General features: G+C 52.5%; 55 protein-coding genes and 9 tRNA genes (2 of these 64 cut by a window edge). 49 read left to right on the forward strand and 15 right to left on the reverse strand.

All coding sequences use genetic code 11. The features are described from left to right. The 10 genes from AC127K_RS13785 to AC127K_RS13830 all read left to right on the forward strand — a co-directional run. A protein-coding gene (locus AC127K_RS13785) for an IS110 family RNA-guided transposase (RefSeq protein WP_087185407.1) crosses the window boundary here: on the forward strand, window positions 1-752 show its 3' portion. The gene continues 472 nt to the left of window position 1, outside the view; the window shows 752 of its 1,224 coding nt (coding positions 473-1,224); its start codon lies off the left edge, out of view; it ends in the stop codon at window positions 750-752. A gap of 291 nt (window positions 753-1,043) precedes the next feature. Further along, window positions 1,044-1,187 (forward strand): hypothetical protein, encoded by a 144-nt coding sequence (locus AC127K_RS13790; RefSeq protein ID WP_483721005.1) that lies wholly within the window; start codon window positions 1,044-1,046, stop codon window positions 1,185-1,187. 160 nt (window positions 1,188-1,347) lie between these two features. Next, window positions 1,348-1,587, forward strand: a complete 240-nt coding sequence (locus AC127K_RS13795) for a helix-turn-helix domain-containing protein (protein ID WP_483721006.1) — start codon at window positions 1,348-1,350, stop codon at window positions 1,585-1,587. Further along, window positions 1,577-2,692 carry a tyrosine-type recombinase/integrase gene (locus AC127K_RS13800; protein WP_483721007.1) on the forward strand — a complete coding sequence of 372 codons (1,116 nt, stop codon included), beginning with the start codon at window positions 1,577-1,579 and terminating at the stop codon, window positions 2,690-2,692. The genes AC127K_RS13795 and AC127K_RS13800 overlap by 11 nt, the downstream gene beginning before the upstream one ends. A gap of 18 nt (window positions 2,693-2,710) precedes the next feature. Further along, window positions 2,711-4,237: an endonuclease NucS domain-containing protein gene (locus AC127K_RS13805; RefSeq protein WP_483721008.1), complete on the forward strand. Its 1,527-nt coding sequence runs from the start codon at window positions 2,711-2,713 to the stop codon at window positions 4,235-4,237. Further along, window positions 4,234-4,524, forward strand: a complete 291-nt coding sequence (locus tag AC127K_RS13810) for a DUF6809 family protein (RefSeq protein ID WP_483721009.1) — start codon at window positions 4,234-4,236, stop codon at window positions 4,522-4,524. Before AC127K_RS13805 ends, AC127K_RS13810 begins: the two co-directional genes overlap by 4 nt. A gap of 774 nt (window positions 4,525-5,298) precedes the next feature. Then, complete coding sequence (locus AC127K_RS13815; protein ID WP_483721010.1) at window positions 5,299-6,867, forward strand: hypothetical protein; 1,569 nt, start codon at window positions 5,299-5,301, stop codon at window positions 6,865-6,867. After that, the gene (locus AC127K_RS13820; RefSeq protein ID WP_483721011.1) at window positions 6,860-8,560 is read left to right on the forward strand and encodes a hypothetical protein; all 1,701 of its coding nucleotides are present in this window, start codon (window positions 6,860-6,862) and stop codon (window positions 8,558-8,560) included. Before AC127K_RS13815 ends, AC127K_RS13820 begins: the two co-directional genes overlap by 8 nt. A 47-nt stretch (window positions 8,561-8,607) precedes the next feature. Beyond that, complete coding sequence (locus AC127K_RS13825; protein WP_483721012.1) at window positions 8,608-8,850, forward strand: type II toxin-antitoxin system Phd/YefM family antitoxin; 243 nt, start codon at window positions 8,608-8,610, stop codon at window positions 8,848-8,850. Beyond that, entirely contained in the window at window positions 8,847-9,242 is a 396-nt protein-coding gene (locus tag AC127K_RS13830) for a type II toxin-antitoxin system death-on-curing family toxin (protein WP_483721013.1), read from the forward strand. Before AC127K_RS13825 ends, AC127K_RS13830 begins: the two co-directional genes overlap by 4 nt. A gap of 281 nt (window positions 9,243-9,523) precedes the next feature. On the opposite strand, the gene AC127K_RS13835 is transcribed toward AC127K_RS13830, so the two are convergent. Beyond that, window positions 9,524-9,599, reverse strand: a tRNA-Ala gene (locus tag AC127K_RS13835). A gap of 212 nt (window positions 9,600-9,811) precedes the next feature. Between AC127K_RS13835 and ligA the strand changes: the two genes are divergently transcribed. Continuing rightward, window positions 9,812-11,806, forward strand: a complete 1,995-nt coding sequence (gene ligA / locus AC127K_RS13840) for an NAD-dependent DNA ligase LigA (RefSeq protein ID WP_483721014.1) — start codon at window positions 9,812-9,814, stop codon at window positions 11,804-11,806. Between the two features lie 143 nt (window positions 11,807-11,949). Here ligA and AC127K_RS13845 read toward each other — a convergent pair. From AC127K_RS13845 to AC127K_RS13860, 4 genes are all read right to left on the reverse strand, one after another. Continuing rightward, window positions 11,950-12,025 (reverse strand) — tRNA-Thr (locus AC127K_RS13845). A 107-nt stretch (window positions 12,026-12,132) separates the two neighbouring features. Continuing rightward, window positions 12,133-13,008, reverse strand: coding sequence for a DUF2238 domain-containing protein (locus AC127K_RS13850; protein WP_483721015.1), 876 nt, complete (start codon window positions 13,006-13,008; stop codon window positions 12,133-12,135). Window positions 13,009-13,028: 20 nt separating this feature from the next. Then, complete coding sequence (locus AC127K_RS13855) at window positions 13,029-13,247, reverse strand: hypothetical protein (RefSeq protein ID WP_294540815.1); 219 nt, start codon at window positions 13,245-13,247, stop codon at window positions 13,029-13,031. A 26-nt stretch (window positions 13,248-13,273) separates the two neighbouring features. After that, window positions 13,274-14,305, reverse strand: coding sequence for a hypothetical protein (locus tag AC127K_RS13860; protein WP_483721016.1), 1,032 nt, complete (start codon window positions 14,303-14,305; stop codon window positions 13,274-13,276). A 63-nt stretch (window positions 14,306-14,368) separates the two neighbouring features. On the opposite strand from AC127K_RS13860, the gene AC127K_RS13865 reads away from it, so the two are divergent. The 9 genes from AC127K_RS13865 (at window position 14,369) to AC127K_RS13905 (ending at window position 23,299) form a co-directional block, all read left to right on the forward strand. Then, a complete protein-coding gene (locus AC127K_RS13865) occupies window positions 14,369-14,680 on the forward strand; it encodes a YabP/YqfC family sporulation protein (RefSeq protein WP_294540812.1) in 312 nt (103 codons plus the stop codon). Window positions 14,681-14,715: 35 nt separating this feature from the next. Beyond that, complete coding sequence (locus AC127K_RS13870) at window positions 14,716-15,867, forward strand: sporulation protein YqfD (protein ID WP_483721017.1); 1,152 nt, start codon at window positions 14,716-14,718, stop codon at window positions 15,865-15,867. Between the two features lie 111 nt (window positions 15,868-15,978). After that, the gene (locus AC127K_RS13875) at window positions 15,979-16,941 is read left to right on the forward strand and encodes a PhoH family protein (RefSeq protein WP_294540810.1); all 963 of its coding nucleotides are present in this window, start codon (window positions 15,979-15,981) and stop codon (window positions 16,939-16,941) included. Between the two features lie 60 nt (window positions 16,942-17,001). After that, window positions 17,002-17,511 carry an rRNA maturation RNase YbeY gene (gene ybeY / locus AC127K_RS13880; RefSeq protein WP_294540808.1) on the forward strand — a complete coding sequence of 170 codons (510 nt, stop codon included), beginning with the start codon at window positions 17,002-17,004 and terminating at the stop codon, window positions 17,509-17,511. Then, on the forward strand, window positions 17,508-18,023 hold the full coding sequence (locus AC127K_RS13885) for a diacylglycerol kinase family protein (protein WP_294540806.1): 516 nt from the start codon (window positions 17,508-17,510) through the stop codon (window positions 18,021-18,023). Before ybeY ends, AC127K_RS13885 begins: the two co-directional genes overlap by 4 nt. Next, window positions 17,998-18,921 (forward strand): GTPase Era, encoded by a 924-nt coding sequence (gene era, locus AC127K_RS13890; protein WP_483721018.1) that lies wholly within the window; start codon window positions 17,998-18,000, stop codon window positions 18,919-18,921. Before AC127K_RS13885 ends, era begins: the two co-directional genes overlap by 26 nt. Window positions 18,922-19,149: 228 nt before the next feature. Beyond that, window positions 19,150-19,893 carry a DNA repair protein RecO gene (gene recO, locus AC127K_RS13895; protein WP_483721019.1) on the forward strand — a complete coding sequence of 248 codons (744 nt, stop codon included), beginning with the start codon at window positions 19,150-19,152 and terminating at the stop codon, window positions 19,891-19,893. 28 nt (window positions 19,894-19,921) lie between these two features. Then, window positions 19,922-22,297, forward strand: coding sequence for an endonuclease MutS2 (locus tag AC127K_RS13900; protein WP_483721020.1), 2,376 nt, complete (start codon window positions 19,922-19,924; stop codon window positions 22,295-22,297). 57 nt (window positions 22,298-22,354) lie between these two features. Then, window positions 22,355-23,299, forward strand: a complete 945-nt coding sequence (locus tag AC127K_RS13905) for a hypothetical protein (RefSeq protein ID WP_483721021.1) — start codon at window positions 22,355-22,357, stop codon at window positions 23,297-23,299. 60 nt (window positions 23,300-23,359) lie between these two features. Here the strand turns inward: AC127K_RS13905 and AC127K_RS13910 are convergent, their stop codons facing one another. Next, complete coding sequence (locus AC127K_RS13910) at window positions 23,360-23,935, reverse strand: TetR/AcrR family transcriptional regulator C-terminal domain-containing protein (RefSeq protein ID WP_294540796.1); 576 nt, start codon at window positions 23,933-23,935, stop codon at window positions 23,360-23,362. Between the two features lie 263 nt (window positions 23,936-24,198). On the opposite strand from AC127K_RS13910, the gene AC127K_RS13915 reads away from it, so the two are divergent. The 3 genes from AC127K_RS13915 (at window position 24,199) to sigK (ending at window position 27,357) form a co-directional block, all read left to right on the forward strand. After that, on the forward strand, window positions 24,199-25,593 hold the full coding sequence (locus AC127K_RS13915) for a radical SAM/SPASM domain-containing protein (protein ID WP_294540794.1): 1,395 nt from the start codon (window positions 24,199-24,201) through the stop codon (window positions 25,591-25,593). A gap of 174 nt (window positions 25,594-25,767) precedes the next feature. Beyond that, a complete protein-coding gene (locus AC127K_RS13920; RefSeq protein WP_483722201.1) occupies window positions 25,768-26,625 on the forward strand; it encodes a sigma-E processing peptidase SpoIIGA in 858 nt (285 codons plus the stop codon). A 27-nt stretch (window positions 26,626-26,652) separates the two neighbouring features. Next, on the forward strand, window positions 26,653-27,357 hold the full coding sequence (sigK, locus tag AC127K_RS13925; RefSeq protein ID WP_483722202.1) for an RNA polymerase sporulation sigma factor SigK: 705 nt from the start codon (window positions 26,653-26,655) through the stop codon (window positions 27,355-27,357). Window positions 27,358-27,368: 11 nt separating this feature from the next. Here sigK and AC127K_RS13930 read toward each other — a convergent pair whose 3' ends face one another. Next, on the reverse strand, window positions 27,369-27,893 hold the full coding sequence (locus tag AC127K_RS13930) for a hypothetical protein (protein WP_294540789.1): 525 nt from the start codon (window positions 27,891-27,893) through the stop codon (window positions 27,369-27,371). Window positions 27,894-28,030: 137 nt separating this feature from the next. On the opposite strand from AC127K_RS13930, the gene AC127K_RS13935 reads away from it, so the two are divergent. After that, the gene (locus AC127K_RS13935) at window positions 28,031-28,810 is read left to right on the forward strand and encodes a SigB/SigF/SigG family RNA polymerase sigma factor (RefSeq protein WP_483721022.1); all 780 of its coding nucleotides are present in this window, start codon (window positions 28,031-28,033) and stop codon (window positions 28,808-28,810) included. Window positions 28,811-28,848: 38 nt separating this feature from the next. Here the strand turns inward: AC127K_RS13935 and AC127K_RS13940 are convergent, their stop codons facing one another. Beyond that, a complete protein-coding gene (locus AC127K_RS13940; protein ID WP_294540785.1) occupies window positions 28,849-29,550 on the reverse strand; it encodes an HAD family hydrolase in 702 nt (233 codons plus the stop codon). Window positions 29,551-29,660: 110 nt separating this feature from the next. Here AC127K_RS13940 and AC127K_RS13945 point away from each other — a divergent pair, with 110 nt between their 5' ends. After that, complete coding sequence (locus AC127K_RS13945; RefSeq protein ID WP_483721023.1) at window positions 29,661-29,936, forward strand: YlmC/YmxH family sporulation protein; 276 nt, start codon at window positions 29,661-29,663, stop codon at window positions 29,934-29,936. Between the two features lie 2 nt (window positions 29,937-29,938). Here AC127K_RS13945 and AC127K_RS13950 read toward each other — a convergent pair whose 3' ends face one another. Beyond that, window positions 29,939-30,625 (reverse strand): DUF421 domain-containing protein, encoded by a 687-nt coding sequence (locus AC127K_RS13950; protein WP_294540781.1) that lies wholly within the window; start codon window positions 30,623-30,625, stop codon window positions 29,939-29,941. 201 nt (window positions 30,626-30,826) lie between these two features. Between AC127K_RS13950 and AC127K_RS13955 the strand changes: the two genes are divergently transcribed. From AC127K_RS13955 to AC127K_RS14005, 11 genes are all read left to right on the forward strand, one after another. After that, window positions 30,827-31,831, forward strand: a complete 1,005-nt coding sequence (locus AC127K_RS13955; protein WP_483721024.1) for a diacylglycerol/lipid kinase family protein — start codon at window positions 30,827-30,829, stop codon at window positions 31,829-31,831. Next, on the forward strand, window positions 31,824-34,271 hold the full coding sequence (gene lon / locus AC127K_RS13960) for an endopeptidase La (RefSeq protein WP_483721025.1): 2,448 nt from the start codon (window positions 31,824-31,826) through the stop codon (window positions 34,269-34,271). The genes AC127K_RS13955 and lon overlap by 8 nt, the downstream gene beginning before the upstream one ends. Before the next feature lie 13 nt (window positions 34,272-34,284). Further along, a complete protein-coding gene (gene yihA, locus AC127K_RS13965) occupies window positions 34,285-34,875 on the forward strand; it encodes a ribosome biogenesis GTP-binding protein YihA/YsxC (RefSeq protein WP_294542898.1) in 591 nt (196 codons plus the stop codon). Beyond that, window positions 34,875-35,633 (forward strand): class I SAM-dependent DNA methyltransferase, encoded by a 759-nt coding sequence (locus AC127K_RS13970; protein ID WP_483721026.1) that lies wholly within the window; start codon window positions 34,875-34,877, stop codon window positions 35,631-35,633. Before yihA ends, AC127K_RS13970 begins: the two co-directional genes overlap by 1 nt. A gap of 3 nt (window positions 35,634-35,636) precedes the next feature. Then, window positions 35,637-36,536 (forward strand): Hsp33 family molecular chaperone HslO, encoded by a 900-nt coding sequence (gene hslO, locus AC127K_RS13975; RefSeq protein ID WP_483721027.1) that lies wholly within the window; start codon window positions 35,637-35,639, stop codon window positions 36,534-36,536. Between the two features lie 124 nt (window positions 36,537-36,660). Continuing rightward, window positions 36,661-36,736: transfer RNA gene (locus AC127K_RS13980), tRNA-Gly, on the forward strand. A 4-nt stretch (window positions 36,737-36,740) separates the two neighbouring features. Then, window positions 36,741-36,813: transfer RNA gene (locus AC127K_RS13985), tRNA-Val, on the forward strand. Between the two features lie 5 nt (window positions 36,814-36,818). Then, window positions 36,819-36,895 (forward strand) — tRNA-Asp (locus AC127K_RS13990). 3 nt (window positions 36,896-36,898) lie between these two features. Continuing rightward, window positions 36,899-36,974: transfer RNA gene (locus AC127K_RS13995), tRNA-Phe, on the forward strand. A 39-nt stretch (window positions 36,975-37,013) separates the two neighbouring features. After that, window positions 37,014-37,089, forward strand: a tRNA-Gly gene (locus AC127K_RS14000). 45 nt (window positions 37,090-37,134) lie between these two features. Then, window positions 37,135-37,209: transfer RNA gene (locus tag AC127K_RS14005), tRNA-Cys, on the forward strand. Window positions 37,210-37,536: 327 nt separating this feature from the next. On the opposite strand, the gene AC127K_RS14010 is transcribed toward AC127K_RS14005, so the two are convergent. The 3 genes from AC127K_RS14010 to AC127K_RS14020 form a co-directional block, all read right to left on the reverse strand. Beyond that, on the reverse strand, window positions 37,537-38,187 hold the full coding sequence (locus tag AC127K_RS14010) for a helix-turn-helix domain-containing protein (protein ID WP_483721028.1): 651 nt from the start codon (window positions 38,185-38,187) through the stop codon (window positions 37,537-37,539). A gap of 126 nt (window positions 38,188-38,313) precedes the next feature. Further along, the gene (locus AC127K_RS14015) at window positions 38,314-39,258 is read right to left on the reverse strand and encodes an RluA family pseudouridine synthase (RefSeq protein ID WP_483721029.1); all 945 of its coding nucleotides are present in this window, start codon (window positions 39,256-39,258) and stop codon (window positions 38,314-38,316) included. Continuing rightward, on the reverse strand, window positions 39,246-41,231 hold the full coding sequence (locus AC127K_RS14020; protein ID WP_483721030.1) for a DUF6311 domain-containing protein: 1,986 nt from the start codon (window positions 41,229-41,231) through the stop codon (window positions 39,246-39,248). Before AC127K_RS14020 ends, AC127K_RS14015 begins: the two co-directional genes overlap by 13 nt. A gap of 287 nt (window positions 41,232-41,518) precedes the next feature. Here AC127K_RS14020 and AC127K_RS14025 point away from each other — a divergent pair. The 7 genes from AC127K_RS14025 (at window position 41,519) to AC127K_RS14055 (ending at window position 49,594) form a co-directional block, all read left to right on the forward strand. Continuing rightward, window positions 41,519-41,605 (forward strand) — tRNA-Leu (locus tag AC127K_RS14025). Window positions 41,606-41,864: 259 nt separating this feature from the next. After that, window positions 41,865-43,145: an aspartate aminotransferase type Ic gene (locus tag AC127K_RS14030; protein WP_483721031.1), complete on the forward strand. Its 1,281-nt coding sequence runs from the start codon at window positions 41,865-41,867 to the stop codon at window positions 43,143-43,145. A gap of 63 nt (window positions 43,146-43,208) precedes the next feature. Then, the gene (gene secF / locus AC127K_RS14035; protein ID WP_483721032.1) at window positions 43,209-45,533 is read left to right on the forward strand and encodes a protein translocase subunit SecF; all 2,325 of its coding nucleotides are present in this window, start codon (window positions 43,209-43,211) and stop codon (window positions 45,531-45,533) included. 80 nt (window positions 45,534-45,613) lie between these two features. Continuing rightward, window positions 45,614-46,087, forward strand: a complete 474-nt coding sequence (nrdR, locus tag AC127K_RS14040) for a transcriptional regulator NrdR (protein ID WP_483721033.1) — start codon at window positions 45,614-45,616, stop codon at window positions 46,085-46,087. Window positions 46,088-46,200: 113 nt separating this feature from the next. Continuing rightward, the gene (locus tag AC127K_RS14045; RefSeq protein ID WP_294539899.1) at window positions 46,201-47,646 is read left to right on the forward strand and encodes a spore germination protein; all 1,446 of its coding nucleotides are present in this window, start codon (window positions 46,201-46,203) and stop codon (window positions 47,644-47,646) included. Continuing rightward, entirely contained in the window at window positions 47,643-48,650 is a 1,008-nt protein-coding gene (locus AC127K_RS14050; protein WP_483721034.1) for a hypothetical protein, read from the forward strand. Before AC127K_RS14045 ends, AC127K_RS14050 begins: the two co-directional genes overlap by 4 nt. After that, window positions 48,617-49,594 carry a hypothetical protein gene (locus AC127K_RS14055; protein WP_483721035.1) on the forward strand — a complete coding sequence of 326 codons (978 nt, stop codon included), beginning with the start codon at window positions 48,617-48,619 and terminating at the stop codon, window positions 49,592-49,594. Before AC127K_RS14050 ends, AC127K_RS14055 begins: the two co-directional genes overlap by 34 nt. Window positions 49,595-49,597: 3 nt before the next feature. Here AC127K_RS14055 and AC127K_RS14060 read toward each other — a convergent pair whose 3' ends face one another. From AC127K_RS14060 to AC127K_RS14070, 3 genes are all read right to left on the reverse strand, one after another. Then, window positions 49,598-50,794: a DHHW family protein gene (locus AC127K_RS14060; RefSeq protein WP_294539896.1), complete on the reverse strand. Its 1,197-nt coding sequence runs from the start codon at window positions 50,792-50,794 to the stop codon at window positions 49,598-49,600. A gap of 17 nt (window positions 50,795-50,811) precedes the next feature. Further along, entirely contained in the window at window positions 50,812-52,212 is a 1,401-nt protein-coding gene (locus tag AC127K_RS14065; protein WP_483721036.1) for an MBOAT family O-acyltransferase, read from the reverse strand. A 151-nt stretch (window positions 52,213-52,363) separates the two neighbouring features. Next, window positions 52,364-52,930, reverse strand: coding sequence for a DUF4358 domain-containing protein (locus AC127K_RS14070; protein ID WP_294539894.1), 567 nt, complete (start codon window positions 52,928-52,930; stop codon window positions 52,364-52,366). Between the two features lie 269 nt (window positions 52,931-53,199). Here AC127K_RS14070 and AC127K_RS14075 point away from each other — a divergent pair, with 269 nt between their 5' ends. From AC127K_RS14075 to AC127K_RS14100, 6 genes are all read left to right on the forward strand, one after another. Further along, entirely contained in the window at window positions 53,200-53,739 is a 540-nt protein-coding gene (locus AC127K_RS14075; protein ID WP_483721037.1) for a Gx transporter family protein, read from the forward strand. A gap of 120 nt (window positions 53,740-53,859) precedes the next feature. Next, the gene (locus AC127K_RS14080) at window positions 53,860-54,396 is read left to right on the forward strand and encodes an NADH peroxidase (RefSeq protein ID WP_204647878.1); all 537 of its coding nucleotides are present in this window, start codon (window positions 53,860-53,862) and stop codon (window positions 54,394-54,396) included. Window positions 54,397-54,601: 205 nt separating this feature from the next. Beyond that, entirely contained in the window at window positions 54,602-55,735 is a 1,134-nt protein-coding gene (gene tgt, locus AC127K_RS14085) for a tRNA guanosine(34) transglycosylase Tgt (RefSeq protein WP_294539892.1), read from the forward strand. 81 nt (window positions 55,736-55,816) lie between these two features. Further along, window positions 55,817-56,164: a preprotein translocase subunit YajC gene (gene yajC / locus AC127K_RS14090; RefSeq protein ID WP_483721038.1), complete on the forward strand. Its 348-nt coding sequence runs from the start codon at window positions 55,817-55,819 to the stop codon at window positions 56,162-56,164. 70 nt (window positions 56,165-56,234) lie between these two features. Beyond that, a complete protein-coding gene (locus tag AC127K_RS14095; protein WP_483721039.1) occupies window positions 56,235-56,702 on the forward strand; it encodes a TIGR04086 family membrane protein in 468 nt (155 codons plus the stop codon). After that, window positions 56,702-56,789: the 5' portion of a hypothetical protein gene (locus tag AC127K_RS14100; protein WP_294539889.1), read on the forward strand. Its footprint extends 599 nt past the window's final position; only the first 88 of its 687 coding nucleotides appear in the window; it begins with the start codon at window positions 56,702-56,704; its stop codon lies off the right edge, out of view. The genes AC127K_RS14095 and AC127K_RS14100 overlap by 1 nt, the downstream gene beginning before the upstream one ends.

Here is a 56,789-nt window from a genome sequence, read left to right on the forward strand (position 1 = left end):
CCTTTCCCGGTGTAAACGAGCTTTTCTCCAGCCCAGAGCGTGCTGACGGCCACCAGAAATGGGTGGATTTTGTCATGACCTTCTGGCATTGCGATTGCATCTGCCGTGCCAGCGAAAAGGCGTTTACAGAACGTTACCAGAAGTGGTGCAAACGCAAGGGATACCATTTCAGTGCAGAGAAGGCGCTGGACATTTACGCCGGAAGCTGTGGCCATTTTACGACACTGCCGAAAAACGAGAACACAAAGCTGCTCATTGTCACGGCTGCTCAACAACTTCTGGCGGGAAAGACCACGCTGGCCACTCTGCGGGCGGAAATGACGCGGCTTGCATCCCAACTTCCAGAATACGAAACCGTGTGCGCCATGTACGGCGTTGGGAAAATAACTGCCGCGCAGCTTATGGCCGAAATTGGAGATGTGCGCCGTTTCCCGCGCCGCAGCTCCATCGTGGGCTTTGCAGGTGTTGATCCCGGCGTGGATGAATCCGGCAAGCACAGCGCAAAGAGCGTTCCCACCACAAAGCGAGGCTCACCACATTTGCGTAAAACACTCTACCAAATCATCTGCACATACCTGAAAAAGTCTCCAGCGGATGAGCCGGTGTACCAGTTCCTTGATAAGAAACGCGCAGAGGGCAAGCCCTACTTTGTCTACATGACTGCCGCTCAGAACAAGTTCCTGCGCATCTACTACGCCCGCGTGAAAGAATGCCTGGAGGCTTTTGATACAGAACCTGCTAAGCAATCGTAATCTTTAACAACCGAATTTCTTTCCGGCTGGCGAGATGCTTTCTCTCCGGTCTGGTTTGTTGTACCTTTTTTAGCCTCGCAAAATTTGCGGGACTTTTTTTATTTCATCTATTGACTTTTGTTTGCAGGACTCATTTTCATTATATATAGTATCGTTTATTGCGTCAACGATACTATATATTTTTTCACGAAATTATAAACAAAATCATTGACTTTGTAAACGAAATCGTGTATAATATAAAGCGTAGAAAGCACCACCTCAAAAATATTTTTTCCAAGGAGGCTATTTACCATGAAAAGTACCATTTCTAAACGTTTTCACTTCATCTATGAAGTGGATAATATCCCGGACCATCGGAGCCGTCGGTTTGGCTGTTGCCCTTGTCTGATGGCTGTAAGGGCGTTTGCTTCACTCCAACAAAAAAGCCGTATCTGAGCTGCAACTCAGACACGGCAAATGCAAAACCAACCACTCGCTAAAGCAATCCGTTCTGCTCTTTCATCATACCATGACGGCCTCACCAAAGCAAGCCGGCAAAGAGCAGTTCTCGAAACGTAGCCACATTACTTTATAAGGAGAACTAAGGAGAACTGACATGAAAAAGGAAATTTCGTTTGAAAAGAACTACCTCACCGTGGCCGACCTTAAAAGCTACCTGTGCATCAGCACCACTGCAGCGTATGAGCTCACTCATCGGAAAGACTTCCCGGTTTGCCGGTTGGGGTCATCCATCCGCATTCCCACGCAGCTGTTTCTGGCCTGGGTGGAAAAGCACACTCGCGTTCCGGCAGATTTGGCGCCTGTGCAAAAGGAGGTGACCCTGCATGTCGGGTAAACGAGGAAAAGGCGAAGGTTCCGTTCACAAGCTGCCCAGTGGGACCTGGCAGAGCCAGATTATGGATGGCTATACGGATGAAGGCAAGCGCCACATTGTCAGCTTCACAGCCCCCACACGGGCCGAAGCTCTAAGCAAACTTCGGGAGTATATGCTGAACAAGCAAACCCAAGCGGAAGAGGCTGTACCTGAAATCCCCCTGTTTGCAGATTACGCCCAGCAGTGGTACGAATCTTACCGTACACAGGTTGAAGAGTCCACTTATGCCAATTACCGTTACACTTTGAAGCTTCTGAACGGTGTCTTCGGACATTTGGCGCTGAACGAAGTTAAGGTCGTGCAGATAAATCAATTCATCAACGAATTGGCAGCCAAAGGATACTCTTCGTCTCAAATCAACAAGTGCCGGTCCATGATGATTCAAATTCTGGATGTGGCCGAAGCCGACGATCTGGTCGAAAAGAACTATGCCCGGCGAGCCTTCCGTACCACAAAGCAGCTAAGTAAGGAGACCAAAACCCACACCAAAGACGCATTTACGGTGGAGGAAACTGAGCGGCTTCTTTCAGATTTACCTGATGACCTGATGGGCAACAGCATCCGGCTGATGCTTATCTCTGGGGTGCGACTGCAAGAATTGCTTGCTTTGACACCTCGAGACATCGCAGAGGATGGCAGCTGGGTTCGGGTAAATAAGGCGGTCAAGATGGTTGATGGTATCCCCAAACTTGGAGATCCCAAAAGCTACACCAGTCGCCGGGTTGTACCCATTGCTCCCAAATATCGGGAGATTTCTCTCTGGCTGCGAGAAAACGGCGGTCAAGCTTTTCTTTGGTGCGCTCCTCGGCATGAAAGTTTACTCTACAGCACTGGAACAGTGCGACGTAAATACTACCGGCTGCTGGAAAAATACCCGGATGTGCGTCGTCTGTCACCCCACTGCTGCCGCCATACCTATGTGACGCTCTTGCAAAGTCAGGGTGTTCCCATGGAAACCATCGCCCGACTCACCGGCCACACTGATATCAAAACCACCGGAAACTATCTCCATATATCCGACAGCACGCTGGCAAACGCGGTGACTTCGTTGGAGAATCTGATTTAATAGAAAGAGGTGTCCCCCATGGAACAGGAATACAAAATCTCAATCAACATCACCCCGAAGGCCTTCGAAGGCCTTGCTCGACAGGGAATGCTTTGCCATCAAGGCATTTGTGAATTGTGCGATGACGCCCTTGCGGCCGCACTTCCAGGTGAAAAAGCCCGCGTTTGTGTGGCACTGGCGCCGGATGCCGACAAAAACTTTCTGCAGCTTGTCGTAGCTGATTGGGGCTCCGGGATGGAACTTTTCGCCCTTACCAACGCCTTACAGCTTGGGAGTTCTCCGCTGAGCAATAACCGTCTGAATGAGCATGGCTATGGCCTTAACAATGCACTGGCTTGCCTGTCCGGCGGCACCGGAGACTGGTGTATCTACACCCGTGATGCGCCCGGCCCTTACTTCCAGGTCCACGGTCCCTTTGACTTGGAAATGACGGTAAAAACAACTGACACTATTGACCTGCCGGAATCCTTGAACCTGCAGTGGTCCGAGCCCTCTACAGTCGTTTATGTTCGGGTACCGATGACCATCGCCCGCACATTGCAGCGGCAGGGCAACCGAAAGCTCAGCGATTTAGCTACCCTTCGGATGTGGCTTATCGAACATCTGGGGGTCGCCTATCGGGGATACCTTGAACTGGACCCAGTCACCCTGGAGCCCAGCGCCAAAATCGCGGTAACCGTTGGTCAAAGCAGTTTGCTTGTTCCACCTATTCCCGTCCCCATGATGCTAGCCCGAACAGAAAAACTGGAAGTTGAGCTGGGCGGGCAGATTGTGCCTTTGACTTACATCCACGGCATTCTGGATAAAACCAAACGTGAGCATCTGGTACAGGGGAACAAAACACGGTATTACTATCAGTGCAGCCAGCCTACGCAGGGTATCGATATCCGACTTGGCAAACGAGTCATTGCCACCGCTCAACTGGGAGAGGTATGGCATCGGGATGACGGAAGTCCCATTTGCCGTCATAACAGCTACAATGACTTTGTTGGTGAGTTGATTCTTCCGGACCTTCCACGGGGGATTCTGGCCACCCTCAGCAACAAGACCGGTATCGACCGCAATTCACCGGACTGGGCCGTGGTTTTTGAAACCTTGGCAGAGTTTCCTCCTCTGAAAAATTCTGTCACACTCGGGGAAGATGCCCTGAAAAAGAAGTGGATGAAAATTCTCAAAGCCGCCAACCCGGAGGATGAAGTAACCAGCGAAATTTCCGTCTGGCCTACCGGAACCCGCATAGATGTGGTGGACAAAGGCACCAACGGTAAATACGACATCTACGAGCTCAAAACGCGCAAGGCGGAGCCACAGGATTTATATCAATTGAAGATGTACTGGGACGGGCTGGTTTTAGAGGGGGTTCAGCCGACACGCGGGGTCCTACTGACACCGAAATATAGCGCTTCTATTCAGGAAATGCTTGAGTCGATGAACAAATTACCTACTCCCCATATGCCTGGTGGTTCTCCCAGCCAGCCTTATCATTTCCTGATAGCAACACATCAAGAAAAAGCCCTTTCGATGGAAGGAGGTGAAGCACAATGATTCTGGATTCTATCTATAATGGGACATTTCGCCCTGGTGAAATCGGAGCAATGGACCGTGAAGAGTATCGACAAGCCATGCGAGAGGTTGGTCTATTTCAGTCTCAGCTCAAGGAAAGCATAGATAAAGAGGATTGTCTGCTGCTGGAAGAACTGATTAAGAACATGCAATATGCCCAGGATGCTGCCTGTGCCAGCAGTTTTCAGTATGGATTTTCCGCCGGGATTTTACTGACACAGGAAGCACAGACGCTTGTCCGGTCGAAAGACGTACCCGAAGATTCTTAACACAAGCAGTATCATCACGAAACTCAAAAAACAACGAGCTATGCTTTTGCACTATAGCTCGTTGTTTTTTCTTTTGTATGCTTTAGCGAAATGAGAACCCCCAGCTCTGCTGGGGAGAGTAAAAAAGCTTTAGCTTCAAGCATCGAGCGAAGCGAGAAGGGAGCAGCAACTTTACCATTGTCAAGAAAGCTGATCTTGGATAGACAGCGCCCGTTTACGGGCTGTAGGGCAAGTGATGCAAGTGGCGGATTTTTCAGTGCCTCTTGAGAGGCTTGCCGGTACGATGCCCTTCTAGGGCTTACACAAGCCCCCGGCTTAGCCGGGGGTCTTGACTTTGTATGCTTTAGCGAAATGAGAACCCCCAGCTCTGCTGGGGAGAGTAAAAAAGCTTTAGCTTCAAGCATCGAGCGAAGCGAGAAGGGAGCAGCAACTTTACCATTGTCAAGAAAGCTGATCTTGGATAGACAGCGCCCGTTTACGGGCTGTAGGGCAAGTGATGCAAGTGGCGGATTTTTCAGTGCCTCTTGAGAGGCTTGCCGGTACGATGCCCTTCTAGGGCTTACACAAGCCCCCGGCTTAGCCGGGGGTCTTGACTTTCTCATATCATCAATTGCCTTAGTTGCAGAAAATCGAGAAGATGAGTTGCAAAAATCCGAGAAAACGAGTTGTAGAAAATCGAGAAGAGCAGTTACAGTGGTCAGCCGACGCAAAGTGATTACACTATAACTGTCGGAGAAAAAGCTCCGATATTTTAGCCAGAAAGGAGGATTTACAGTGTCGCACTCCAAACATGATGTGCCATTTATGGGAGGATTTCGCCGAGATTTTTTCGGTCACGAGAAAGGGAAAAATATTGCAGGCTATCAGCTTCTCGATCCTAAAACATCCTGCCCGTTCAAAAACGAAACTATTTTTGAAACTCTGCAACGCAACAAAGGGGCCTATCCCGCGTTAGTTCCGGTAATTGAAAATGAGATTCTTGAACTAGCCAGAAAAACAAAGGAACATCCCAATGCTGAATTCAAACTGCAATGTTCATCTGATACAGAAGAAAAAGTTCGAAAGAAGGCCGAAAGAGAACTGTTACCTCGCCTGAAAGGTATAGCCAAACTTCTGTTTCGTCCGCATTGGGAAACACTGATGGCCGCTGGCCGACCTACAGTTAACTTATTCGTGGAATACATGGGAGAGGATCTTTTCTCTAACGTGAAACTGAGCAATCGCGCCAACCTTTTTTCTGCCTTGCGTACGGTGATACTGCCTGTTATCGGCAAAAAACACTTATCCGAATTATTGGTATCAGAAGAAAAGCAAAAAATCAAAGATAAAATCAACAAGGTTCTCCGAGACAAGGCTGCGGGGGAAACTTTATGTGGTAATGCCAAACGTGCCCTCCGCTTATTGCTTCAATCAATAGCTGACAACGGATACGGTTGCTGCACTAGTGTAATAGAGTTGGCAGATTCCATTGCCCTGGTGAAACGCCAAAATCGTCAGTTGTTAGATAGTGTTCGTCTTGCATACCTTGACGACGAACAGCGTGTCAACCTGTTTTCGCTGCTTTCTGATAAGACTCATTTGCATGATTGCCTTATTGTGGCGTTGATTTATTCTGGGCTTGATCTGTGCGAAATATCTGCGCTACGATATGAGAATATTTCTCGGCTGGTTTTGGCAAAAGAGAATTGCTATATCGTTACAGTCGATAAAGTTACGGTGGGTCTTGATAAGGATGCGGCTAGTGCAAGTTACCTGAACAAAGATTTTGCCATTCAGCGCCTGCGCAAGGTAGTACTCTACCCATGGGCTGCATCTATTTTGATGCGGTATATCGAGCAACTGCTGAAGAAAAGGTTTTCAATTTTCCAGATTGAGAAAATGCACCTTTCCTACTCTATTGACCGGCAAAATGTTGTTGCTGCGGCTGAAATGAAAGCGATAATTTCGAAATTATTGCATGAAGCAGGAGTGCCTGATATTGAGGTGCCACGCACTAAAAATGGGAAAACCTCTATCCATAAGGACAAACCCGACTTCTCTCTGCTCCGCCGGGATGCAAAGTATATTGCCACCCGCTGTGGAGCCAATTTGCCGATGCTGCACGCAATGTTCGGGGAAGCCTGGAGCGAAATGGATGAAATGTCATATATAGATCTTCTCAGTGACGAATATGCTGTAGCACGCTATATGCGGTTGAAAAGATTTTCTCCCTATTGCGATACCAAACTGCTGCGTCGCGTGTTGAAAGTTCAAAACACAACTGAAACAACTCAACATTTTACAATTTCGGCAAATTATGCTCTGTCAATAAAATGGAAAAGGAGGGACAAATGCAATGATTAAAATAATAACTATAGGCGGGGTAAATTTTTTCGTAAGTTTTTGCTACCCAAGGGGACGCAAGGGTTCTTCACGCCCATGTCGGGCTCTGATTACCCCGCTTGATGAACAGATGAAGAAAATCACCAAGCGGCAACTATATGACAAATCCAGTGATGAACCGGTAAACCGGCCGGTATACGGTCAGACTCCGGAAAATATCGAGCAGTATCATATTTCCGCCGTTGCTGACGAACTGATTGTACAGATGCGGCAGAAGGGGTTACTCCAATCAGATACAGCGATGGAAAAAACTCCTGGCGTAGATTTAGCGGAACTTGCCATTCAGTTTAAAAAGGATTTTTTCGACTACTATGCGCGGAAAAGGCGTTGGGCAGAGAGCACACATTTAATGTACTGGTGTCAGTACGATAAGATGGTTGATGTATTACACGGTGTAGAACTGTCCACACTGACACCGGATATGGAACAAGCCTTACAGGAAACCATTTGTCGTACAGCATCGCAGACTTCTTCCCAAGAAGGTGCATGGTTCCCGGGCCAGGAACCGCCATCATCGGCGAAAAAACGCTTGGGTCTGTTTTATCTGTTGCTTCAGTACATCCGTTATATCGTAGGAGATGACGAAGTGTTGGCTCCTTCAAGGTACCAGGGGAAAGCTACACGGATTAGCCTCCTCCTCTTGCGCACCGATTGCGCCAGAAGTATTCCTGAGATGTTTATGCGCAAGTTGTGTGTGCAATCTGTGCTGGGCGGACAACTCAGCATTTTGGCAGACACTGGTTTGCGTATCCGTGAATATTGTGGCCTTTTATTCTGTTCGGTATGTGCCATAGATGGATCACAAGGAAGATTGTACTATATTCGTGTTAGCGGACAGCTGGATTTGAAAAATGTTCGGACCGAGTACCCTAAAACAGACCCGTCATATCGTGTCATCCCAATATCCAAAGAACTCGGCTTGATGCTTGAGCAAGAGCGAGAAAAAATAGAACAGCAATACGGCAATGTGGACGTGCTTTTGCGCTTGGGCAGGCCTGATGGTAATATTTATCGCGTTGATTCCCAAGCTCTGGCATCTAATGTGCATGAATTGTCGGAACAAGTTCCCGAGTTGCTACGACAACCGGCAATCGTAGATGCCTTGCGCAAAAATCGCGCCTATGAGTTTGATCTTTTACGGCAGAATAAGAAATTGGAATCAATGCTAACCTGTCACGCCTTGCGTCGAGGATTTTGTACCTGGCTATATGGTATGAGCGGTGTGGATACGAATGATATTTATCAGATAATGGGACACGCAAATAAAAATATACCGCATCGTTCAGGACCCCATGGTGCAACGCAAAGCGAACTGTATCGTATGTGTTTGCAAAAACATGTCAGTGATACGTTTTGCCATTCAGCCCAGCCGCTGAGGTATACATTAGACAAAAAACACCGACAGTCCGAAGTTCCAGCTTGTGTTATAGAGCTTACAGTTCCACCAGAAACGGCGTGGGAAGTGACGGTGGAAGACACAGAACCATCCACTCAAGTAGAATTTTCTGGCGAAGGAGTTTCCTGGACTCTAAAGTATCAGTATGACGTCAAACCCAATCCCACCAGGTACGCGCTGCTTGCCAAAAAAGAAGAATATACAATTATAGAGAAGCAGAGTTTCGTTACAGCTCTATTGACAGATAAATGCAAATAGGTTGAAATTTACCTATTTTGCAGTATACTGGAATCGAGGTGATTTCTATGACGCTTGATACCAAAGAGATGATTTCTGTAACAGAAGCTAACCAAAATTTTTCCCGGGCAACACGAATCGCGGACAAGTACGGTAAAGCAGTGATTCTGAAAGGAAACCATCCCAAATATCTGTTGTTGGATATTGAAACCGATTCCAGACTACTTTTGTCTGAAGATGAACTGATTGGTATTTCCGCGACCCGCATTTTCAAGAAACATCGTGCCGCTTTTGAGGAATTAGCAAAATGATTATATTGTCTACACAAAAAATACTCCAGCTCCATCACTTTCTCATACAGGAAACCGGAGGGCTGGACGGTTTACGCGACGCGGGATTACTCGACTCCGCCGTCCAAGGTCCGTTTGCCACTTTTGGTGGACAGGAACTCTACCCTCGTTTGGAGCAGAAAGCGGCAAAACTTGGATATACGCTTTCCAAGAATCATGCCTTTCTGGACGGGAATAAACGAATCGGTACTTATTCTATGCTGGTCTTTCTGGACGTAAATGGTGTCATAATGGAGTGTTCTAATGACGACCTGGTATCTTTGGGATTTGGTATTGCAGATGGGTCGTTGAACTACGAAGAAGTTCTTTCCTGGATACAGAAATACACGGTAGAGTATGCCGATAGCCGCTGAACGTCAATGCGACATTATAGACAGAATGAAAGGCTTGAATTTTCTGTTTTGACGAATGAATGGAGTCAACTATTCTGTATGAAGTATGGATTTTTGACAGAAGTTCCTCATGCTATCGGCCTTACACAGTAGGTAATTCATTATTCATTCATTACGAGATGAAAAAATCGGGCGAGATGTTCCGCCATACAAATAGAATGAGCGGGCGGTTTCGTGTTCCGAAACCGCCCGCAATCCCATAGCAACAAAGAAAAAAGCACCAACCTTTCGGTTGGTGCTTTTGGTGGAGATAAGCGGGATCGAACCGCTGACCTCTTGAATGCCATTCAAGCGCTCTCCCAGCTGAGCTATACCCCCAAGCTTTTGCGTTGCCGTCAGGCAACGGAGATTATTATAGCAAGGCGAACTCTGTTTGTCAACACTTTTCTCCAAAAAAATATTTTTCGGCGTATTTATAAAAGAATACCGTGCAGAACAATAATCGGACGAATTCGGACCGACATGACAAGCAAGTCGGATTGTGGTATACTGGAATGGAATTCTGGTACTGCAAAAAATGGAGAACGATTATGCAATTGGAACACGCACGAAAAAGGGTGAATGAACTGCGCACGATCATCGAGCGCAATAACCGTTTATACTATATGGACAATAACCCGGAGTTGGAAGATTTTGAATATGATGCTCTGACCCGGGAACTGAAGGCGTTGGAAGCGGAATACCCCGAACTTGTTACACCGGATTCTCCTACCCAACGTGTCAACGAAGGCGTGAGCAGCAAATTCAGTAAGGTGACCCATGCTGTCAAGATGGAAAGTTTGCAGGACGCATTCTCTTACGATGAACTGCGGGACTTTGACCAACGTGTCCGGGATTCGGGGCTTGAACCGGAATATGTGGTGGAAGCCAAAATTGACGGCCTTTCTGTTAGTCTGGAATATCAAAACGGACGTTTTGTCCGTGGGTCGACTCGTGGCGATGGGGTGGTAGGAGAGGACGTAACCGAAAATCTGGCCACAATCAAAGATATTCCGAAGATTTTGCCGGAAGCGCCCGAATTTTTGGAAGTGCGTGGGGAAGTATATATGCCGCACAAGGCTTTTTTTGCTTTGTGTGAACAGCAGGAGCTGGAAGAAAAAACACCTTTTAAGAATCCCCGGAACGCAGCAGCCGGATCTCTGCGCCAAAAGGACGCCCGTATCACGGCTTCCCGCGGACTTTCCATTTTTGTCTTCAATCTTCAGCAGGTGCGTGGGCGGGAATTTACTACCCATCACGAAACACTGGATTATATCAAGAGTCTTGGCTTTCCGGTGTCGCCGCGCTACAGTGTATACCATTCCATTGAGGAAGCCATCAGGGAGATTGAGACCATTGGACAAATGCGCGGCAATCTGGAATTTGATATCGACGGTGCAGTGATCAAGGTTAACAATTTGGCCGCGCGGGAATCCATGGGCAGTACCAACAAATTTCCCCGGTGGGCCATTGCCTTCAAATACCCGCCGGAGGTCAAACAGACGGTAGTACGGGACATTGAAGTGTCGGTGGGCCGAACGGGAGTCCTGACCCCTACGGCTGTATTTGATCCTGTGTTTTTGGCAGGAACCAGTGTATCCCGGGCCAGTCTGCACAATGAAGATATTATCCGCGCCATGGATGTTCGTATCGGTGATACTATTGAGGTGCGTAAGGCCGGAGATATTATTCCGGAAGTTATCGGTGTGGCAAAGCATGGGGAAAACACTGTATCGTACACCATGCCGGCTGTTTGTCCGTCTTGCGGGGAGCCAGTGGTACATCTGGAGGGAGAAACGGCTCTGCGCTGCGTGAATCCGGAATGTCCGGCCCAGAGCCTGCGCAATCTGATTCATTTTGCGTCCCGCAATGCTATGGCTATTGACGGCCTGGGGGAAGCAGTGGCCGAACAGCTGACGGATAAAGGTCTGGTCCACACGGTGGCGGATTTGTATTCGCTGCGCAAAGAGGATCTGCTTACCCTGGATAAATTCAAGGAAAAAAGCGCGACCAATCTGTTAACGGCCATTGAAAATTCCAAGGGCAACAACCTGGATAAATTGGTCTTTGGCCTTGGAATCCGCAATATCGGGGACAAGGCTGCAGCTCTTCTGGCAGAAAAGTTTGGAACTATGGAGGATCTGAGTCAGGCGACCAACGAGCAGATTGCAGAGATTGAAGGCATTGGTGCGGTAATGGCACAGAGTGTGACCGAATTCTTTGCAAAAAGTGGTACGATTGACTTGCTGCAACACCTGCGGGAAGCTGGTGTAAACATGACCTGGCATGGGCAGAAGAAAGGGTCGGCCTTGGCGGGAAAAACAATTGTGGTCACAGGGACACTGCCGACTCTGTCACGACAGGAAGCTGAAGCAATAATTGTGCAGAATGGCGGCAAGGCGAGTTCTTCCGTCTCCAAAAAGACTGCATATGTGTTGGCCGGTGAAGCCGCTGGATCTAAGCTGACAAAAGCCCAGACCTTGGGCGTTCCGGTAATTGATGAGGCGACCTTCCTGCAAATGCTTGCAGAATCGCAGACGGAATAAACAGAAAAAATACGGCGGATGCCTTCCGTTTTTGGAGGCGTCCGCCGTATTCCTGTTATGACGTAAAAATGGGATGTTTTGTGATTCGATAAAATAAAAGCACGCAGCAACATTCAGAAAAGAATACTGCTGCGCGCAAACGTTGGAGCTGGAAACGTGACTTGAACACGCGACCTGCTGATTACGAATCAGCTGCTCTACCAACTGAGCTATTCCAGCGAAACATGAATAGTATACCTTGTTTTTGCAGTTCGGTCAAGAGGCGTACATAAAAAATGCGCATTTTTCTTCACTCATGACGAAAAATGCGCAGGCAGAGCCGTGTTTTATTCGGCGGAAGATTCATTCCGCGTATCGGAAGTTTGAATGGTGGGGGCAGAGGGGGAACCTGTATCAGGTACGACAGGAATGAAACGCTTGGCAAAGCGATTTTTGCCGCGGCTGCGGACATAAAAATATCCGATGACCGAAAATACAGCCGCTCCCACAAAGTTGACAAAGAGATCCATCATGGTATCCAAAAGACCAATGTCCAGATACCCGCCCAGGCCCAGAGCTGTTTGGGTTCCATCTCCCTGTACTACAATCACATCCACAATGTCTTTTAGCCGTACGGGGGTATTGCCGCCGGTAGGGTCCAGCTTGACGGTGCCGATTTCATGAATGATAATATCTTTTTGCATGTCCAGGAAAAACAGCTGATCCATGGTGCATTCAAAAAATTCCCACAGGATGCCCACTGTCATGGAAAAGCAAAAAGCGACCACGGCCAGATACAGCGGAGAAAGCTGGAAAGTGATCCGCTTCTGACGATTCAAAAGGTCCAACAAGGAAAAACCAATAGCTGCACACAGAAATCCGTTCAGTGTGTGCAGAACTGTATCCCAATAAGGATGTTTTATATAATAAGCGCCAATCTCGCCCATGATCTCTGCGGCATAGATAAACAAGAGAATAATGATTTCTAATGTGTCCGGCAATTCGATGGACAGGCGCTTTTCCAGCATGGTCGGCAATGAAAACAGGAACAGGACCAGTACACACAGAAATACATTTTCAAAATTTTGATTGAAAAGCTGTGCCACCAACACCAAAATAACAGATACGCGCAGGAAAATATATACCAGCATCACGCCGCGTTTATGGTACCAGGCGTCTTGAAGCGTGCTCCGGAAACTTTGCTTTTTGGCTTTGTTGGGCATAGCAGACCTCTTTACATTTGTTAATCCAGGCTGAAATCTTTGGGGTCCAGGTGCGGAAGTTCCTGCCGGCGCGGTGTGCGCATGATCGGATCATACACGAATTTTCGGCAGGAGTAATAGGGAGATACAACACCGCGCTGCTTGCAAAGCACCATGCGGTTGTCCGCAGCGGGACTTCCATGCAGGCAATATGCGCATGCCGGTGCGATTTTACTGCCATAGATCGGCTTTTTGAACATAGGATGGCTCCTCCTGCCTGCAATTATTACCGATGAATAGAATTATTATAATTTTTTTGGCAGATTTTGTAAAGAACAGCGCAAAGAAACAAAAAGACGACAAAAGCAGCGTCGGGCGATACCCGATTGGTGGCAATAACCCGCGGCGCAAGACTGGAAAAGACTGGGAATTCGCCTGGGATCAGGCTCACGGCGATGCGCAGCAACACCAGCATAATGGGAATATGAAGAAGGCGGGAGCAAAATAAAAGCCCCAGATCAGCCGCACCGTGAAGAATGGCGTGAAGTTGTGTGAATACCGATACGCTTAAAAAGCTCAGACAGAAACAGATGCCCTGGCGTGCTGTCCAACCTCCTAGCGCTGCAAAATCGGCGCAGCCGGAACTGATTTCCAAAAAGGCGGAAACAAACGGTACCAGAACCGGAGCAACGGGAAAAGAACACAGAAGGATGGCATGCACAATTCGGAAAAAGATAACAGAACCGCACAGACAAAGACAGTTGTCAGCGGCGCTGGTAATGGCATCGGAAAGGGAAACTGAAGGGGTGGCTGACTGGGCAGACTGATAGGGGAGACGTGTGCGGGAATGCCGTTTGCTAATGATTGGCCACAACAGAAGGGCACACAAGAGGTTGGCAATCAGCTGTACTGTATACAGAAGGATTCCGGTACGAACAGAACCAAGCATTTGTCCGCCGATGCAGCCGATGACGAATCCGGGACCAGAACAGCATCCCAGCATGAAGAGCAGCTGTGCGTCACGATTAGAAAGCTTGCCTTGGGTGAGCAGGTCTCTCACAAGGCTGGCGCAGACGGCATATCCGCCAAGCCAGGATAAAAATAAGGCGGTCCAGAAACTGCCTTTTTGCCTGCTGGCGGAGGCAACCATACTGCAAGTGACGAAGAAGGGGAACAGGGCAGGCAGCAGGGTGTGAAGACATAGCGAAACGCCCTGGGCAAAACCTGATGCCGCGGCAGCAGGATTGCACAATAAAAGAATGGTCAGGCCAAGGAATGCAGCCAGGACGAAAAAGCGGGAGCGCCAAAAGAAACACATAACCGGAACTCCTTTGCTATATATTTGGGATAACGCTATGCGAACGCGGAAAGGGGCTCTGCCATGAAACGATATCGCCGCCCTCATCGGCGACCGGAAAAGCAGAATGCAGAACCTGGAAAATGGTTTTGTCCGCCTGCGCGGGACTTTTATCGGTTGCCGGACCTGGTTCTGCGCAGTGGATATGTTGCGACGGACGGCTGCCGCCGGGTCCTGGATTTCACGCCGGAAAAGATCTGTCTGGATCTGGGAGATACCATTGCTACATTGTATGGAAATGGACTGAAGATAGAATCATTCTCCGGCCGGCGACTGATCGGATCCGGCCTTGTTCGGAACATCGAATTCCGGCAGAAGTGGGAGGCGGAGCCTTGATGAAACGCAAAACTGCCATATGGGCAGATCAGATCATGTTTGAGGTGCGGGGAGAAGGCGCCAAAAACTTCTTGAGCAAAGCCGCCCGGACTGGTGTGCATCTTTCTCGCGTGTCCTGTACGGAAAAGGGATATACCGGGTATGCGGCGGGGGCTGACCTGCAGCGCCTGACCATGGCTGCGAAGGAAACAAAATCGGATTTGCACATCCGATACAGGCGCGGCCCGGGAAAATGGCTGGAACGATCTGCCGCTCGCCCGGGACTGATTGCGGGGGTGACGGTATTTTTTCTGCTTCGGTGGTATCTGAGCGGGTTTGTGTGGACCATTGATTTCGGAGAAATGGACATGGCACGACAGTCGGAGTTTCGGGAGGCCCTGGCAAAACAGGCAATATGGGAAGGCTGCCCTATGGAGGAAAACCGGCTGCGGGAAGCGGAAGAAGCCATCGAGCTGGAGATGCAGGGAGCAGGATGGGTAAGTTTGAATTTTACTTCAGGGTGTCTGTTTGTCGAAGAAAACGAAAGAGAAATACAGGAAATCCGACAGACAACAGACCCGCAGGCACTGTATGCCAAGGCCAGCGGACAGGTCCTTTCTATTGAACTGGAAGGCGGATTTGCGGAGGTCGTAGCGGGACAGTATGTGTCGGAAGGCCAGCTTTTGGCCAACGGACAGAAGGCCGACCGACAAGGGGAGGCGGTGATTCAGGGGGCTACGGGTACGATTCGCGGACGAATGCGGAAAACGTATATGGCGGAGCAGGCGCTGCATACAGAAAATCTGGTGCTGACAGGAGAATACTGCACAATGGAAAGCTGGCAGATTTTGGGACAGGTATGGGAAAAGAGCGAGGTCCCGTCCTGGCAGGAACCTGAATCTGTGACCGAGTGGCTCCCGCTGCGGATTGGCCGTCTTTCACTTCCAGGCAGTCTGCGCCGGGTCACCCTTTGGGAAAAGGAGGCACAGCCCATAGAGTATTCGGAAAAAACGGCTGAAGCTATGGCGGCGCGGTCTTGCAGACTGGATTTACTGCAAGAGTTCCCGGATGCAGAGCTGGAAACTGAGATACTGACCTTTGAAACGGATGGGCAAACGGTGCGTTGCAGTGCCGAATATGTGTTTTGTGCGGAAATGACGAAGGTGGGGCCGCTGGCACCGCTGGAAAAAACACAGGCCACATCCTGAACCGCCGCTGCCCACAAACTGGCAAAAAATTTGTATAACATTCATAGTTTCTTTTCAACGAAATTGTGATATAATGCAAAGTAGCATGATGTTACTCTGGAGGTAGTGTATTTGGCAGAACGATCAGTCGAACTGGACAGCATTGAGCTGGCTGCGGCAGTTTTTGGAAATTGTGACCAGAATCTTCGCATGTTGGAAAACGAGTTCAAGGTCACAGCCGTGTGCAGGGGCTCTTTGCTGAAATTCACCGGCGAGCAGGAGGGCGTCAACGCCGCAGTGCACGCCATTGAAGGTATGGTTACCCTGATGGAAAACCATACCCCGCTGGACGAACAGACGGTGCGTTATTGCATCAGTCTGGCACAGGCGGGAGAAGAAAAGCGTCTGCGGGAACTGACCGATGACTTTGTGGCGGTGACGGCCAAGGGACGGCCAATTCACCCCAAGACCCTGGGCCAGAAGGAATATCTGGCCGCTATCCGCAGCCATGCCATTACCTTTGGAGTGGGACCGGCTGGCACGGGTAAGACCTATCTGGCGGTAGCCATGGCGGTCAAGGCTTTCAAGGCCAAGGAAATCAGCCGCATTATTCTGACCCGTCCGGCGGTGGAAGCGGGGGAGAAGCTGGGCTTTTTGCCCGGTGACCTTCAAAACAAGGTCGATCCGTATCTTCGCCCGCTGTATGACGGGCTGTTCGATCTGTTGGGGGCCGAGACCTTCCAGCGGCTTGTGGAAAAGCAGGCAATCGAGGTGGCACCGCTTGCCTATATGCGCGGGCGCACTCTGGATGATGCTTTCATCATTCTGGATGAAGCACAGAATACCACTCCCGAACAGATGAAAATGTTTCTGACCCGCATGGGAACCAACAGCAAAGTGGTTGTGACAGGGGATATCACGCAGATCGACCTGCCGGATAAGGCCAGGAGTGGTCTGGTGGATGCCCTCAAAGTTCTGCGCGGCATCCAAGGCATTGCCCAGGTTCAGCTCACCGACAAGGACGTGGTGCGCCATCGTCTGGTGCAGCAGATCGTCAAGGCTTATGAAAAAGCAGCGGCTGCGTCTCGCCGCTGATAAAATAGTACGGGAATTTTTCTGCCGATAAAATGAAATTTACATAAGGAGGAACCTCTTATGGCAAACAAAGTGCTGATCAGCAACGAGCAAAACGCCGTCAAAGTTCCGTCTGGGCTGCGCATCCTGATTCGGCGCAGCTGCAACGCGGTATTGAACTATGAAAAGTTTGACGGCCCTGCCGAGATCAGTGTGACCTTTGTGGATAACGACCGTATCCATGAACTGAACAAGCAGTATCGCAACAAGGACAGCGCCACCGACGTGCTGAGCTTTCCCATGGGGGAGAATGGCGTGTATGACATTGATGAGGACAACGGCTGCAAGATCCTGGGCGATATCGTCATCTCCATGCAGCGTGCCATGGAACAGGCAGAGTTGTACGGACACTCTCTGCAGCGGGAAGTGGCTTATCTGACCGTTCACTCCATGCTCCATCTGCTGGGATACGATCATGAAACCAGTGGGCTGGAAGCTGTCCGTATGCGTGAAAAGGAAGAAGCCGTTCTTCTGCAGCTGGGACTGCCGCGCACCGTATCCTACACAAACGATGAGATTCTGTACGAATGAAGATAAAATCTGACCTTGCGCGCTTCGGCCGCGGCTTTGTGTACGCGCTGAACGGCATTCGCGCCGCTGTGCAGGAAGAACGCAACTTCCGTTTCCATCTGTGTGCGGCGGTATATGCCTATGCAGCGGCTTTTCTGGCGGGGCTGGATGCCATGGGATACGCATTGCTGGCACTTTGCGTGTTTTCGGTGATGGCCATGGAGCTGATGAACTCTGCCATTGAGCGGGCCGTGGACAAGCCGGATACCGAGCATTGGTGGAGTGCCGGTGCTGCCAAGGATATGGCGGCCGGTGCGGTATTGATTACTGCTGTCGGCGCAATTTTTGTCGGCGTTTGCCTATTTGCCAACGAAAAAGCGATCACTGCCATCTGGAACGGTGTGACCGCCAGTCCCCTGACAATCGTGTTGTGGCTTGCCTCTTTGGCAGCCGCCTATTTGTTCACCTTCCGCTATGGCAATACAAAAGAGAAAGGTACTTCCCAAAATGCCCAAAAATCCAAACAAGCATGAGCAACCCCAGACCAGCAGCGTCTTTGTGGCACTGGTCGGTCGTCCGAATGTGGGTAAATCCAGCCTGACCAATACGTTGGTGGGGGAAAAGGTTGCCATTGTTACCAAAAAGCCGCAAACGACCCGCAGCCGGATCACGGGCGTGATCACAAAAGGCCCGGTGCAATATGTTCTGATGGATACGCCGGGGATTCATACACCGCGCAACAAGCTGGATGCCCGCATGACCCAGACGGCTGCCGCCAGTGTCAAGGATGTGGATGTGACCCTGATGCTGTTTGAGCCTTCGGGAGAACTGACCGAAGCCGAGACCACTATGATCGAAGCGCTTCGCAAATCCGGGCCGGCTATTGCGGTCATCAACAAGGTGGACCTGCTGCATGGCTTTGCAGAACTGGAAGCACGCAAGCAGCAGATTGAGGCCTTGGGTGTTTTCGATACAGTGCGGACTATCTCCGCCAAAGACGGCACCGGCTGTGAAGAACTGTTGGAGGTCCTGCGGCAGTATGCCACGCCGGAACCGCATTATTTTGATGATGATGCTTTCACCGATATGCCGGAAAAGGAGCTGGTGGCGGAACTGATCCGGGAAAAGCTCCTGCTGTTCATGCGGGACGAAGTGCCCCACGGTGTGGCAGTCACGGTGGAAAGCTTCAAAGAGCGCCCGGACAAGGACCTCATTGATATTTCGGTGGAGATCTGCTGCGAGCGCAAGAGCCATAAAGGCATGATCATCGGCAAGGGCGGTCAGATGCTGAAAAAAGTGGCCAGTGCCGCCCGGACCGACTGTGAGGAGCTTCTTGGAACCCACATCAATCTGCAATGCTGGGTGAAGGTCCGGGAAGGCTGGCGGGATAGCGAGCGCCTCTTGGATGACCTTGGCTTCGCAAAGCCCTGACAGATTTTTCCAGGATTCTGTTGACCCGGTTGGACAACTTTTCCGCAGATACGTCTGTACAATGGATGGTACATTCTATCTACGGGAAGAGGGGCCGGTATATGCAGCAGGATCAGTCGGATTATGGCATCCACGAGTGGGCTCTGTTTGCCCAAACGGGCAGTATTTATGATTATTTGAGCTACAAGACCCGGCAGACTCGCAAGCCGGAGGGGAAAGGGGAATCTGATGCAGATCGCGACGACCGGGCTGGTGCTCCGCCAGGTCAAGGTGGGCGAGGCGGATCAGATCCTGACCCTGCTGACGCCTGATCGTGGAATTGTTTCGGCTTCGGCCAAGGGAAGTCTGCGGCTGAAGAACAAACTTTTCAGTTCCTGCGGGCTGTTCTGCTATTCGGAGTTTACCCTGACCATCGGGCGCAGCAGCAATTTTGTGGACAACGCTGCGGTGAAAAAAGTGTTTCACGGACTGGGACGTACGGTGGAGGGAATGTCTCTGGCGGTCTATCTGGCTGAAGCGGCCACAGTTCTGGCTCCGGAACCACCCGAGGCCGCTCAGCTGCTGCGCCTGACACTGAACACTTTGTATATGATCAGCGAAGGCAAACGTCCGCTGCGGCAGCTCAAGGCTATTTATGAGATGCGCGCTATGTGTCTGGCAGGATATATGCCGCATATTTTGGCCTGCGATACCTGCGGCCGGTATGATGGCATGGATTTTTACCTGGATACGGCAGGGGGGAGCCTGCTATGCGCCGATTGTGCTGCCAAGGCTGGCCGGTCCCCCAACCTGGACCCGGGTGCACTGTATGCGCTGCGCCATATTTGTCTGGCAGATGATGGAAAGCTGTTCAACTTTACATTGACCGACGCAAGTACCAGACGGCTGGACGCCGTATGTGAAAGGTATCTTCTGGCCAACCTGGATCACGGACTGAAGAGCCTAGATTTTTTGAAAACCGTATTGGAATGACCAAGAGCAAGGAGTAGAATCCCCACCCATGGACTTTTCTTATAAAACCACATTGGAGCTGGATAAGATCATCAATCGCGCGGTAGACCTCTGTGCCTGCCAGGAAACCAAGGAGCAAATGCGAACGATCCAGCCGTTTATGACCCCGGAGGAAGAGCGGTATGAGCTGAGCAAGACCAATGCTGTCAACAGCTTGCTGATTAAGAACGGCAGTCCCCGGTTTGGTGCTGTGAGCGGGGCCAAACGCATTGCCGCTCACGCAGTCAAGGGAGGAATCCTCTCAATGGGGGAACTGCTGGAGATTGCCGCTACCCTGCGCAATTTCCAGGGGCTGAGCCAATGGTATGGCCTGACCGAGCATGAGCCGCTGCCTACCGACGATCTGTTTTTTGCTTTGGCGTCGCAGCCTCAGCTGGAGCGCCAGATTACCGACAGCATCCTGTCCCCGGAAGAAATGGCTGATACAGCCAGCATCACTCTGCGGGATCTTCGCCGTAAAATTCGGGCTACCGAGGATTCCATCCGTACCAAGCTGGATTCCATCATCAAGAATTCCACCACCAACAAATTCCTGCAGGATGCGGTGGTGACCCTGCGCAACGGCCGGTATGTAGTGCCGGTGCGTTCGGAATATCGTGGTGAGGTAGGCGGCGTGATTCATGACGTTTCCTCTACCGGCGCTACCGTGTTTGTGGAACCCACGGCTGTGGTGGAGGCCAATGCCAAAATCATGCAGCTGCATGCCCAGGAGCAAGAAGAAATAACCCGCATCCTGTCTGCATTTTCGGCGCAGGTAGGAAGCCTGGAGCCCCAGTTCTCCTATAGCTATGATGCTATGTTGTCCATTGATTTGCTGCTGGCAAAGGCCCGTCTGGCTGTGGAACAGAACGCCTTCATGCCCCAAGTCAGCGACACATGCCGATTCTCGCTGAAAAAGGCCCGCCACCCCCTTATTGACAAGAAAAAGGTGGTTCCCGTCGATATTTCGCTGGGCGATGAATATGATACGCTGGTTATTACCGGCCCCAATACCGGCGGCAAGACTGTCAGCCTGAAAACCGCAGGTCTGCTCAATGCCATGGCCCAGTATGGCTTTTTGATTCCCGCGCACGAAAGCAGTTCTGTTTGCTGTATGCAGGAGTATTTGGTGGATATCGGTGATGAACAAAGCATCGAACAGAGTCTATCCACCTTCTCCGGCCATATGAAACGCATTACCGAGATCCTGCAGCTGGCTGGCCCGGATACACTGACCCTGCTGGATGAGCTGGGCGCCGGTACAGATCCGGCCGAAGGCGCAGCACTGGCGGTAAGCATTCTGGAAAGGCTGCGCCGTATGGGAACGCTGCTGATGGCCACCACCCACTATGCGGAGTTGAAGGTATATGCCTTGGAGACCCCCGGCGTGGTCAATGCCAGCTGTGAATTCAATGTGGAGAGCCTGATGCCAACCTATAAGCTCAGTGTTGGCGTGCCGGGTAAATCCAATGCTTTTCTGATCAGCGCAAAACTGGGAATTCCCGAGGATGTCATTGATGCAGCCCGTGCGCACATGTCCAATGACGACAAGCGTCTGGACAGTGTTCTGGCCCAGCTGGATGATATGAAACTGCGGCTGAAAAAGGCCGAAGATGAGGCGGAAGAGGCAAAGCATCAGGCAGAAAATGCCTTGGAAAGCGCCAAAAAAGAACGGGACGATCTGGTAAAGCGCGGGGAGGAAGAGCTGGAAAATGCCCGCAAGCAGGCCCGTGATATGATCCAGAAGGTGCAGAACGAAGCGTACGCCCTGACAGATGAATTGCGCCGTCTGCAAAAAGATGAAAAAGCCAGTGCGGCCCAACGCGCCGTCCGGGCCCGGGAAATCGCCCGCAGAGACACCGAAAAAATGCTGGCAGGAGCTGCATCCCGTCAGCCGGTGGCAGAGTATGTTCCTCTCAAGGAAGTCAAGGTTGGACAGGAAGTGGTCATCGCCGAACTGAATCAGACGGCGGTTGTGATGGCCCGACCGGATCGCGACGGTCTGGTGGAGGTCCGCGCCGGTATCCTGAAGACAAAAGTGCCGCTGTCCGGGCTCAAAGCTCCGGACAAGATGCAGAAAAAGCCGCGGCAATCCCAGGCTCCGCGCACCCACACCCGGGTTCAGCTGGACCATGACCGCAAAGCAAGCCTGGAATTGAATCTGTTGGGCTATACCGTGGAAGAAGCCATCGGCGAGGTGGATCGTTTCCTGGACGGTGCAGTCATGCGAGGACAGCATACGGTATACATCATCCACGGGCTCGGCACCGGCGCACTGCGCGCCGGCATCCAGAAGCATCTGCGCACCCACCGTCAGGTCAAGAGCTTCCGGTTGGGCGGCTATGGCGAAGGTGGCAGCGGTGTTACCGTTGTGGAACTGAAATGACGGCAGTCGCCCTGACCGGCTTGTTTGATATGCCATAAGGAAAGGAAGGCTGCGGATATGCAGGATGACTATATTCGTTCGCGCGGATTCGCATTGACCCTGGCCCGCCGCGCTGTGGATGATATTCGCCGGGATGAGTTCCGGCAGCTGCGCAACTATGTGGATCTCTGTCAAGCTCTGGCTCAGAAAACCCGATTCAACGGGTTCTTCACACAAGCACAGCAGGTTTTGCAGCGGGCTGACAGTTTGTACTATGCTTTGATCCAGAGTTTGCTGGAACGGGTGGATGCCGAACATTTATGTGCTTTCGGCGTCAACCTGGGCGTCGGCGGAGTCGTATATGGCGCGACTCGGCTGAAAGAGGAAATTGAGCGTACCGGTAAGCCTTCTGCCTGGATCAATACCGCCAACTGTGCGGCGATACAATTGGAAGAAGCAATGACACAGGCCGAACAGGCCGGACAGTATGTATGGGTTTTGTATGCGCAGGATGCGCAGGCTCTTCAAAAAGCCGTAATCCTTACAAAGCGGCACCCCTTTGCGGCGTTCCTGCTGGTAGCTGTGCCGGAGGTGATTGCGGCTGTACCGGCGGACCTGTTTGACGGATGCCACAATCTCAGTATTTGGCTGCTGTTGCCGGCCCCGGTCCTGGATCAAGAAACGGTCGAGGTGGCCAGCAGCCTGCGCAGCCATAAGCTTTTGTTCGGTCTTGCCATTTTGTTGGATGAAAAAAGCGTTGAGCAGGCAATGGATCCGTGTTGGTTGGAACAAATGGCCGAATGCGTGCCTTTTTGCCTGTATGCCCGAACGCCGGACATGAATCCTGATACGGCACAACGGCTGCGCAGCCGTGTGGTGCGCAGCCGTACCGAATCGGCTACACCGTTGCTGGTGTTTGTTGGGATGGTGACCTGTCTGCCATCAATAAACGAATTTCCGGGCAAGCCGTGGTGGGGGCACCGGTGGAAGCCCATCTGCCTTTCCCGTTTTCCCGGTAAATAAAAAGTGAATCCCGCAGCCTACAAAGGAAAGTAAGGCTGCGGGATTTGTTTTTTATGATTTTCAATCTTTTGGAGGCGCTGCTGAAGCGGTGCCGTCCAGCAGTTCATGCAGCAGATTGCTGTCATGGAGGGCCAACAGATATCCGGTCTGTTGGGAAAGTTCCCGTTCCATGCCGCCGCGCACCCAGGGCATCAAAACCCCCATGCCGGCTCCGGCCAGAAACTGGGATAAAAATTCCAGCTCGTCTGCGCGCATATCAGGGCGGCACTCACTTAAACGCTGCCGGTTATATTTCTGCATGAAATCGTATATGTATTCGGAAAGGCTGTTCTGCCCTGTGTAGGCCAAAGCGTTCTGATAGAAAACTTTATTCTGGCGGAAGTATTCTTCCAGACCCAACAAAATGTCCTGCCAACTTCCGTATTTTGTGTGTTCGAACAGAAAAGGAGTTACACCGGTCTGGAAATACCATGTTACCAGATCATACTTGTCGGCAAAATGGTAATAAAAGGTGTTCCGGCCAACGCCGGCCTTTTCTACAATATCGTTAACGGAGATTTTTTCCAACGGCATGGTCAGCATCAGCTGCTGCAGGCTTTGCGCCAGCAATAGTTTGGTTTGGCTGGTTTTGGGCATGGCCGGCTTCTCCTTCCGGGGTGACACATAGGTGAAAAACAGACGAATATTGTCTATATTATACCATATTTCTTAAAAATGGAACTGGGAATCCAACCTTATTTTGCCGAAACTGCGGCTCGAAAACGGTCTCTTTTTGAACAGATTTTCGGTTTTGACCATGTACAGGACCTTGTGATTGGCGCTAAAATAGGCCTAAAAATGGAGGGGATGTTGCCACAAGGCAGCTTTCCCCGCGTTTTTTGGAAAAAGGAGAGATGGTTATGCCGACCAATAAAATTGTTCATGCAGCACAGCGCGCGGCGTTCAGTGCTGCTATCGATGCAACCATTCATGCGGTGCGTGGGAAAGGCACCGAAAAGATGGCCGAAAATGCTGTGAAACTGATTGACTTGGGCGAACCCTTGCTGAAGGACCGGTATCCCGCCAGTGCTTTTGAGGCAGCACGCAAGTTGGTGCAGGATCCTAATGGCAAATGGATGCAGTTTGCCTACCGTGCCATCAACGAAATCGATCCCAATGTGCTCAAAATGAATGTGCTGAACCTGGTGTTTGAGGGCATGCTCAGCGGATATAACCAGGTGTGCGAGCTGCGGGAAAAATATGACTGCAACATGCCCTGGATCCTGCTGTTTGACCCCACTTCTGCCTGCAACCTTCATTGCAAGGGCTGCTGGGCGGCGGAGTACGGCAACCGCCTGAACCTCAGTTATGAGGATATGGATCGTATTGTGACGGAGGGCGAAGAGCTGGGAATCCACTGGTATATGATGACCGGCGGTGAGCCCATGTGCCGCAAGGACGACATCCTGAAGCTGGCGGAAAAGCATCAGACATCGGTGTTTCATCTGTTTACCAACGGAACGCTGATCGACGACGCATTCTGCGAGGAGGTCAAAAAAGTAGGCAATATGGCGTTCTTCCTGTCGGTAGAAGGTATCGAAGACGCCACAGATGATCGCCGCGGTGAGGGCGTGTTCAAGCGTGTCATGCATGCCATGGATCTGATGAAGAAGCACGGTCTGCTTTTTGGTACATCCATCTGCTACACCAGTGCCAACTACAAGGCCGTTACCGACGACGCTTTTATGGATATGCTGATCGATCATGGTGTGCGGTTCAACTGGTACTTCCACTATATGCCCATTGGTGCGGGAGCCAGCGTGGACTTGATGCTCAACCATGAGCAGCGGGAGTACATGTATCGTCGCGTTCGGGAGATCCGCGGCCTGACCGGCGGCAAACCTATTTTCTGCATTGACTTCCAGAACGATGGCGAATATGTGGATGGCTGCATTGCTGGCGGGCGTCAGTATGCCCATATCAACCCCAACGGCGATGTGGAACCCTGTGTTTTCATTCACTATTCCGGCGCCAACATCCACGAAAAGTCTTTGTTGGAATGCCTGCAGCAGCCGCTGTTCAAGGAATATCACAAGGGGCAGCCTTTCAACAAGAATCATCTGCGTCCCTGCCCCATGCTGGAAAATCCCGAATTTCTGGCGGGCATGGTGGAACGCAGCGGTGCGCACAGCACAGACATGGAAAAGCCTGAGTCTACCTCTGACGTGTATCGCCGCTGCAAGCCTTATGCGGATCAGTGGACTCCCACGGCCAATAAACTCTGGAACGAGTCTCATCCCGAAAAGCAAAACTGATTGTTTCTTTCCCCAATCTTCGTATTTGCACAAAACAAAGGTGCCCTGCTGCGGCTTGTCGGCCGCGGCAGGGCGCCTTTGTTTATAGATGCGCATTTTGCGCATTTTCTCACCCACAAAGGCATACACTTGGTATATCACCGCAAACGGGAAGGGGGACGGCGCTTGAAGACAGTGATCTACCTGGATGTATTGCTTCTGACCAACTTCCTTATCGCGTACGCTTTACTGACTGCTTCCGGACTGTTGGCGGGCAGGCAAGCGGGATTTGCCCGGATGTTGTTTGCCTCTCTTCTGGCCGCTGCCTCTTCCATGATACTGTTTGCCCCGGAGCTGCCCTATCCGGTGCAGCTGGCCTACAAGCTGGCGACGGCAGGCCTCATCGTGTGGGCTGCCTTTGGCATTCGGCCTTTTCGGGTCTGGCTCACAGCCCTGTGCTGGTACGCGGGATTGAATCTGCTGCTGGCGGGTTTGAGTATCCTGGTCATACTGCAAACAGATTCTCCGCTTGTCCAGACAGGCAACCTGGTGGTGTATCTGCGAATCCCGCCGCTGGTGCTGCTGTTGCTTGCAGGTGTATGCAGTCTGGTGGTGTGGGTCGTGCTCCGTTTCTTGCATGCGCCGCGCAGTCAGGAGCGGATCGCCGGAATTGAACTGGAACTGTGTGGTGCCACCGTTCGATTGCGGGCGGCATTGGATACCGGCTGTCATCTGAAAGACCCTGTTACATGTCTTCCCGTTCTGCTGGTCAGTTATCCGGATGCACGTTCCCGCCTTCCCGGGGCTGCCTGCCAGTTTCTCGACAGCTGGTTTGCGGGTCAGAACCCGGATGGGGTTGCAGCTGGCTTGTCTCTCAGGCTGATTCCCTGTGCAACGGCTGCCGGACGAAGTATTCTGCCCGGGTTTACGGTACAGCAGATCGGGCTGATTACCTCTCAGGGAGTCCTTTCACTGGGACGCTCGGCCATTGCATTTACCAAGCAATCTTTTTCTGCAGAATATGAAGCATTGTATGGCAGTGACTTTCTGTGAAGAGGGGGAGGAACTCTTATGAAAACAATGCAAAAAGTCGGACCGGCGCTGGGACGGCTGCTTCTGTGCCTGGGAGTACCGCAGGAACTGTACTACATCAACGGGCCGGATACTTTGCCTGCACCGCTGGATGCACAGGAAGAAAAAAGAGTCTTTGCTGATCTGGCAGCAGGCCATCCGGGGGCCAGGGATACCCTGATCACACATAATCTTCGTCTGGTTGTCTACATTGCAAAAAAGTTTGAGAGCCCTGCTGCCGGGGTGGAGGACATGATCTCCATCGGAACCATCGGATTGATCAAAGCGGTGAATACCTTTGAGCCGGATAAGAACATCAAACTTGCCACATATGCCAGCCGATGCATCGAAAATGAGATTCTTATGTATCTGCGCAAGAGCTCCAATCGTCGTCAGGATGCCAGTATCGACGAACCGCTGAACACGGACTCTGACGGCAATGAGCTTTTGCTGATGGATGTTCTGACCAGTGACGACGGGGAAGTGGGGGAGGAACTGGAACGCAGCGCCGAACGCACAGCGCTCCGACAGGCAGTGAACCGCCTGTCGGAGCGGGAGAGAACGATTATGGAAATGCGGTTCGGACTGAATGGACAGGCGGAACATACCCAAAAAGAGGTGGCCGACCGGATCGGCATTTCCCAAAGCTATATTTCACGGCTGGAAAAACGGATCATCAAACGCCTGCGCAGGGAGATCGAGACGGTGGTCTGAGCACAGCGGCTTTACAGTTCGGTGGCTGCACTTTGCTGCACGAAATCCGTAGCTACGCCTCCCAACAGATTCATCTGCGGATTCTGAGCGAACAGGGCAAAGTCGAAGCCGTCCCGTGTCCATTGCAGCATACCGTTTCGTCCGGGAGATTGGCTCTGTGTTACTGTTATTCCGTCAATCTGATAGGAATATACACTCTCATATTCCTGGTCAGAAAATTCATCGGGAATGTCCATAGTCCCGGCGGGAGCGGCGCGAAGTCTGGCCAGGATGTCAGGCGTGATCACGTACTCGATTTCAGCGGTGCCGTGATTGATCAGCCAAATGCGGCGAGGGACCAGGATCTCACTTTCCGGATGGGATGTGATGGCAAATCCGGCTGTGCGCGGGAAAGAGGGGGCTGAATATTCCTGTTGGACATTACCGGTGTCCGCTTCGTCTGTGGCGGGATGCAAAGTAATGAAAAGCGCCGCCGCTGTAGCCACAAAAAGAGCGGAAGCCAGCAGGAACAGATAGAACCAGATAAATTCGGGCATAGAAATCGACCTCCTTTGGGCCAGTCTATGCACCGGACATGTATACCGTGCAGATTTTACCAGTCATCCGTTTGTCTGCCGCAGTATCGGATCGCCCATACTGTTACACAAACGTAGACAGGGAGGATTGGCTGAACATGTACGCAGGAAAAGTGGAAATTTGCGGTGTCAACACATCGCAGCTGCCGGTTCTGACCGAACGGCAAAAAACGGAACTTTTGCTGGCGGCGCGCAGCGGCAATGCGGCAGCGCGGCAACAGATGATTCAGGGAAATCTGCGTCTGGTCCTCAGTGTGGTGCAGAAATTTTCCGGAAGAGGCGAAAATCTGGATGACCTGTTTCAGGTGGGATGTATCGGATTGATCAAAGCCATCGACAACTTTGACCCCACCCTGAAAGTGAGGTTCTCCACGTATGGTGTACCCATGATTGTGGGAGAAATCCGCCGATTTTTGAGGGACAACACACCGGTCCGTGTCAGTCGATCCATCCGTGATCTGGCTTACCACTCCATGCAAGCCCGAGAGGAACTGCAAAAGCAGACAGGACGGGAACCACGGGTGTCCGAAATCGCCCGGCGGGTAGGGGCGGCTCCGGAAAATGTGGCCATGGCACTGGAATCGGTGGTGGAGCCGGCCAGCCTTTCGGAACCGGCTTATAGTGACGGAGAGGATTCCGTCTCGCTGATGGACCGTGTCCCGGAAGCCGGTGGAGAAGAAAGCTGGATCAGCGGCATCATGTTCAAGGATACAGTCAAGGCGTTGTCTGACCGTGAACGCCGGATCATCTCTCTGCGGTATCTGGCGGGCAAGACGCAAGTGCAGGTGGCCAAAGAAATCGGCATCAGTCAGGCACAGGTGAGTCGTCTGGAAAAAAATGCTCTTTGCCGTATTCGGGACCAAATTTCCTGCTGCTGACAAAAAGAAGCACCCCGCTGTGTTTGCGGGGTGCTTCTTTATACCTGGTCCTGGGGCGGCTGTGCGGCAGCTTCGGCCGCTTCCTGCTCCCGCTTCATGTTGCGGATCAGGTTTCGGATATTGCGGGAATCGGGCAATTCCACCTTGCAAAGGCGGAGTGCGCGCTCAAAAGATTTATGGTTTTTGTACAGGATTCCGGTGATGCCCAGATTGTATGCTGCCTGGGCATTTTGCTTGTTGTCATCGATAAAGATGGATTCATCATAGGCCAGGTGGTATTTCTGCATCAGCAGCGTATAGATCTTGGGATCCGGCTTGCAGAGATGCACATCACAGGAAGCAATGCCCCCATCAAACAGGGGGAAAAAGTCCCGGCGGCTGATTTGTTCGAAGGTGTCGGACGCAATGTTGGAAAGATAGTACAGCTTATAGCCGGCCAGCTTCAGTTTGCACATGGTCTTCAGGGTACGCTGGTTGGTCTGCAGGATGCTCTCCCATTCGTCAATGACCGTCTGTACCTCAAAGGTGCGGCCGCAGCGTGCCGCGTTTTCCAGCATGATTCGGTTAGCGGTACCGCGGGAAATGTCACCGCGATCCAGATCTTCCCATTCCTTGCTGCCAAACGTCAGCGTGTAAACGATATCTTCCGCCTTTTTATTCATAAAACGGTCCATCAAAAAATCCTTGGGAGTAAAATTGACCACGACCCCGCCCAGATCAAAGATGATGTTCTTATACATACATAAAGCCCTCCGCTCGGAATGTTGCGCTTCTATTATACACGCAAACGGGCCAAGAAACAAACCCCAATCTGCCGCATATAGTAAATTCAGAGAGGAGGGGAGGCAATATGACGTTATATGAGTTGAGCCGTAAGGATGTTATTCAGACCCAGACCGGAGAAAATCTGGGAAGGGTAGACGATCTTGTACTGGAAGAAGACGGCGCCCGTGTCAGCCGGCTGGTCCTGCGTGGCCGCCCCCGATGGTTCGGGCTGTTTGGCCGTGATCAAGACCTGGAAATCGAGTGGAAGGACATCCGCAGCATTGGCGCCGATGTGATTATGGTGGATGTGCCACAGGCTCCGGCCAAAACAGCGTATCCCCGGCGGCATCGTTTCGGATGACCTTATTGGGGACGTGTGGCATAGAAATTGCCGCTTTCATCACAGGCTGCGTAAAAGACTTCACCTGTCTGTCCGATTCCGCAGCGGTGTAGCTGTTCTTGCAGCCAGACGCGATCACGGCCGCATTCTTTCAGATTGTTTTCCATGATGTTCCCATCCAGAATCAGATCATACCAGAGGGAGACCGGTGCGGGGGATTGCCCCACATCCTGCGCAGTGGCGGATTTGTATTCGCTGCGCGGCAGGAAGCTGATTTGGCCATTCGTCTCCAGAATAGCGCTTTCCAGCTCATTCAGATCATGGTATCCGGCCACGCGGGCTTGTGCCAGAAATTCATTCAGGTCAATCCCGGCGCGGCCAAGCTCTTTTTTGCGGATCACACCGTTTTTCATGAGCACGAGGGAGCGGCCATCGATCAAGATACGCAGCCAAAAGCTTTTGCAGGCACCGTAGTGTACCAGCCAGGTCACGGCACCGTAGACCAGCAGCGCGGTAAAGGGACGGTACCAGCTTTCCAGATTGGTGGCCATCTCAGCGGCAATAGAACCGACGGTGATGCTGTTGGCGTAGTCAAAAATGCTCATCTGTGAGATCTGACGTTTTCCGCCCAGGCGGGTTGTGGCAAACATGACAAGCAGAGAAACAAGACTGAAAAGAATGACCTGACCCACTTCCACTGCGATTTTCATGGTACATTGACCCCTTCGAATGTTTATAAGATTTTTTGCCGCAGACATTGTTACGGTCTGTCTCCGGACTATATTTCAATATTTTGTACGTTTTGTAACATATTATGCCATACGCTTGCTATTTGACGAAAAAGTCGCTACAATATACATTGTATTTTTGTACACCAACGGAAAAATGGCAGACGGAAGGGTGAGCCAGGGGTGCAGCAGGTCTTTATTATCAACCCCAAGGCAGGCAAAAAGGACGCCAGTCACTGGTTGATTCCGGCTATCCGGATGGCTGCCGACCAAGCGGGACTGAATCCTGAAATCTATTGCACGGAATGCGCCGGACACGCCCGCCGCCTGACGGAAAAATTGGCGCATGAGGGCCGACAGGTTCATATCTATGCCTGCGGCGGAGATGGAACCCTCAATGAAGTCCTGCAGGCGGCTGCCGGCAGGCAAAATATTGCTGTGGGATGTGTTCCCTGCGGCAGTGGAAACGATTTTGTGCGCAATTTCGGAACAGCGGAGGACTTTCTCGATATGTCCGCCCAGCTGCAGGCTGTTCCGGTGGCTTCGGATGCACTGTTGACTGATCTGGGTGTGGGGGTGGATATCTGTGCCGCCGGACTGGATGCGCAGGTTGCCTATGGGATTCCAAAATTCCGGCATCTGCCCGGATGCGGTGGGACCATGGCCTATTCCTTGTCCATTCTGCAGGCTATGCTGTCCCCCTTCGGGCATCGGCTTCGGCTGAGCCTTGACGGCGTTGAACAGACCGGAACCTACATGATGATGGCGGTCTGTAACGGGCGAATGTATGGCGGCGGATATGAAGCTGCTCCGTATGCCCGGATGGATGACGGGCTGTTGGATGTGGTGCTGGTCAAGCCCATGTCCCGGCTGCGCATCGCGTCGGTGCTGGCACTGTACCGGGAGGGGAAACACCTGCGGCCGGATGGTTCTGTGGAACCGTCTCTGACACGGTGGATGTCCTTTCAGCGTGCCCGCCGGGTCACACTGGAAGTGCTGGATTCACGGCCTATTGTTGCCACATTGGATGGAGAATGTGTTCCGGTGCGGCATCTGAATATAGAAAATGCGCCGGGGTGGCTGCGTTTGCTGCTTCCGCCCACGGTGCTGCAAAGTCAAACTGTACTTGCCGGGGCAGACCCGTGCATGGCAGGGGACACTGTCCCCGGGAGGGAAAAGAATGTCTGAACAGAAGGTCAAAGTCAAGGTGACCCACAATGTCGTGCATTTGCCGGCCATTGCGCTGCGCGGGCTTGTGGTGTTTCCCAACAATATCATTCATTTTGAAGTGGGCCGTGCCAAGTCCATTGCTGCCATTGAGGCGGCCATGCATGGCAACAGCAGCATTTTCCTGGTGGCCCAGAAGGAGACCGACACGGAAGAGCCGGTCGCGGAAGATCTGTATACATTCGGTGTAATCGCCGAAATCAAGCAGGTACTGCGTGTGTCGGACGAATTGGTCAAGGTTCTGGTGGAGGGAAAGACCCGCGCCAAACTGCTCTCGCTGGATGACACCGGCAAATATCTTATGGCTGAAGTGCGTACCGCTCCGGTACGCGGCATCCCGGCCAATAAGCGCAATCAGACCGAAGCTCTGGTGCGCAGCCTGAAAGACTGCTTTGAGGAGTACCTGTCGTACAGCCCGCAGATCTCCAAGGATATCGTTTACAATATTGTTTCTTCGGACAGTCCGCTGTATCTCAGCGAGTATATGCCCGCCAATTTGCTTTTCAAATATGAGGACAAGCAGGCCATCCTGAACGAATCCACCCTGTTGGGCCGCCTGGAAAAGCTGCTGATTCTGCTGCACCAGGAGTGTGACATCCTGTCCATTGAGAAGGACATCGACGACAAGGTCAACGTCCAGATGGACAAGAGCCAGCGGGATTATTATCTGCGGGAGCAGATGCACATCATCAGCGAAGAGCTGGGAGACAGCGAGGATACCCGTGCTGAGGCCGACAACTACCGGGAGAAAATCCGGACTTTGCATCTGGCGCAGGAAAGCGAAGAAAAGCTGCTGAAGGAATGCGACCGTCTGGCTCGCATGCAGGGCAATGCGGCAGAAATCAGCGTGATCCGCGGCTATCTGGATACCTGTCTGTCCCTGCCCTGGCATACCTATACCAAGGATGATTACGACCAGGGCCATGCCCGCCGTGTGCTGGACAAGGACCACTATGGCCTGCGCAAGGTCAAGGAGCGGATTCTGGAACTGCTGGCCGTGCGCAAGCTGAACACCGAGGTCAAAGGGCTGATCATCTGCCTGGTAGGCCCTCCGGGTGTGGGCAAGACTTCTATCGCCCGGTCCATTGCCGCCTGCATGAACCGCCAGTTTGCCCGTATGAGTTTGGGCGGCGTGCATGATGAAGCGGAGATCCGCGGCCATCGCCGTACATATATCGGCGCTATGCCGGGCCGCATCATCAACGCTATGATCAGCGCAAAGTCCTCCAACCCGGTCATCCTGCTGGATGAAATCGACAAGCTGGCAGGGGACTACCGGGGCGACCCGGCCAGCGCCCTGCTGGAAGTGCTGGACCCGGAACAGAACCGAACCTTCAAGGATAACTTCCTGGATATCCCCTTTGATCTGAGCGATGTGCTGTTCATCACCACGGCCAACGACGCTTCCACCATTCCGGGGCCGCTGCTGGACCGTATGGATGTGATCGAACTGCCCAGCTATACCCGCGTTGAAAAATTCAACATTGCCAAGCGGCATCTGCTGCCCAAGCAGCTGAAAAACAACGGTCTGACTGGTCGGGTGAGCCTGACCGCCGGAGCGCTCAATGCCATTATTGACAGTTATACCCGGGAGGCTGGCGTCCGCAGCCTGGAACGCACCATCACGGCTGTGCTGCGCAAGTGCGCCTTGAAGATTGCCTCCGGGGAAGTGGACCACATGAGCGTCACCGCGCCTATGCTGAAGAATCTGCTGGGCCCCGAAAAGGTCAAGCCCACCTTCATTTCCCGCAGCGATGCCGTGGGCATTGCCAACGGTTTGGCCTGGACCAGCGTGGGCGGTGAGATGCTGCCGGTGGAAGTCAGTGTCATCCCCAACGGCAACGGCAAAATCGAGCTGACCGGCAGCCTGGGTGACGTGATGAAGGAGAGCGCCCATCTGGCTGTCACCTATGCCCGCGTCCATGCCCAGCAGTACGACATTGCGGCCGATGCTTTCAAGAACATTGACCTGCATATCCATGCTCCCGAAGGGGCCGTGCCCAAGGACGGCCCTTCCGCTGGCGTTACCCTGACCACAGCTCTGATTTCGGCTTTGTCCGGATTGCCGGTACGCCATGATCTGGCCATGACCGGCGAGATCACCCTGCATGGCAGCGTGCTGCCCATCGGCGGCCTGAAGGAAAAGAGCATGGCTGCTTACCGGGAAGGTATCCACACCGTGCTGATCCCCAAAGACAACGAGTCCGACCTGTATGAGGTGGATGAGGAAGTGAAGAAGGCCATTCGGTTCGTACCGGTCAGCGACCTTTCCCAGGTGCTGAAGGAGGCCTTGATCCGTCCTGCGGTGGCTACACCCCGGGCGTCTGTCACTGTCCCGCCGGCCACCCAGCTTATTGCCACGGACGCTTCGGCGGCGAAAGAACCCGCCACTGTCATGTAAAGGAGCGTGAGGCATGAACTATAATCGCAGCGAATTTCAGGCTTCCTACGGCATTTCCAGCCAGCTGCCCGCCGCTGACCGTCCGGAATTTGCCTTTTCCGGCCGGTCCAATGTGGGCAAGTCCAGTCTGATCAACAAACTGTGCAACCGCAAGAATCTTGCCCGTGTCAGTGCTACACCGGGCAAGACGGCTACTATCAACTTTTACCGGGTGGACACGGCCTATTTTGTGGACTTGCCCGGATATGGGTTTGCCAAGGTCTCCAATGCCGAGCGCGCCCGCTGGGACGAGCTGATCAACGGCTACTTTGAGGCAGGCCGCCCGTTGAAACTGTTGGTCCAGTTGTTGGACTGCCGCCATGACCCCAGCGCAGATGACCGCCAGATGCTGGAATATCTGCGCTATCACCGGATCCCCTTTGTGGTAGTACTGACCAAGGCGGATAAGCTGAAAAAGTCGGAAGTGGCGCCTTGTCTGGCCCGGTTTGAGGAAATCTGTGCCGAATATGGCTGCCGCCGCGTCTTTCTTACCAGTGCCGAGAAGGGCACCGGCGTGGAAGAGGTGCGGGCCTGCCTGGATGCGCAGCTGGAGGCCGGGGACTGATGGCGTACAACGAATTTGCCTATTTTTATGATGAACTGAATGAGGCGGCGGACTACGACGCCTTGTATCAGTATGTTGTTTCGGAGCTGGCAGACCACGGTGTGACCGATGGGCTGCTGGCGGATCTAGGATGCGGCACCGGGGAACTGACCCTGATGCTGTCCCAGGCAGGGTACGATGTGATCGGCATTGACCGCTCGGAGGAGATGCTCAGCGTCCTGCGGGAAAAGGCGGACGAACTGGATATGACCGGCAAGGTCCTGCTCTTGCAGCAGGACCTTCTGCAGCTGGACCTGTACGGGACCATCCGGGCGGCGGTATCCACCTTTGACACCTACAACCATATCGGCCCCTTGGAAAATTTTGAAAAAGCGATTGCGAACGCGGCGTTCTTTATGGAAAAGGACGGCGTGTTCGTCTTTGACCTGAATACGCCCTACAAGCACGCCAAGGTGCTGGGCGGACAGACTTTTGATCTGGATGCCGAGGATGCCATCTGCCACTGGACAAACCAGTATGACGAGTCCAGCGGCCGGGTGGATATTCACATTGAGATCCGGGAAAAAGAAACAGGGGATACCTGGACGGAGGACTTCTCCGAATACAGCTACCCTCTTCCTGCCATACAAGCCTTGCTGGATAAGTACGGGTTTACGGTGACCCGGGTATCGGATGGGGAGGATTTCGGCCCCGTGCGCCCGGACAGCCAGCGCTGGATCATTACGGCTGTCAAACGCTATACACAAGAGGAGAAGTAAACCATGGCTCAAGACAATCTGCTGCGCGGTATTTCGGAAAACGGCGGCATTGTATTTTATGGGGTGGATTCCACCGATATCGTTCGTGAGATGGAGCGGATGCACAAGACCAGCGCCGTAACCACGGCGGCTTTGGGCCGCCTGCTGACGGCGGCCGCCATGATGGGGGCTATGCTCAAGAGCAGCAAGGACTCCCTGACCTTGCAGATCAAGGGAGGCGGCCCTGCAGGCCGTATAATGGCTGTTGCCGATGGGGAGGGTCATGTAAAGGGATACGTGCAGAACCCCGTTGTGGAGCTTCCTCCGCGGGCTGACGGCCATCTGGACGTGGGCGGCGCTGTGGGACACGACGGCACTCTGGACGTAATCCGGGATATGGGGCTGCGGGAACCCTATATCGGGCAGGTGCCCCTGGTCTCTGGCGAGATCGCCGAGGATGTGACCCGCTATTTTGCCGTCAGTGAGCAGACGCCTACCGTCTGTGCCCTTGGCGTACTGGTCAACGAAGATCTGAGTGTGCGCTGTGCCGGCGGCTTTATCGTGCAGCTGCTGCCCGGTGCCTTGGACAGTGAGATCGACCAGCTGGAAAAGAACATTGCCGCTATGCCCAGTGTTACCTCCATGATGGAGCAGGGCAAGACGGTGCGGGACATGCTGGACATGGCCCTGGCTACCTTTGACCCGGAGGTGCTGGATACCAGTTCCGTTGTTTACCATTGTGACTGCAGCGAGGAACGGGTGCATCGCATGCTGAAAAGTCTCGGCAGAAGTGAAGTGGAAAAATTGCGGGACGAAGACCCCCTGGCGGAAGTTCACTGCCAGTTTTGCGACAAAACGTACCGCGTTGACCTGAATGATTTGCTGAAAAATTGGCCTGTCAGCGCGGAAAATAAAAAAGTTTAATTTTTTTCAAAAAATGGAGAGAAAATGCTTGACAAATCGGGGTTGATGCAGTAAAATAACATTCGTCGCCCGGAGAGAGCACGACAAGCTGAAAGAAAGCGAAGCAAGCTAAACTCTCCAATATGCGGCCGTAGCTCATCTGGTAGAGCGCCACCTTGCCAAGGTGGAGGTAGCGAGTTCGAGCCTCGTCGGCCGCTCCATTAAGGGAGTTTAGCTCAGCTGGGAGAGCATCTGCCTTACAAGCAGAGGGTCAGCGGTTCGAGCCCGTTAACTCCCACTTGTGGCCCGGTAGTTCAGTTGGTTAGAACGCTAGCCTGTCACGCTAGAGGTCGTCAGTTCGAGCCTGATTCGGGTCGCCATTTGCCTCTGTAGCTCAGTCGGTAGAGCAGGGGACTGAAAATCCCCGTGTCATTGGTTCGATTCCGATCGGAGGCACCATTTTCTCTGGCGTTCTCTTTTGAAAAGAGAACGCGATATGCGGCCGTAGCTCATCTGGTAGAGCGCCACCTTGCCAAGGTGGAGGTAGCGAGTTCGAGCCTCGTCGGCCGCTCCAACAAAATAGCAAAGTACCGGCGCTAAGCCGGTATTTTGCTCATAAGGTGACGTGGCCAAGTGGTAAGGCAAGGGTCTGCAAAACCCTCATTCACCAGTTCAAATCTGGTCGTCACCTCCAAAAAAGCAGAGCGGACAAAATGTCCGCTCTGCTTTTTTATATTGTATGCTTTAGCGAAATGAGAACCCCCAGCTCTGCTGGGGAGAGTAAAAAAGCTTTAGCTTCAAGCATCGAGCGAAGCGAGAAGGGAGCAGCAACTTTACCATTGTCAAGAAAGCTGATCTTGGATAGACAGCGCCCGTTTACGGGCTGTAGGGCAAGTGATGCAAGTGGCGGATTTTTCAGTGCCTCTTGAGAGGCTTGCCGGTACGATGCCCTTCTAGGGCTTACACAAGCCCCCGGCTTAGCCGGGGGTCTTGACTTTGGCCCGAAATGGCAATGCCGTATTTAATTCAGCAGCAGAACAACTGCCTCCGCCAGGAGCGGGCACAGCATCAGCCCACAATAGAGAAGTTGTACAGCAAATTCTGCGGCAGCGTATGGCAGGGGATGTCTGGCCTTCAAAAGCGGCAGCAGGCTCCGGAAAAACACGCCTCGCTGCACGAAGATAAGCCCACTGGCCGCAAGGCGCCAGATCTGCAAAAGTATGCCACTGCTAATGATACACTTCAGAGCGACCACAAACGTCATCTCTGTCTGGTCAGGAGTGAGGAAACCTGATGCATTATGCCAGTGAACGGTCACTTGCAGAGGCAACGCAATCTGCATCCATATCCCCAGGGCAACAGTCAGCCAGAAAAAGGCGCTGCGGGCCCCACTCCACAGGATGCGGCCGGGCCGCAGCATGGCCACAAAGTCTTCCAGAGTGTCTTCTGAAGGAGGCTCCGGTGTACTGCCCGCGTGCATCAGCTGGGATAAACTCAGCCCTAGAGCATCCGCCAGCGGTTCCAAAGTGTTGATGTCAGGGAACCCAATGCCGCGCTCCCAGCGGCTCACAGCCTTGTCTGTGACATGAATGATATCGGCCAGTTCCGCTTGCGTCATTCCGCGTCCACGCCGCGTGTCGGCCAGAAAAGCTCCGAAAGTCTTTGCATCCATTTTGCGGCACCTCCTTTGGTATAACCATACCACCCACTGTGCCCAAAAGTAAACCTACGATTCCTTTACCTGCGAAAATACACAAAAACTCCCTCTGACGAAAGCTTGTCAGAGGGAGTTTCATGCTTATTTCAGGGTTCCGTCCAGAACCTGCTGATAATACCAGGGCTTCGGCGCGCGGAATACTTTGCCGGCAAGGGAAGCATACCGCTCATCCTTGATTTGCTTGGGAAATGCCAGCTCCCAGGCACACAGGGCCTGGTACTTCAGCTTGAGCTCCCGGTTGGCGGCATTGTTGCCATATTTGCTGTCACCCAGAATCGGGCAGCCGATGCTGGCCAGGTGTGCCCGGATCTGGTGGGTGCGTCCGGTGACCAGATGTACCCGCAGAAGGGCCAGACGGCCGCTCACAGCAATGGTGTCGTAGGAGGTGATGATTTCCTTGGCGCCGGGTTTCGGCGCATCCAGAACGCGTACCAGACCGCGCTCTGCGTCTTTCATCAAAAAGCCTTTCAGGGTATCGGCGGGCGGCACGGGGCGGCCAAAGGTCACGCACAGGTACGTCTTGCGGATCTGATGTTCCCGGATGGCATCGGTCAGGAACTGCTCCGTTTCGGCGTTTTTAGCCAACAGGATCAAGCCGCTGGTGCCGGTATCCAAGCGATGGCAAAGGCGGATGGAGCTTTCATTCTCCAGGCGCTTTTCCTCATACAATTTGCGCAGAACCCGGGCGCGCAGGGTATCCGCATCGTCCCCGTCCACCGGAATACCGGCAGGCTTCAGCGCTACAATCAGGTCGTCGTTTTCGTAAATCAGTTCAGCTGGCGCCCGACATCCAAGAAACCAGGGGCCGTCCTGTACAGTCAGCCCCAGCTGATCGTCCAGCAGATAAATGCGGATCACATCTCCGTTCTGTACCCGGGTGGACAGGGGCTGCTTTTTGCCGTTCAGTTTGATTTTGTTTTCCCGCAGGGCTTTGTTCAAGCGCCCGGGCCCCAGTACGGGGTACTGCTGCATCAGATACTTGTCCAGCCGTACCGGCAGCAAAGATTTTACTTTCAGTTCTTGCATGGGATCGTCTCCAGTTCCTGCCCCCACAAAACGGTGGCATCTTCAATTTCAAGGGTGACCATCAGCCACCCGGGATCACTGTCGTCTACGGTCAGAATGGGGTACGTCCTGCCGTCGGCGACGATGGCCGCGGCACTTTCCAGCTTGCGGCGGGTAAAGGGCGCGTCCGCAAAGCAAACGGTTTGTTTCGTGCTGTCCAGTACACCCCGGTTCCATAGAGCGTCAGTGTAATCGGCCAGCCGCAGGGGATAGTTTTCATCATAGGGAATACAGGCAGTGTCCAGCCCGCAGTCGGCCATACCGGGAGCAATCACGTACCAGCTGCCATCGGCGCCGTCAATGCGGCCGCACCAGACACCACTGTTTTTTACAGGCTCCACGGCTTGAAGAAAAGCGCCTTCGTCGGCAAATAAATACAGGGTATCACTGCGCAGTTCTCCTGTTGCCAGTTCCTGGCTGTACACTGTTCTCTGTGCTTCCAGGGCAGAGGCATCATATCGTGCAGCAAAAGGATCGTTGGTTGCCATTCCCAGATCGGCGGTATACAGTGCCAGGTGAAGTGCATCGGTCTGCAGTCCGCTCATGGAGGCGATGGAATTGTATCGTCCGGCTGCCTGCTGCCAGAAATCACTGGTCATGGAGGAGGGAAATGCATCCTGCTTCTGCGCTTCGGCGAAAGCTTGCCGGCGCTGCATCAGCCCTGGCATCAGGTCAATGAGCTGTAAAACCGTCAAAATTGTCAAGCCGGCAATGACAATATGTCGGTGCTTGAGAAGGCGAGAAAATCCCACACAGACAGCCAGCATAAGCAGATAATACACAGGCCAGAACATTCGGCCGCCGGAACGGAATACGGAAAACACCTTGATCAAAGCTGATGGCAGAGGTAAAGTGGCCAGAGTGGCTCCATTGGCGGTGATGACGTGACTTATCGCAAAGGCCGTCAGGATAATACTGACAAGACATAAGGCCCGGTGGCGGCAAATCAGTGCCCATAGCTTTTTGGGAGCTTTGAATAGCATCCGGATCAGGCATATAAAAAGACCAGCCAGCACGCCAAATCCCAGATAGGCGAAGGCATCGTAGTTGCCCCCTACCTGGTTCTGTTTGGGCAAAAAGAAGCTCCAATCTACGCCATTGACGCCGGCAGGGTTCCACAAGCTGTTCAGATTCATTCCAAAATAGCCGTATAATGCGTCGCTTCCACCAGTGGCTGTTCCGTAAAAAAGTCCGAACATCCATCCGGCTGCAACGGTCAGGGCCAGGTCTGCCAGAAGCCAGAGCGCCGGACTCAGATACCGATGCCGAGATACCGCATACTCCAACAGCAATGCGAAGGTAATGGCATATGTCATGGGAACAAAATAGGGATGTATGGTAATGGTCAGGATATTGAGCGCAAAAAGCCCCCGGAAGCAGTAGCGACCGCTGCGTCGGCCGAGAAAATAAAAGTATAAAGCTGCCAGGATGAAGAAGTGTGCGGCCAGAGAGGTATGGCGAAGTGCACGCTCCCATAGGATTGGGCTGAAAATGAACAGCAGGTCCGCCAGTAAAGGGCCGGTGATTCCATCCAGGAAGAGCCCCAGGAGCCTTGCACCTGCGGCGCCCTGGGCCATCAGACAAAGCAGGGTAAACCACCCGAAATATTGAAAGGTGGCAGGGAGGAGTGGGGACAGAAAACGGAAGAACGCAGCCAAGAGGGGAATGGAGTCGGTATAAGCAACACTCAGTCCTTGCGGGGCGTTGATGTTATCGGTCACGCATAGCGGAAAGGACAAATCACTTTGCCGATAAAAAAGCCAACCGGCATAGTGCTGTTGGATATCCTTTTCAATGTATCCGCCGCGACAAAAACTATCGTTGGTCACATCCAAGGGAGAAAGGCCAAAGATGAGTAAAAAGGCGACCGCCCCCAGAACGGCGCCGCCTAAAAGCAAAAGGCCGTCTCTGCGTTTGTCTGCGGCTGTATGCATCCTGTTCATCCCTCCAAATTTGTTTGCTGGCATAATATCCTCATTTTATCATAAGAAAATATACTTGCGCAACGTTTGCGAAAAGCCTCCGCGAATGATTGTTATACCGGCATCATATAAAGAGGGAACAGCCGGAAAACAGAGTTGCTGGAATGATCTGGGCGTCTTGCGCTGCTGCCAGTATAGCACAGAAGTTTCAGGGACGGTATGCCCTGCGGTAAGAAGAGGACAAGGATCTGCATTGACATTTTGTCACGGGTGCGATACAATTACAAAGTTAAGAATAGGCCGCCATGGTGAAATTGGCAGACACAAAGGACTTAAAATCCTTCGGAAGCGATTCCGTACCGGTTCGACCCCGGTTGGCGGCACCAGGAAAAGCAGACCGCTTTTGTGGTCTGCTTTTTCTTCTTTATTCGTATCGGAAATCATTTGCCGGAGGGGGAAAAGTGGGGCAGGAACTTCATTTTGTATTGAAAAAAGGCTGAAAAATCACAAAAATGCTTGTATCTTGCGTCAATTTCGTTTATACTTATGTGTTGTATGTTCGGTCACTGTGCCGTACTACATCCCGTCAATAGAGGAAGCACCCGCGGGGTGCTCAAGAACGAGTCTGCAGGAGGGGAAGCATCCATGTCTGATTACCGTAAGATGACCAAAGAAATGCTCCTGGCTGAAAAGGCCAAACTGGAAAAGTCCTATGCCGATTTCAAGGCACTGGGGCTCAAGCTGAATATGGCCCGCGGCAAACCGGGCCCGCACCAGATGGACCTTGCCATGGATCTGCTCAAGATGAGTGATTACACCACCGAGGACGGCACTGATGCCCGCAACTACGGCAACCTGGAAGGCCTGCAGGAAGCCCGTGTTCTGTTTGGCGAAGTTATGGGGGTCAAGCCGGAAAATGTCTTTGTGGGCGGCAATTCCAGCCTGCAGCTGATGTACAATCTGGTGGCCATCGGCTATACCTTTGGTTTCCAGGACTCTCCGTGCCCTTGGTCTGCGGTGGAAAAACCGAAGTTCCTGTGCCCGGTTCCCGGCTATGACCGCCATTTCCGCATTACCGAGGAATTCGGTATTGAGATGATCAATATTCCCATGACCCCCACCGGTCCCGACATGGATATGGTGGAAAATCTGGTGGCTGAGGACGCTTCCATCAAGGGTATCTGGTGTGTGCCGCAGTATTCCAACCCGGACGGCTACACCTACAGTGATGAGACTGTGCGCCGTTTCGCCAGCATGAAGACGGCAGCTCCCGACTTCAAGATCTTCTGGGACGAGGCCTATATTGTCCATCACCTGACCGATGAGATCATCGAGACGCCGGTCCTGCTGGAGGAGAGCCGTCAGTACGGCAATGAGGACCGCGTCTTCATGTTCACTTCCACCAGCAAGATCACCTTCCCCGGCGCTGGCGTGTCTGCTCTGGCCTGCAGCGAGAACTCCATGAAGTATGTCTGCAAGCGCTTCGAGGTCATGATCATCAGCTATGACAAGATGAACCAGCTGCGCCATGTCCGGTTCCTGAAGAACAAGGCGGGCGTTCTGGCGCATATGCAGAAGCATCGCCGTCGTCTGGTGCCCTGCTTTGATGCCGTCAAGTGCACCTTGGCCCATGAGCTGACCCCCTGCGGCGATATCGCCCACTGGACCAACCCCAAGGGCGGTTACTTCATCAGCCTGTATGTGATGCCCGGTTGCGCCAAGCGTGTGGCGGAGCTGTGCAAGCAGGCCGGCCTGGTGCTGACCGGTGCGGGTGCTGCTTATCCTTATGGCCGCGACCCGGAAGATTCCCACCTGCGCATTGCGCCGACCTATCCCAGCCTGGATGAGGTTGAAAAAGCGTCTTTGCTGCTTACCGTCTGCGTGCGTCTGGCAGTTGTGGAAAAGCTGCTGGCCGAACAGGAGTAAGCTTCGGACCCTGCGGTCCGGCATAGAAGTCCTGCCCGAGCGGGCAAATTTTGGAGGTACCTAATGAACAAAAGAGGGAAGTCATGGCGCTTTTTTGCCATGGCGGCGCTGATCATTGTGTTTTCACTTTCGGCGCTCTTGGGCTTCAGCTATCAGTATGGTGACACCAAGACCACCTACCTGAAAGGTGCTGGCGACATTCGTTTTGGCATTGATATCCGTGGCGGTGTTGATGTCACATTCATGCCTGCGGATGACATCGATGCTACGGATACCCAGATGGAAGCAGCCAAGACGGTTATTGAGGATCGTCTGGTTGGCCTGGGCATCACCGACTACGAAGCCTATGTGGACAACAATAAGGACCGCATCATCGTGCGTTTCCCCTGGAAGAACGACGAGAGCGATTTTGATCCGCAGAGCGCCATTGATGAGATCGGTACCACCGCCCAGATGGTCTTCCGTAAGGGAAGCACCGCGGACGGCGAGGAAATTCTGACCGGTGACGATGTGGATTCTGCTATGGCAGGGTATCTGCAGAACGAAGGAAATGTCGTTCAGCTGAAGTTCACCTCTTCCGGTGCGGAAAAGTTTGCCGATGCCACCACCGAACTGGCTCCCAGCAATGGCACCATCAGCATCTGGCTGGATGATGAAAACATCAGCACTGCATCGGTGGAATCCGCCATCACCAATGGCGAGGCTATTATCAAGGGTAGCTTTACTGCGGATGAGGCTGCCACTCTGGCAAACCAGATCAATTCCGGCGCTTTGCCGTTTGCTCTGTCTGCGGAGAGTTATTCTACGATCAGCCCGACCCTGGGTGCCCGCAGCCTGGAAGTTATGGTGCTGGCCGGCGTCATCGCTTTTATTGCGGTAGCATTGATCATGATCATCCGGTACCGCCTGCCCGGTACCATTGCGGCCCTGTCTTTGTTTGGACAGGTTGCTGCCACTCTGGCAGTGGTTTCCGGCTACTTCCCGGTGTTCTCCGGTTCTACCCTGACTTTGCCCGGTATTGCCGGTATCATTCTGGGCATTGGTATGGGTGTTGACGCCAACGTCATTACTGCCGAGCGTATCCGTGAGGAACTGGGCAAGAAGAAGACTCTGGATGGCGCCCTCACCAACGGCTTCAAGATGGGTCTGACCCCCATTATTGACGGAAACGTGACCATTGTGATCGTGGCCGCTATCCTGATGGGCGCCTTCGGCCCCACCGACGGTTTCTGGGCCAAGGTCTTTACTCCGGTGTTTGGTTGGTTCGGTCCTTCCACCGCCGGCACCATCTACTCCTTCGGCTTTACCTTGCTGACCAGCGTGCTGCTGAACTTCGTGTTTGGCGTGTTCGCTACCCGGGTGATGCTGCGCGGTGCGTCTGCCATCAAGGCGCTGCGCAATCCCTGGCTGTACGGCGGTGCCAAGTCTGGCGAAACCCCGCCGTACAAAGTCCCCCACATCAATTTTGTGGGCAACCGCAAGAAGTATTACATCTTCTCTTCTGCGCTCATCGTGATTGTTCTGGTGTACAGTCTGGTTTTCGGCGTTTCCATGGACGTGGAGTTCAAAGGCGGCGTCGTGCTGACTTTGGGGTATGAAAACAGCCTGGATCTGGATGCCGTGGAGAAAGCTGTCAGTGCCAACGTGGAACAGAGCAATCTGAACCTGCAGACCGGCACCGACATCACTGGCCGCCAGACCCTGACGGTGACCTTGCCCGGTAGTGAGAATCTGACCACCGATGAAATGGACAGCCTGCTCACCAGCCTGAACGAACAGTTCCCGGACAATGCTTTTGAGGAAAACGAAATCAGCAACGTGAACCCCACCATCGGTAAGGAGTTCCTGTTCAAGAGCCTGGTGGCCGTGGTCACCGCCTGTGTGCTGATTCTTCTGTATGTGGCATACCGCTTCCGCAAGGTAGGCGGTATGCAGGGCGGCGCTACCGCTATTGTGGCATTGCTGCATGACATGTTCGTGGTCTTCGGTGTGTTTGCCATCCTGCGCATTCCCCTGAACGGAAACTTCATCGCCGCCATTCTGACGATCCTGGGCTATTCTATCAACGATACCGTCGTTATCTACGACCGTATCCGCGAAAACACTGCCCTGTACGGCAAGCGCCGTATGCCGCGTTCTGAGCTGGTTAACCTGTCCATCAACCAGAGTTTCGGCCGTTCGCTGATGACTTCCATCACCACCTGTGTGGCGCTGGGTATTGTCTGCGTGGTTTCCGTGGTCTTCAAGCTGGACAGTATCTTCACCTTCGCACTGCCGCTGCTGTTCGGTATGATCAGTGGTGTGTACAGCACGGTTTGCATTGCCAGCCAGCTGTGGCTTGATTGGCAGAATAAGACCAATCCTGAAGCGGTCAAGAAGAACTCCTGAGGCTGTAGATTGGTTGCTGCGTTTTAACGCTGTCCCTGTTGGGGGCGGTGTGTTCCCCAAAAATGACAGGAGGGATTGCCATGAAATGTCCGTACTGCGGCGCGATAGATTCCAAGGTGATCGATTCCCGCCCCACCGAAGACGGCGAAAAAATCCGTCGCCGCCGTGAATGCCTGAGCTGCAAAAAGCGCTTTACGACCTATGAGATCGTGGAGACGGTACCCCTGATGGTGGTCAAGAAAGACCACTCCCGGGAGGTCTTCGACCGCCAGAAACTGCTCAATGGCATGCTGCGTGCCTGCGAAAAACGGCCGGTGAGCTTCCAGCAACTGGATGCTGCGGTCAGCCGCATTGAACAGATGCTGCTGAACTCCTATGACCGGGAAGTTTCTTCCATTCATATCGGTGATTTGGCCATGGAGCAGCTCAAGCAGCTGGACGATGTGGCATATGTGCGGTTTGCTTCGGTTTATCGCCAGTTCAGTGATGTGAACACTTTTATGGAAGAACTGAAGGACATGCTGGACAATCGCTCCAAAATGAACGGGAACTGAGTTATAAATAAAGGAAAAGGCCTACCTGTTGAAGGTGGGCCTTTTCCTTTTGTGGTAGACTGATATTTTCTCTTTCGATGGGCAGACTGAAAACAGGAAGGGGGAGTATCATAATGCCGCAACAAGGGGAAGATAAACTGGCCTGGGACCTGCAGAGCAACAAAGCGTTTCTGCAGACCCGCTTTGGAAACTCTCTGGATTATTACAGCAAGGATCTGAAGATGGGATGCGTATCTTGCTGCATCACGCTTTTTACCGGGCTATCCTCCCCGGAAAAACTGACGGTCATGGCATTGTCTATTTTGGAGCAGGAGAAAAAGACTTTCCGTCATGGTGCCCAATTATGCCGATATCTTCTGACACAGAGTCGAATTCCAACTGAAAGTACACCCGTCACCACAAAAACCGCGTTGGTGGAACGGTTGGCCAATGGACTGGCGGTGCTTCTGATTGATGGGTGCCCCTGTGCTGTCGCCCTCTCCACCCAGGAGATGCCGCAGCGGTCGGTATCGAATCCGGGGGGCGAGGGAAATATGCACGGCCCTCAGGAAGCATTTACAGAACTTCTGCGCAATAATGTATCTCTGCTGCGGCGGCAATTTAGAACCGATACCTTTGTGGCGGAACTTCATATTGCCCACACGCATGCAAAAACGGAATATTGTTTGTGCTATGATAAACAACGCGCTCCGGCAGACACTGTGCGGGCGCTGCGCCGCCGATTGGAGCAAGTGGAACTGCCGGTTCTTCTGGATTCTTCTTATTTTGCCTCATTCATTAAACAGGATAAACTGAATTTGTTTCCTGCCGCGGCATATACCGAACGTCCTGCAACCGCCTGTGCCCGGATCTGCGAAGGAAAAGTGGCGGTTCTGGTTTCCGGCAGCCCGTTTGCCATGATTGTTCCAAGTTTTTTCAGTGAACATTTTGAATCTCTGGATGACTATTCTTCCGGTGCTGTTTTTGCCGGCATGATCCGGTTGCTGAAGTATATTGCGTTTTTGCTGTCGGTGTTTGGCCCGGGCTTGTATGTAATGGCACTTACCTATGCGCCTGAGATCATTCCCGTCAGGCTGTTGGCCACATTGGCACAGGCAGAAGCACAAACGCCCTTATCTCCTATGCTGGAAATGCTGGCCGTAACGCTGTTGCTGGAAATTGTGAGGGAAGCCGGACTGCGCGCGCCCAAAGCGATATCCCATACAGTCAGCCTGGTGGGGGCGCTGATCATTGGTGAAACGGCGGTCAGCGCAGGCATTGTCAGCATTCCGGTCCTGACGATGGCGGCTGCTGCCACGGTGGCCACATTGGCGGTGCCGTCTCTGTATGAGCAAAGTATTTTGTTTCGTTTTGCGGTGATCCTGCTCACGGGAATTTTTGGGGTTCCCGGATTTGCCTGCAGCGCGTTGCTGATTTTGGCCATGGCCTGCGGAAGCGATCCGTTTGGCTATGACTATCTCTATCCGCTGATGCCGCCGTGCAAGGCTACCGTCCGGGATGGATTTGTGCGCACAATCTGGACATCGTTGGCCCGTTCCAAAGGGGAGGGGAGATTATGAAAAGAGAGGCTCCCAACCTGTTTTCAGCATTGCTGCTGGGGTTATTCGGCAATATATTGTTGTCTTCGCAGGTAGGATACTGGGTACGGCCCGGAATATTGCTCCTGCCGGTCAGTGTTGCTGCGTTGGCGGCAGTCTCACTGGCATTTGCCTGGGGATGGCGCAGAGTGGGGGAAAACCCACTGATCCGATGGACGCTGCTTGGTTTGCTGGCATTGAGCTCTGCCATTGAAATACTGCGTCTGTGGCGCCTATTTGAATCGATTTACCCGGATGGAATGAGTATGTTCGGGATTTGTCTGATGATTGTTGTACCGGTTATCTATCTTCGCAGGGTATCTTCCATCGCACAGACAGCCAATGTGGTGCTGGCTGTACTGTTGGTCGCCAGCGTCTTTATGGTGGCATCTATTGCTTCCCAGCTTCGTCTGTCCAATTTACAGTTTGTTCCGTTATCTATGGAACAGGCCAATATTACGTTGAGAGCACAGATTATTTTGTATCCGGAGTTTCTGCTTGCGGCTCTTTGGCCGGATTCCGCAAGGTTTGGCAGAAATACTTTGCTGCGCTTGGCGGGAGGGGGAGTGGCGTTTTCGGTGGGAGTACATCTCTTGCTGGAACTGTTTTTTGGCGCCGATGTCCCTTTTCAGGAAAATCCGCTGCATACCGCTGCACAAAGCGGTTCGTTTTCTATCTTCAATCGTCTGGAATGGCTGCAGCTGATTCTTTGGATGATGGTGGTGACCATCAAACTGGCATTGTATTTATATGCGGGTGTGCATCTGATGGGAGGCTATGCCTGTAAAAGCGAAAACAATGCTGTGGGCCTGGATCGCTTTCCGGTCTACTTCGCTCTCATGCTTTTTCTTTGTGCACTTTGGCGGTCAGCCGATTTGGAAGTGCTGATGGATATACGCAATATTTTATTGGTGTTATATGTCGTGCTGATTGTGGCAGGAGGTGGCTTGCAGTGGCTTTTGGCAAAAAAATCAGAGCCTGCCTGACAGCAGGTATGCTTGCGGGAGGCTTGCTTTTGAGCGGCTGCACAGCGGCTCCGCTGCTTTCACAGAGAGAAATCGTGCGTGCTGCGTTTTTTCAGCAGCAGGGAGCCCGAAGCGCGGTTTTTCTGCTGTTGGCTGACAGTGCACAAAATGCGGAAGGGCAGCAGCCGGCATACAAGGTGGTAACTGGCCACGGAGACAACCCGGAACAGGCTTTGGAAAAGGCCGAAAACAGTCTGGAAGGACAGGTATTTTATGGATTGCTGGATCTGGCGACTTTCCCGACCCAGTATAACTGGCAGAATGTGGTTGACACAGCCAGACTTTTGTATGACAAAACCAAGCCGGCCCCCCAGATGATCCTGTTCCTGATGGACGAGATGCCGGAACAGCAACTTGTGAAGAACGCCGGTGATTTGTATGAAGAAATGGAGAAGGCGCAAGTGCGCTATGATCTGAAAAATGGCCTTCAGACAGTGTTCTCCGAGAAAAATGAATGTGCCCTGCCGGTATGGCAGGGCACGGAATATGGCTTTTCGTTTCTGCAGAAAGATAAAGAACCCTTAATGGTCAAGGAAGCAATAGCAGCGCAGCTGGCAGCCGTTCTGTCCGAACAGTCCGACAGACTGGAATGCCTGTTTGATCAGGAAAGTGCTGCTCTGCAAACGCAGACTTATGTTCAGTATTGTGCTGATCAAGTAGGCCAAAATGAATTGCGCCTGACCCTTATTGATCCGGAAATAAGGGATATAAGCGGGGAAGGCCGGGAACCGGTCCAGCTGCAGCAGCTGCTCTGTAATGAACTGCAGCAAGTTTTTGCTGATTTTACAAGGAACCTGTATACTGACCAATTTGATCCGTTTCGGACCGGCATATGGGTCGCGGCGCAAAGCGGAAGCCAGAAACCGGTTCCGCAGCCCAGCCTGATGATCCATTTGGAACCGTGATTTTCATTCAGCAGAAGTCAGGGTGGTGGGACGATCCAGATATACCACGCGGTTGTCTGCAATGAAAGTCTGAAAGTTATAGAGAATCAGAACCTGGTCGTATCCTTCAGACTCGATGGTGGAGTCCAGACCATAGGAGAAATTGCGAAGATCAACCACGCCGATTTTGGCGTAGTTTTCTGTTAAAAATGGCACAAAACAGTTGGCATAGCTGTCCTTGACCACCAGGATACTGCCTTCTCCGTTGCCTTCAATAACAGAGTAACCATTGTTGCCGTCCAGGAAGGCGGCGTACTTATCCCGGGTCTGGAATTTTTCGGTATTGACCATGGTTTCGGTCTTTCGCGCACTGTATTGGGTTTCGCCGGTGATATCATAGATAGTCATAGGATTGTCCAGCGGATAATAGGTGATCACATCCGGCTGTACATCCCATCGACGGGCTGCGGAATAGTGGGTCCCGTAGAAATCCGGGATACTGACAGATTCACGGGCGGCAGTATCAAAAGGAGTCAATCCCTTCAGCTGACAGAACTGCTGATATGCCAGATAGGCGCCTTGCGTTGTCCAGTGGTGATCGGTTTTATAGTAAAGGTATTCATCCTTTTCCCGGGTGAACACATCCCGCAGATCGAGCACATCAGCGCTGGAGGATACTTGGGAAAAAATATCATCCAGCATGGCATTTTCGTCCACCATGGGCGCACCCACAGGCAGCTTTTCTGGATAGATGACGCTGGCCGAAGGGGCCAGAAGAAACGTAACTTTACCGGGATGGCGGGAAGCAAAATTGGTTACGGCATCCAGATTTTTGCTCAGCTGCTTCTGCGTATCCGGTGATACGTCAAACAACTTTGTGAACATCCAGCCGTCTTTTCCCAACAGGATGTTGCTCTCTTCCACTTTGCCGAAAGCAAGATTGTTAAAGGCGCTTTCCAGATCAATCCATGTATCGCGGAAGGCGACCTGATCCTGCATGTAGGTGGAAAAATCCTGAAGAAAATCTCCATTCAGCAGGGTTTTGATACTGAAGGACGGCAACTGTGCCAGCTTTCGATTTTCCAGATCAGACATGTCCCGTTTTGGCCAGAAGAAGTTCAGAACTGAAAAACCGACAAGCAAGAAAAGAAACAATGCCAGAACAGCGCCGGGGCGTGCACCTGTTTCACGTCCGGCTTTTCGATGAATATAGCGGGCCATAGCAGGTCACACCTCCTTTAGAAATCAGCGTAGAGGGCCGTCGAGCCAGTGGCGGCGACCACATAAGCGGTGCACAGAATGGCGACAGCGGCAAAAATCAAAAGACGAAGAGGCAGGACCTTTTTGGTCTTGTCCCAAATCCAAGAAGGCAACGGTGTGGAACACAAGCAGCACACCACCAGCAGCACGCCATAATTACGAAGGTAATACAGTGCCGAAATGCCGCCCTGAGGGACAAACAGCCTGTTCAAAAGCAGACCCAGCGGCGCGCCGGCGGCATTGGCTGTAAAGATACCCCAACCAAGTACCACAAAGAACAGGGTATAAATGTGTGGCCAGATGCGGCCTTTTTTGAGATATTTGAGCAGGAAGTTCTTCTCAATGACCAGGAGCACGAAATAGTACAGACCCCAGCAGATGAAGTTCCAGTTGGCGCCATGCCAAAGACCGGTCAAGGCCCAGACAACCAGCATGTTCAGAATCTGACGGCCGGGACCGCGGCGATTCCCGCCCAGAGGAATGTAAATATAATCCCGGAAAAACTGGGAAAGGGTAATGTGCCAGCGGCGCCAGAACTCGGTAATGCTGGCGGAAATATAGGGCAGATTGAAGTTGGCAGGGCACTCAAATCCCATCATCAGGCTCAGACCGTTGCTCATCTCAGAGAAACCGGCAAAGTCAAAATACAGCTGCAATGAGTAGGCAAGGATCCCCAGCCAGACCAGAGGGGTAGAGGCATTGGCAAGGCCGATGCCGTCGGAGGTAGAGATGATATCCTGCCACAGTGCGGCGATGGAATCGGCTAAAATCACTTTTTTGGCCAGACCGAACACGAACATCACAGCCCCGGCCTCTGCCTGTCGGATTGTGCAGCGTCCTTTTACCTTATGTAAGGCCGGCGCCATATCACGGTAACGAACAATAGGACCAACAATCAGCTGCGGATACAGGATCACATAAGTGGCAAAGGTGATTGGGTTTCGCTCGGCTTCGACCTGACGGGTGTAAACATCCGCCACATAGCTGATGAGCTTGAAGGAGTAATAGCTGATTCCCAGGGGAAGCACATCCAGAAACGTCAGAGAAGACAGGCCGGCACCGGAAATCTGGTTGATCGTGTCAATCAAAAAATTGGTGTACTTGAAAAATACCATGGAGGCTGCACTGATTACCACCGCAAGCAGCAGCACGGCACGACGTACAGACGCTTTGCTGGCATTCTGCATCAAAAGACCGGCTATGTAGTTGACAATGATAAGGACTGCAATCAGAGGTAACCAGGTAATGCCGGTCCAGCAATAAAAGAGAATACTTTCCAAAAGCAGGACGGCATTTTTGGCGCGTCCGGGCACCAGGTAATACAGACCCAGGGCCAACGGCATAAAACAAAACAGGAACACCACACTGTTGAATGACAAGAGGGCTTCCTCCTTCCTTCTTCCTTAACCAAAACCAAAAAAGTACGGCAGGCCATAGCCCCGGATGCATACAGGCTGTCTGCCGTGAGCAGAGACAGCGGGCATGCACGGAACAGCGGCCTGCCGTTTTCATTGCTTCAGATCACCCGGATCAGGCAAGCGCGCTGTCAATGGCAGCGTCGATGTCGGCATAATCCGGACCATTGATTGCGGCGATCACAATGACAACAAAATCACCGTTCACGACAATACGGGCGTCCTGGGCCTTGGCTACCTTGTCAGCAAATTCTGCGTACAGGTTGCTGCTGGCAGATTCCTTGTAGGCTTCCAGTTCGGCCTTAACCGCATCGGCACAGCCGCTCTTTGCCTGGACGGCCAGAACCAAAGCACAGTCAGCCTGATCATTGGTAACGTCACCCTTGAAGCCAAGAATATTGTCCATCGTCAGGCCAATCTCGTTTTCCAGAGAAAAATCATCCAATGCGCGGGCATTGGGGACCGCATTGACAGCCTCAATGGTGGAAACGATGGAATCCAGTTTGGCGGTGTCAGCTTCCGCAGTTTCGCCGCTTTCCTGTGCCGCAGAATCGGTTTCGGTCGTTGCAGCCTCGGAAGAGGAAGAAGTGGTATCTGCGGTGCTGGAAGAAGAGCCGGTGCAGGCAGCCAGCAGACTGGTCATCAGCACAGCGGCACACAGAACAGCAATCAGTTTTTTCATGGTAGTTCTCCTTTTGTGATGCTCCCTATTTATAAGGGTAGTATGGCACATGATAGCGCGGTTTTATTCCCGCATGCACAGTATATCGCTTTGGCGCGGTTATACGTTAATAGGATACACCATCCACGGTTTTTTTTCAAGGGGCGCAAAAGAACAAACAACGTTGCTCTTTGTAAAATTTTGCTGTATCGCACGGCTTACAAACAGGGTTGACAAATGCCCCCCTTTCGCCGTACACTAACCTTGAATTGAAGATAAGGATTGTTACGATGCAAAGCCAAAAAGTCAAGACCATCGCGCGGCTGGGCATGCTCTTTGCCCTGGCCATGGCACTTTCGTTTTTTGAATCTGTGATTACGCCGCTTCTTGGGTTAATGCCAGCCATGAAACTGGGCTTGGCCAATATTGTGGTCATGTATGCACTGGTATTTATGAAGCGACGGCAGGCGCTGGCACTGGTGCTGCTGAAAGCAGGATTTTCTCTGTTTGTAAGGGGAGCAACGGCGGGCCTTTTATCTCTGTGCGGAGGAATGCTTTCCTGGGCTATTATGTGCCTGCTGCTCAGCCTGCCCACACCGGTGACGGGATATATTTTTTCTGTTTGCGGGGCCTTGGCACATAATATAGGGCAATTGCTGGGGGCGGCGACGGTGCTCGGCAGCGCAATGGCGTTGGGGTATGCGCCAATTTTGCTGGCAGTCGGGTTGGCGGTTGGAAGTTTGACCTGGTGGGTGGCACGCGGAGTGTTTCCCGCACTCAAGCGTTTGTACCCCAAGGAAGGGAAAGGTATAGATAAAATAATATTTTAAGATTTTGTCTTAAAATTTACGAGTATCTATTGACATTGATTTTTTTGTATGCTATCATATAGGCAAGACACAAGACTGTGTCTTAAAAATGATTCGAGCAATGATTCGGAGGTAATAAACATGGCTAAGTATGTTTGCACTGTGTGCGGCTATATCGCGGAAGGCTCCATCCCGGAATTCTGCCCGGTCTGCAAGGCTCCCGCTTCCAAGTTCATCGAGAAGAAGGATAACACCTACGTTACCGAGCATGTTGTCGGTATCGCCAAGGACGCTCCGGAAGAGATCATCCAGGGCCTGCGCGAAAACTTCAATGGCGAGTGCAGCGAAGTCGGCATGTACCTGGCTATGAGCCGCGTGGCTGACCGTGAAGGCTATCCCGAGATCGCCGAAGCCTGGAAGCGTTATGCTTTCGAAGAGGCTGAGCACGCTTCCAAGTTTGCCGAACTGCTGGGCGAAGTGCTGACCGACAGCACCCAGAAGAACCTGCAGATGCGTGTTGACGCTGAGTGCGGTGCCTGCGCCGGCAAGATGGACCTGGCCAAGAAGGCCAAGGAGCTGAACCTGGATGCCATCCATGATACCGTTCATGAAATGGCCAAGGACGAGGCCCGTCACGGCCGCGGCATGCAGGGCCTGCTGGATCGTTACTTCAAGTAATCCGGCGCAGATCCTGATATAATCACATAGAAGCCCCGGGAGAGTTATACGCTCTTCCGGGGCTTTTGCATGATGCGCTATCTATGGTTGACAAAGCTGTGAAGGCAACGATATAATAAATATGTTATCGGCGATGTCGGAAAAGTTTCGGCACCGCCAGTTTTTTCGCCCGGCTGTTCTCCGGGTGCAGATAAAGGAGAAAACTATGCCATATCGTCTGATCCGTCAGGAAGGGGCGGCCCGTCGCGGTGAGTTCAAGACCGTACACGGCACCGTCCAGACCCCCGCATTCATGAACGTTGCCACGGCAGGCGCCATCAAAGGCGGGCTGTCTGCATTTGACCTCAAGGAGATTCGTGCGCAGGTCATGCTGTGTAATACGTATCATCTGCATCTCCGTCCGGGTGACCAGTTGGTTGCCGATATGGGGGGATTGCATCGCTTTACCCGGTGGGACGGACCTATTCTGACGGACAGCGGCGGATTTCAGGTTTTCAGTCTGGCGAAACTGCGCCACATCACGGAGGAAGGCGTAACTTTCAATTCGCATCTGGACGGCCACAAGATTTTTATGGGGCCGGAGGAGAGCATGCAGATTCAGGCCAATCTGGGTTCCACCATCGCCATGGCCTTTGACGAGTGTGTGGAAAATCCCGCGGAACATGACTATGCGGCGGCCAGCTGCGCTCGTACGGCCCGGTGGCTTCTGCGCTGCAAAAAGGAAATGGCACGCCTGAAGCATGAAGGCAAAGCTGTGAATCCGGACCAGCTTCTGTTTGGCATCAACCAGGGATGTACATACAAGGACCTTCGAGTGGAACACATGAAGCAGATTGCCGAGTATGACCTGGACGGTTATGCCATCGGAGGTCTGGCAGTGGGTGAACCGGCAGAGGTCATGTATGATGTGATTTCTGCGGTGGAACCCTATGCTCCAAAGGATAAAATTCGTTATCTGATGGGGGTCGGAACACCGGGCAATATCATTGAGGCCGTATATCGTGGGGTGGACCTGTTTGACTGTGTCATGCCCAGCCGTAATGCACGTCACGGGCATCTGTTCACCTGGAACGGTATTATCAATATCAAGAATCTGAAATATGAGCGGGACGAAAGCCCGATTGATCCGGAATGTGACTGCCCTGTATGCCGCAACTTCAGCCGCGCGTATATTCGTCATCTGCAGAAGGCGGACGAGATGCTGGGAATGCGTCTGGCCGTGATGCACAATCTGTATTTCTACAATCATCTGATGGAACGCATCCGGGAAGAACTGGATGCCGGTACCTTCCAGCAGTTCCATGATAAATATGTCAAACTTCTCGATACAAGAATTTGATAAAACACTTGCGTAACCGTGTTAAATTCGGTATAATCTTCTTATGTCTTAATAATTCAGCAGTATAAGGAGCCATTGCATATGATTCAGTTTTTGGAGCAGACTGCCGGCACCGGCAATATTCTTCTGACCATGGTCCTGCCCATGGTTCTGGTGATTGGGTTCATGTATCTGATCATTTACGTTCCCCAGAAGCGTCAGGACAAGAAGGATGCTGCCATGCGCAACTCCATTGAAATCGGTGACGAAGTGACCACTATCGGCGGTGTTGTGGGCCGTGTGGCAGCCATTAAGGATGACACCTTTGTTCTGGAGACCACCAGCGACCGTGTTAAGATTCGGTTCCGCCGTTCCGCGATCTCTTCTGTGGAGAAGCTGGATATGGGTACGGCCAAGGACGAAACCAAAAAGGATGCGGCCAAGAAGTAATCCGACCTAAACAAGATCACATAAGCGAACGCCTCTTTGCATACCGTTTAGTGCAAGGAGGCGTTTTTCTATGTATAAAAGCAAACTCAAAAAAGGATCTCCCGGCCGCAGGCGAATTCGTCCCACTGTGCGGGGCAGCAGCCCGCAGCGAAAGTTGTGTCTGGCGGTCATTCGCGGCTTTTTAGCCGGAGCCGGCACGGTGACGCTGATGCTCTGTGCATTGTCTGTGGTGTTTGCCAACACAAATCTTCCGCTGAGCTGGATTGGTCCCGCGGCATGTGTGGCAGCCGCGTGCGGCAGCTTTGTTTCGGGGCTGGTCCTCAGTCACGGTGTGGAGCGTTTTCGGTTGCTTTCCGGTCTGGCTTGTGGTGTGTTCTATTGTCTTTGTGCAATCGGCGCCGGACTGCTGTCGGCGCGGATGCCGACAGCAGATGGCAGAAATCTTTCGCTGATGGCGGTATTGATGCTGGGGGCTGTGGCCGGCAGTGCGGCGGGGGCCTTGCGTAAGGGCGGCAGTCATACGGAGAGGGCACGCTGATGCGCACCGCCAGAACAACCGTACCGGGGATATCCCAGATTCCCGTTGCGGATATTTGGAAAAAAGGACGTCCGATTGCGGGTCATG

Source organism: Subdoligranulum sp. DSM 23681 (genome assembly GCF_057005535.1).

Excerpts from the sequence above, each read along its gene's own strand:
- AC127K_RS13790 (WP_483721005.1), top strand. The coding sequence starts at position 1,044 with ATGAAAAGTACCATTTCTAAACGTTTTCACTTCATCTATGAAGTGGAT.
- AC127K_RS13795 (WP_483721006.1), top strand. The coding sequence starts at position 1,348 with ATGAAAAAGGAAATTTCGTTTGAAAAGAACTACCTCACCGTGGCCGAC.
- AC127K_RS13800 (WP_483721007.1), top strand. The coding sequence starts at position 1,577 with ATGTCGGGTAAACGAGGAAAAGGCGAAGGTTCCGTTCACAAGCTGCCC.
- AC127K_RS13805 (WP_483721008.1), top strand. The coding sequence starts at position 2,711 with ATGGAACAGGAATACAAAATCTCAATCAACATCACCCCGAAGGCCTTC.
- AC127K_RS13810 (WP_483721009.1), top strand. The coding sequence starts at position 4,234 with ATGATTCTGGATTCTATCTATAATGGGACATTTCGCCCTGGTGAAATC.
- AC127K_RS13820 (WP_483721011.1), top strand. The coding sequence starts at position 6,860 with ATGATTAAAATAATAACTATAGGCGGGGTAAATTTTTTCGTAAGTTTT.
- AC127K_RS13825 (WP_483721012.1), top strand. The coding sequence starts at position 8,608 with ATGACGCTTGATACCAAAGAGATGATTTCTGTAACAGAAGCTAACCAA.
- AC127K_RS13830 (WP_483721013.1), top strand. The coding sequence starts at position 8,847 with ATGATTATATTGTCTACACAAAAAATACTCCAGCTCCATCACTTTCTC.
- ligA (WP_483721014.1), top strand. The coding sequence starts at position 9,812 with ATGCAATTGGAACACGCACGAAAAAGGGTGAATGAACTGCGCACGATC.
- AC127K_RS13850 (WP_483721015.1), bottom strand. The coding sequence starts at position 13,008 with ATGCCCAACAAAGCCAAAAAGCAAAGTTTCCGGAGCACGCTTCAAGAC.
- AC127K_RS13855 (WP_294540815.1), bottom strand. The coding sequence starts at position 13,247 with ATGTTCAAAAAGCCGATCTATGGCAGTAAAATCGCACCGGCATGCGCA.
- AC127K_RS13860 (WP_483721016.1), bottom strand. The coding sequence starts at position 14,305 with ATGTGTTTCTTTTGGCGCTCCCGCTTTTTCGTCCTGGCTGCATTCCTT.
- AC127K_RS13865 (WP_294540812.1), top strand. The coding sequence starts at position 14,369 with ATGAAACGATATCGCCGCCCTCATCGGCGACCGGAAAAGCAGAATGCA.
- AC127K_RS13870 (WP_483721017.1), top strand. The coding sequence starts at position 14,716 with ATGTTTGAGGTGCGGGGAGAAGGCGCCAAAAACTTCTTGAGCAAAGCC.
- ybeY (WP_294540808.1), top strand. The coding sequence starts at position 17,002 with ATGGCAAACAAAGTGCTGATCAGCAACGAGCAAAACGCCGTCAAAGTT.
- AC127K_RS13885 (WP_294540806.1), top strand. The coding sequence starts at position 17,508 with ATGAAGATAAAATCTGACCTTGCGCGCTTCGGCCGCGGCTTTGTGTAC.
- era (WP_483721018.1), top strand. The coding sequence starts at position 17,998 with ATGCCCAAAAATCCAAACAAGCATGAGCAACCCCAGACCAGCAGCGTC.
- recO (WP_483721019.1), top strand. The coding sequence starts at position 19,150 with ATGCAGATCGCGACGACCGGGCTGGTGCTCCGCCAGGTCAAGGTGGGC.
- AC127K_RS13900 (WP_483721020.1), top strand. The coding sequence starts at position 19,922 with ATGGACTTTTCTTATAAAACCACATTGGAGCTGGATAAGATCATCAAT.
- AC127K_RS13905 (WP_483721021.1), top strand. The coding sequence starts at position 22,355 with ATGCAGGATGACTATATTCGTTCGCGCGGATTCGCATTGACCCTGGCC.
- AC127K_RS13910 (WP_294540796.1), bottom strand. The coding sequence starts at position 23,935 with ATGCCCAAAACCAGCCAAACCAAACTATTGCTGGCGCAAAGCCTGCAG.
- AC127K_RS13915 (WP_294540794.1), top strand. The coding sequence starts at position 24,199 with ATGCCGACCAATAAAATTGTTCATGCAGCACAGCGCGCGGCGTTCAGT.
- sigK (WP_483722202.1), top strand. The coding sequence starts at position 26,653 with ATGCAAAAAGTCGGACCGGCGCTGGGACGGCTGCTTCTGTGCCTGGGA.
- AC127K_RS13930 (WP_294540789.1), bottom strand. The coding sequence starts at position 27,893 with ATGCCCGAATTTATCTGGTTCTATCTGTTCCTGCTGGCTTCCGCTCTT.
- AC127K_RS13935 (WP_483721022.1), top strand. The coding sequence starts at position 28,031 with ATGTACGCAGGAAAAGTGGAAATTTGCGGTGTCAACACATCGCAGCTG.
- AC127K_RS13940 (WP_294540785.1), bottom strand. The coding sequence starts at position 29,550 with ATGTATAAGAACATCATCTTTGATCTGGGCGGGGTCGTGGTCAATTTT.
- AC127K_RS13945 (WP_483721023.1), top strand. The coding sequence starts at position 29,661 with ATGACGTTATATGAGTTGAGCCGTAAGGATGTTATTCAGACCCAGACC.
- AC127K_RS13950 (WP_294540781.1), bottom strand. The coding sequence starts at position 30,625 with ATGAAAATCGCAGTGGAAGTGGGTCAGGTCATTCTTTTCAGTCTTGTT.
- lon (WP_483721025.1), top strand. The coding sequence starts at position 31,824 with ATGTCTGAACAGAAGGTCAAAGTCAAGGTGACCCACAATGTCGTGCAT.
- yihA (WP_294542898.1), top strand. The coding sequence starts at position 34,285 with ATGAACTATAATCGCAGCGAATTTCAGGCTTCCTACGGCATTTCCAGC.
- AC127K_RS13970 (WP_483721026.1), top strand. The coding sequence starts at position 34,875 with ATGGCGTACAACGAATTTGCCTATTTTTATGATGAACTGAATGAGGCG.
- hslO (WP_483721027.1), top strand. The coding sequence starts at position 35,637 with ATGGCTCAAGACAATCTGCTGCGCGGTATTTCGGAAAACGGCGGCATT.
- AC127K_RS14010 (WP_483721028.1), bottom strand. The coding sequence starts at position 38,187 with ATGGATGCAAAGACTTTCGGAGCTTTTCTGGCCGACACGCGGCGTGGA.
- AC127K_RS14015 (WP_483721029.1), bottom strand. The coding sequence starts at position 39,258 with ATGCAAGAACTGAAAGTAAAATCTTTGCTGCCGGTACGGCTGGACAAG.
- AC127K_RS14020 (WP_483721030.1), bottom strand. The coding sequence starts at position 41,231 with ATGCATACAGCCGCAGACAAACGCAGAGACGGCCTTTTGCTTTTAGGC.
- AC127K_RS14030 (WP_483721031.1), top strand. The coding sequence starts at position 41,865 with ATGTCTGATTACCGTAAGATGACCAAAGAAATGCTCCTGGCTGAAAAG.
- secF (WP_483721032.1), top strand. The coding sequence starts at position 43,209 with ATGAACAAAAGAGGGAAGTCATGGCGCTTTTTTGCCATGGCGGCGCTG.
- nrdR (WP_483721033.1), top strand. The coding sequence starts at position 45,614 with ATGAAATGTCCGTACTGCGGCGCGATAGATTCCAAGGTGATCGATTCC.
- AC127K_RS14045 (WP_294539899.1), top strand. The coding sequence starts at position 46,201 with ATGCCGCAACAAGGGGAAGATAAACTGGCCTGGGACCTGCAGAGCAAC.
- AC127K_RS14050 (WP_483721034.1), top strand. The coding sequence starts at position 47,643 with ATGAAAAGAGAGGCTCCCAACCTGTTTTCAGCATTGCTGCTGGGGTTA.
- AC127K_RS14060 (WP_294539896.1), bottom strand. The coding sequence starts at position 50,794 with ATGGCCCGCTATATTCATCGAAAAGCCGGACGTGAAACAGGTGCACGC.
- AC127K_RS14070 (WP_294539894.1), bottom strand. The coding sequence starts at position 52,930 with ATGAAAAAACTGATTGCTGTTCTGTGTGCCGCTGTGCTGATGACCAGT.
- AC127K_RS14075 (WP_483721037.1), top strand. The coding sequence starts at position 53,200 with ATGCAAAGCCAAAAAGTCAAGACCATCGCGCGGCTGGGCATGCTCTTT.
- AC127K_RS14080 (WP_204647878.1), top strand. The coding sequence starts at position 53,860 with ATGGCTAAGTATGTTTGCACTGTGTGCGGCTATATCGCGGAAGGCTCC.
- tgt (WP_294539892.1), top strand. The coding sequence starts at position 54,602 with ATGCCATATCGTCTGATCCGTCAGGAAGGGGCGGCCCGTCGCGGTGAG.
- yajC (WP_483721038.1), top strand. The coding sequence starts at position 55,817 with ATGATTCAGTTTTTGGAGCAGACTGCCGGCACCGGCAATATTCTTCTG.
- AC127K_RS14095 (WP_483721039.1), top strand. The coding sequence starts at position 56,235 with ATGTATAAAAGCAAACTCAAAAAAGGATCTCCCGGCCGCAGGCGAATT.